At 71.1% G+C, this 56,524-nt stretch carries 57 protein-coding genes and 3 tRNA genes (1 of these 60 cut by a window edge); 32 read left to right on the top strand and 28 right to left on the bottom strand.

Annotation, left to right across the window (positions count from 1 at the left end):
• Window positions 1–36: 36 nt before the first annotated feature.
• From rsmG to rpmH, 6 genes are read right to left on the bottom strand one after another with little or no spacing between them, the layout of a single operon-like run.
• Window positions 37–855 (bottom strand): 16S rRNA (guanine(527)-N(7))-methyltransferase RsmG, encoded by an 819-nt coding sequence (rsmG, locus tag OEB99_RS00860; protein WP_263507711.1) that lies wholly within the window; start codon window positions 853–855, stop codon window positions 37–39.
• Window positions 856–866: 11 nt separating this feature from the next.
• Complete coding sequence (locus tag OEB99_RS00855; protein ID WP_263507710.1) at window positions 867–1,367, bottom strand: Jag family protein; 501 nt, start codon at window positions 1,365–1,367, stop codon at window positions 867–869.
• Between the two features lie 26 nt (window positions 1,368–1,393).
• Complete coding sequence (yidC, locus tag OEB99_RS00850; protein ID WP_318011380.1) at window positions 1,394–2,845, bottom strand: membrane protein insertase YidC; 1,452 nt, start codon at window positions 2,843–2,845, stop codon at window positions 1,394–1,396.
• Window positions 2,846–2,863: 18 nt separating this feature from the next.
• Window positions 2,864–3,145: a membrane protein insertion efficiency factor YidD gene (gene yidD, locus OEB99_RS00845; protein WP_263508266.1), complete on the bottom strand. Its 282-nt coding sequence runs from the start codon at window positions 3,143–3,145 to the stop codon at window positions 2,864–2,866.
• 47 nt (window positions 3,146–3,192) lie between these two features.
• Window positions 3,193–3,540, bottom strand: a complete 348-nt coding sequence (gene rnpA, locus OEB99_RS00840) for a ribonuclease P protein component (RefSeq protein ID WP_263507709.1) — start codon at window positions 3,538–3,540, stop codon at window positions 3,193–3,195.
• Window positions 3,541–3,678, bottom strand: a complete 138-nt coding sequence (rpmH, locus tag OEB99_RS00835) for a 50S ribosomal protein L34 (RefSeq protein WP_263507708.1) — start codon at window positions 3,676–3,678, stop codon at window positions 3,541–3,543.
• Window positions 3,679–4,115: 437 nt separating this feature from the next.
• On the opposite strand from rpmH, the gene dnaA reads away from it, so the two are divergent.
• The 11 genes from dnaA to OEB99_RS00780 all read left to right on the top strand — a co-directional run bounded on the left by dnaA (window position 4,116) and on the right by OEB99_RS00780 (window position 16,051).
• A complete protein-coding gene (dnaA, locus tag OEB99_RS00830; RefSeq protein WP_263507706.1) occupies window positions 4,116–5,576 on the top strand; it encodes a chromosomal replication initiator protein DnaA in 1,461 nt (486 codons plus the stop codon).
• 519 nt (window positions 5,577–6,095) lie between these two features.
• Window positions 6,096–7,226: a DNA polymerase III subunit beta gene (gene dnaN / locus OEB99_RS00825; protein WP_263507705.1), complete on the top strand. Its 1,131-nt coding sequence runs from the start codon at window positions 6,096–6,098 to the stop codon at window positions 7,224–7,226.
• Between the two features lie 13 nt (window positions 7,227–7,239).
• Entirely contained in the window at window positions 7,240–8,133 is an 894-nt protein-coding gene (gene gnd, locus OEB99_RS00820) for a phosphogluconate dehydrogenase (NAD(+)-dependent, decarboxylating) (RefSeq protein WP_263507704.1), read from the top strand.
• A gap of 11 nt (window positions 8,134–8,144) precedes the next feature.
• Window positions 8,145–9,359: a DNA replication/repair protein RecF gene (gene recF, locus OEB99_RS00815; protein WP_263507703.1), complete on the top strand. Its 1,215-nt coding sequence runs from the start codon at window positions 8,145–8,147 to the stop codon at window positions 9,357–9,359.
• Window positions 9,349–9,945: a DciA family protein gene (locus OEB99_RS00810; protein WP_263507702.1), complete on the top strand. Its 597-nt coding sequence runs from the start codon at window positions 9,349–9,351 to the stop codon at window positions 9,943–9,945. Before recF ends, OEB99_RS00810 begins: the two co-directional genes overlap by 11 nt.
• Before the next feature lie 331 nt (window positions 9,946–10,276).
• Window positions 10,277–12,292 (top strand): DNA topoisomerase (ATP-hydrolyzing) subunit B, encoded by a 2,016-nt coding sequence (gyrB, locus tag OEB99_RS00805; protein WP_263507700.1) that lies wholly within the window; start codon window positions 10,277–10,279, stop codon window positions 12,290–12,292.
• Window positions 12,293–12,360: 68 nt separating this feature from the next.
• Entirely contained in the window at window positions 12,361–14,991 is a 2,631-nt protein-coding gene (gene gyrA / locus OEB99_RS00800; protein WP_411910641.1) for a DNA gyrase subunit A, read from the top strand.
• Window positions 14,988–15,632 carry a DUF3566 domain-containing protein gene (locus OEB99_RS00795; protein WP_263507699.1) on the top strand — a complete coding sequence of 215 codons (645 nt, stop codon included), beginning with the start codon at window positions 14,988–14,990 and terminating at the stop codon, window positions 15,630–15,632. The genes gyrA and OEB99_RS00795 overlap by 4 nt, the downstream gene beginning before the upstream one ends.
• A 90-nt stretch (window positions 15,633–15,722) precedes the next feature.
• Window positions 15,723–15,796, top strand: a tRNA-Ile gene (locus tag OEB99_RS00790).
• Between the two features lie 26 nt (window positions 15,797–15,822).
• A complete protein-coding gene (locus OEB99_RS00785; RefSeq protein ID WP_263507697.1) occupies window positions 15,823–15,942 on the top strand; it encodes a DLW-39 family protein in 120 nt (39 codons plus the stop codon).
• 36 nt (window positions 15,943–15,978) lie between these two features.
• A tRNA-Ala gene (locus tag OEB99_RS00780) sits at window positions 15,979–16,051 on the top strand.
• Between the two features lie 102 nt (window positions 16,052–16,153).
• Here OEB99_RS00780 and OEB99_RS00775 read toward each other — a convergent pair.
• Entirely contained in the window at window positions 16,154–17,260 is a 1,107-nt protein-coding gene (locus tag OEB99_RS00775) for a hypothetical protein (protein ID WP_263507696.1), read from the bottom strand.
• Window positions 17,261–17,370: 110 nt separating this feature from the next.
• On the opposite strand from OEB99_RS00775, the gene OEB99_RS00770 reads away from it, so the two are divergent.
• Together OEB99_RS00770 and OEB99_RS00765 are read left to right on the top strand one after the other, a co-directional pair.
• Entirely contained in the window at window positions 17,371–17,910 is a 540-nt protein-coding gene (locus OEB99_RS00770) for a peptidylprolyl isomerase (protein WP_263507695.1), read from the top strand.
• Between the two features lie 16 nt (window positions 17,911–17,926).
• Entirely contained in the window at window positions 17,927–18,778 is an 852-nt protein-coding gene (locus tag OEB99_RS00765; RefSeq protein ID WP_263507694.1) for a rhomboid family intramembrane serine protease, read from the top strand.
• 188 nt (window positions 18,779–18,966) lie between these two features.
• Here OEB99_RS00765 and OEB99_RS00760 read toward each other — a convergent pair whose 3' ends face one another.
• Window positions 18,967–19,218 (bottom strand): cell division protein CrgA, encoded by a 252-nt coding sequence (locus OEB99_RS00760; RefSeq protein WP_263507693.1) that lies wholly within the window; start codon window positions 19,216–19,218, stop codon window positions 18,967–18,969.
• Window positions 19,219–19,321: 103 nt separating this feature from the next.
• Here OEB99_RS00760 and OEB99_RS00755 point away from each other — a divergent pair, with 103 nt between their 5' ends.
• The 4 genes from OEB99_RS00755 to OEB99_RS00740 all read left to right on the top strand — a co-directional run bounded on the left by OEB99_RS00755 (window position 19,322) and on the right by OEB99_RS00740 (window position 21,689).
• Window positions 19,322–20,062 (top strand): DUF881 domain-containing protein, encoded by a 741-nt coding sequence (locus OEB99_RS00755; protein ID WP_263507692.1) that lies wholly within the window; start codon window positions 19,322–19,324, stop codon window positions 20,060–20,062.
• Window positions 20,063–20,133: 71 nt separating this feature from the next.
• Window positions 20,134–20,811: a class E sortase gene (locus OEB99_RS00750; RefSeq protein ID WP_411910640.1), complete on the top strand. Its 678-nt coding sequence runs from the start codon at window positions 20,134–20,136 to the stop codon at window positions 20,809–20,811.
• Window positions 20,812–20,842: 31 nt separating this feature from the next.
• Window positions 20,843–21,031 (top strand): hypothetical protein, encoded by a 189-nt coding sequence (locus OEB99_RS00745; RefSeq protein WP_263507690.1) that lies wholly within the window; start codon window positions 20,843–20,845, stop codon window positions 21,029–21,031.
• A 1-nt stretch (window position 21,032) separates the two neighbouring features.
• Window positions 21,033–21,689: an aminodeoxychorismate/anthranilate synthase component II gene (locus OEB99_RS00740; RefSeq protein ID WP_263507689.1), complete on the top strand. Its 657-nt coding sequence runs from the start codon at window positions 21,033–21,035 to the stop codon at window positions 21,687–21,689.
• Between the two features lie 27 nt (window positions 21,690–21,716).
• Here OEB99_RS00740 and pknB read toward each other — a convergent pair whose 3' ends face one another.
• From pknB to OEB99_RS00705, 7 genes are read right to left on the bottom strand one after another with little or no spacing between them, the layout of a single operon-like run.
• Complete coding sequence (pknB, locus tag OEB99_RS00735; RefSeq protein ID WP_263507687.1) at window positions 21,717–23,738, bottom strand: Stk1 family PASTA domain-containing Ser/Thr kinase; 2,022 nt, start codon at window positions 23,736–23,738, stop codon at window positions 21,717–21,719.
• Window positions 23,738–25,141: a serine/threonine-protein kinase gene (locus tag OEB99_RS00730; RefSeq protein ID WP_263507685.1), complete on the bottom strand. Its 1,404-nt coding sequence runs from the start codon at window positions 25,139–25,141 to the stop codon at window positions 23,738–23,740. Before OEB99_RS00730 ends, pknB begins: the two co-directional genes overlap by 1 nt.
• On the bottom strand, window positions 25,138–26,601 hold the full coding sequence (locus OEB99_RS00725) for a peptidoglycan D,D-transpeptidase FtsI family protein (RefSeq protein WP_263507684.1): 1,464 nt from the start codon (window positions 26,599–26,601) through the stop codon (window positions 25,138–25,140). The genes OEB99_RS00730 and OEB99_RS00725 overlap by 4 nt, the downstream gene beginning before the upstream one ends.
• Entirely contained in the window at window positions 26,598–28,031 is a 1,434-nt protein-coding gene (locus tag OEB99_RS00720; RefSeq protein WP_263507683.1) for an FtsW/RodA/SpoVE family cell cycle protein, read from the bottom strand. Before OEB99_RS00720 ends, OEB99_RS00725 begins: the two co-directional genes overlap by 4 nt.
• Before the next feature lie 13 nt (window positions 28,032–28,044).
• The gene (locus OEB99_RS00715) at window positions 28,045–29,280 is read right to left on the bottom strand and encodes a Stp1/IreP family PP2C-type Ser/Thr phosphatase (RefSeq protein WP_263507682.1); all 1,236 of its coding nucleotides are present in this window, start codon (window positions 29,278–29,280) and stop codon (window positions 28,045–28,047) included.
• Between the two features lie 4 nt (window positions 29,281–29,284).
• The gene (locus tag OEB99_RS00710) at window positions 29,285–29,800 is read right to left on the bottom strand and encodes an FHA domain-containing protein FhaB/FipA (RefSeq protein ID WP_263507681.1); all 516 of its coding nucleotides are present in this window, start codon (window positions 29,798–29,800) and stop codon (window positions 29,285–29,287) included.
• A gap of 8 nt (window positions 29,801–29,808) precedes the next feature.
• The gene (locus tag OEB99_RS00705) at window positions 29,809–30,513 is read right to left on the bottom strand and encodes an FHA domain-containing protein (protein ID WP_263507680.1); all 705 of its coding nucleotides are present in this window, start codon (window positions 30,511–30,513) and stop codon (window positions 29,809–29,811) included.
• Window positions 30,514–30,700: 187 nt separating this feature from the next.
• Here OEB99_RS00705 and OEB99_RS00700 point away from each other — a divergent pair.
• Window positions 30,701–30,783 (top strand) — tRNA-Leu (locus OEB99_RS00700).
• A gap of 85 nt (window positions 30,784–30,868) precedes the next feature.
• Here the strand turns inward: OEB99_RS00700 and OEB99_RS00695 are convergent.
• From OEB99_RS00695 to OEB99_RS00685, 3 genes are all read right to left on the bottom strand, one after another.
• Window positions 30,869–32,374 (bottom strand): methyl-accepting chemotaxis protein, encoded by a 1,506-nt coding sequence (locus tag OEB99_RS00695; protein WP_263507679.1) that lies wholly within the window; start codon window positions 32,372–32,374, stop codon window positions 30,869–30,871.
• Window positions 32,375–32,486: 112 nt separating this feature from the next.
• Window positions 32,487–33,092: an HD domain-containing protein gene (locus OEB99_RS00690; protein ID WP_263507678.1), complete on the bottom strand. Its 606-nt coding sequence runs from the start codon at window positions 33,090–33,092 to the stop codon at window positions 32,487–32,489.
• A 7-nt stretch (window positions 33,093–33,099) separates the two neighbouring features.
• Window positions 33,100–33,996: a GNAT family N-acetyltransferase gene (locus OEB99_RS00685; RefSeq protein ID WP_263507677.1), complete on the bottom strand. Its 897-nt coding sequence runs from the start codon at window positions 33,994–33,996 to the stop codon at window positions 33,100–33,102.
• A 133-nt stretch (window positions 33,997–34,129) separates the two neighbouring features.
• On the opposite strand from OEB99_RS00685, the gene OEB99_RS00680 reads away from it, so the two are divergent.
• Entirely contained in the window at window positions 34,130–34,771 is a 642-nt protein-coding gene (locus OEB99_RS00680; protein ID WP_263507675.1) for a hypothetical protein, read from the top strand.
• 79 nt (window positions 34,772–34,850) lie between these two features.
• Here OEB99_RS00680 and OEB99_RS00675 read toward each other — a convergent pair whose 3' ends face one another.
• Entirely contained in the window at window positions 34,851–35,855 is a 1,005-nt protein-coding gene (locus OEB99_RS00675) for a magnesium and cobalt transport protein CorA (protein WP_263507674.1), read from the bottom strand.
• Between the two features lie 76 nt (window positions 35,856–35,931).
• Complete coding sequence (locus OEB99_RS00670) at window positions 35,932–37,221, bottom strand: MFS transporter (RefSeq protein ID WP_263507673.1); 1,290 nt, start codon at window positions 37,219–37,221, stop codon at window positions 35,932–35,934.
• Window positions 37,222–37,343: 122 nt separating this feature from the next.
• On the opposite strand from OEB99_RS00670, the gene OEB99_RS00665 reads away from it, so the two are divergent.
• Complete coding sequence (locus OEB99_RS00665) at window positions 37,344–37,850, top strand: GNAT family N-acetyltransferase (RefSeq protein WP_263507672.1); 507 nt, start codon at window positions 37,344–37,346, stop codon at window positions 37,848–37,850.
• 345 nt (window positions 37,851–38,195) lie between these two features.
• On the opposite strand, the gene OEB99_RS00660 is transcribed toward OEB99_RS00665, so the two are convergent.
• The gene (locus OEB99_RS00660; RefSeq protein ID WP_263507671.1) at window positions 38,196–38,657 is read right to left on the bottom strand and encodes a methylglyoxal synthase; all 462 of its coding nucleotides are present in this window, start codon (window positions 38,655–38,657) and stop codon (window positions 38,196–38,198) included.
• A 71-nt stretch (window positions 38,658–38,728) separates the two neighbouring features.
• Complete coding sequence (locus OEB99_RS00655; RefSeq protein ID WP_263507670.1) at window positions 38,729–39,763, bottom strand: LacI family DNA-binding transcriptional regulator; 1,035 nt, start codon at window positions 39,761–39,763, stop codon at window positions 38,729–38,731.
• Window positions 39,764–39,915: 152 nt separating this feature from the next.
• On the opposite strand from OEB99_RS00655, the gene OEB99_RS00650 reads away from it, so the two are divergent.
• The 4 genes from OEB99_RS00650 to OEB99_RS00635 all read left to right on the top strand — a co-directional run bounded on the left by OEB99_RS00650 (window position 39,916) and on the right by OEB99_RS00635 (window position 45,157).
• Entirely contained in the window at window positions 39,916–41,163 is a 1,248-nt protein-coding gene (locus tag OEB99_RS00650) for a sugar ABC transporter substrate-binding protein (protein WP_263507668.1), read from the top strand.
• Window positions 41,164–41,271: 108 nt separating this feature from the next.
• Entirely contained in the window at window positions 41,272–42,867 is a 1,596-nt protein-coding gene (locus OEB99_RS00645; RefSeq protein ID WP_411910639.1) for an ABC transporter permease subunit, read from the top strand.
• 1 nt (window position 42,868) lies between these two features.
• The gene (locus OEB99_RS00640) at window positions 42,869–43,771 is read left to right on the top strand and encodes a sugar ABC transporter permease (RefSeq protein ID WP_263507667.1); all 903 of its coding nucleotides are present in this window, start codon (window positions 42,869–42,871) and stop codon (window positions 43,769–43,771) included.
• A gap of 69 nt (window positions 43,772–43,840) precedes the next feature.
• Window positions 43,841–45,157, top strand: coding sequence for an alpha-amylase family glycosyl hydrolase (locus OEB99_RS00635; RefSeq protein ID WP_263507665.1), 1,317 nt, complete (start codon window positions 43,841–43,843; stop codon window positions 45,155–45,157).
• A gap of 94 nt (window positions 45,158–45,251) precedes the next feature.
• On the opposite strand, the gene OEB99_RS00630 is transcribed toward OEB99_RS00635, so the two are convergent.
• From OEB99_RS00630 to flgN, 6 genes are all read right to left on the bottom strand, one after another.
• The gene (locus OEB99_RS00630) at window positions 45,252–46,466 is read right to left on the bottom strand and encodes an EAL and HDOD domain-containing protein (RefSeq protein WP_263507663.1); all 1,215 of its coding nucleotides are present in this window, start codon (window positions 46,464–46,466) and stop codon (window positions 45,252–45,254) included.
• 10 nt (window positions 46,467–46,476) lie between these two features.
• Window positions 46,477–47,265, bottom strand: a complete 789-nt coding sequence (locus OEB99_RS00625; protein ID WP_263507662.1) for an HDOD domain-containing protein — start codon at window positions 47,263–47,265, stop codon at window positions 46,477–46,479.
• A gap of 88 nt (window positions 47,266–47,353) precedes the next feature.
• Complete coding sequence (locus OEB99_RS00620) at window positions 47,354–47,794, bottom strand: flagellar assembly protein FliW (RefSeq protein WP_263507660.1); 441 nt, start codon at window positions 47,792–47,794, stop codon at window positions 47,354–47,356.
• Window positions 47,791–48,687: a flagellar hook-associated protein FlgL gene (flgL, locus tag OEB99_RS00615; protein ID WP_263507659.1), complete on the bottom strand. Its 897-nt coding sequence runs from the start codon at window positions 48,685–48,687 to the stop codon at window positions 47,791–47,793. Before flgL ends, OEB99_RS00620 begins: the two co-directional genes overlap by 4 nt.
• Window positions 48,688–48,690: 3 nt before the next feature.
• A complete protein-coding gene (gene flgK, locus OEB99_RS00610; protein ID WP_263507658.1) occupies window positions 48,691–50,118 on the bottom strand; it encodes a flagellar hook-associated protein FlgK in 1,428 nt (475 codons plus the stop codon).
• A 7-nt stretch (window positions 50,119–50,125) separates the two neighbouring features.
• Window positions 50,126–50,608 (bottom strand): flagellar protein FlgN, encoded by a 483-nt coding sequence (gene flgN, locus OEB99_RS00605; RefSeq protein WP_263507657.1) that lies wholly within the window; start codon window positions 50,606–50,608, stop codon window positions 50,126–50,128.
• Between the two features lie 353 nt (window positions 50,609–50,961).
• Here flgN and OEB99_RS00600 point away from each other — a divergent pair, with 353 nt between their 5' ends.
• The 8 genes from OEB99_RS00600 to fliE form a co-directional block, all read left to right on the top strand.
• Window positions 50,962–51,840 (top strand): sigma-70 family RNA polymerase sigma factor, encoded by an 879-nt coding sequence (locus OEB99_RS00600; protein ID WP_263507656.1) that lies wholly within the window; start codon window positions 50,962–50,964, stop codon window positions 51,838–51,840.
• 201 nt (window positions 51,841–52,041) lie between these two features.
• Window positions 52,042–53,178, top strand: a complete 1,137-nt coding sequence (locus OEB99_RS00595; protein ID WP_263507655.1) for a flagellin N-terminal helical domain-containing protein — start codon at window positions 52,042–52,044, stop codon at window positions 53,176–53,178.
• Window positions 53,179–53,279: 101 nt separating this feature from the next.
• Window positions 53,280–54,635 carry a flagellar filament capping protein FliD gene (gene fliD, locus OEB99_RS00590; RefSeq protein ID WP_263507654.1) on the top strand — a complete coding sequence of 452 codons (1,356 nt, stop codon included), beginning with the start codon at window positions 53,280–53,282 and terminating at the stop codon, window positions 54,633–54,635.
• A gap of 17 nt (window positions 54,636–54,652) precedes the next feature.
• Window positions 54,653–55,129 carry a flagellar export chaperone FliS gene (gene fliS, locus OEB99_RS00585; RefSeq protein WP_263507652.1) on the top strand — a complete coding sequence of 159 codons (477 nt, stop codon included), beginning with the start codon at window positions 54,653–54,655 and terminating at the stop codon, window positions 55,127–55,129.
• Between the two features lies 1 nt (window position 55,130).
• On the top strand, window positions 55,131–55,457 hold the full coding sequence (locus OEB99_RS00580) for a hypothetical protein (protein ID WP_263507651.1): 327 nt from the start codon (window positions 55,131–55,133) through the stop codon (window positions 55,455–55,457).
• Window positions 55,458–55,632: 175 nt separating this feature from the next.
• Entirely contained in the window at window positions 55,633–55,974 is a 342-nt protein-coding gene (locus tag OEB99_RS00575) for a flagellar basal body rod protein FlgB (RefSeq protein WP_263507650.1), read from the top strand.
• Window positions 55,974–56,375: a flagellar basal body rod protein FlgC gene (locus OEB99_RS00570; RefSeq protein ID WP_263507649.1), complete on the top strand. Its 402-nt coding sequence runs from the start codon at window positions 55,974–55,976 to the stop codon at window positions 56,373–56,375. The genes OEB99_RS00575 and OEB99_RS00570 overlap by 1 nt, the downstream gene beginning before the upstream one ends.
• Window positions 56,375–56,524 carry the 5' end (the start) of a flagellar hook-basal body complex protein FliE gene (gene fliE / locus OEB99_RS00565; protein ID WP_263507648.1) on the top strand. It continues 189 nt past the right edge of the window, so only the first 150 of its 339 coding nucleotides appear in the window; the start codon lies at window positions 56,375–56,377; its stop codon lies off the right edge, out of view. Before OEB99_RS00570 ends, fliE begins: the two co-directional genes overlap by 1 nt.

Raw genomic sequence — 56,524 nt, 5'->3', positions numbered from 1 at the left:
GCGTCGACGTGGTCGCCACACCCCACCGGCTCTGTTTCACGTGGAACGTCGGCCACCCGCACGCCCGCCGCGGGCCGACCGGCCGCCACCCGGTCCACGGCGACCGCCGTGACGAGGAGTCTCGCCGCCCTGCTGCCCGGACCTGGTCGTCCGAGACGATGGCGTCCGCTTCCCCGGCGCCGGAAGCTCGGGCACCGCCTCCGCGACGCGTTCGATCCGCACGACCCAGGTCTCCGCCACCCCGGGGACGAGCCGTGCCGTCACGACATCGCCGGGACCGCCACCCAGCCGAGCGATCGCCCCTCGCGCCTCGGCGAGCTCGTCGGAGGCACGCTCACCCTTGAGAGCCAGCAGCTCGCCGCCGCGCCTCAGCAAGGGGAGTGTCCAGCCGGCCAGTCGCTCCAGTGGTGCCACAGCGCGGGCTGTCACCGCATCCGCATAGAGCCGCCCCTGCTGCTCCTCGGCACGTCCCCGGAGCACCTCCACCCCGAGACCCAGGTCGTCGACAACCTCCGTGAGCCAACGAGTCCGCCGCTCCATCGGCTCGAGCAGAACGACCTCGACGTCCGGCCTCAGCGCTGCCAGTACGACACCTGGGAGTCCGGCTCCGGAGCCCACGTCGACGAGCCGACCCGGCGGCACCAGCGACGCGGCCGCCGCACAGTTCAGCAGGTGCCGCTCCCAGAGCCGAGGCACCTCACGAGGGCCGATCAGCCCACGACGCACTCCTTCGTCCGCAAGCAGCTCAGCGAACCGCCGCAGGAGCGGATAGGCGTCGCCCAGCGCCTCCTGCACGCGTGGGTCATCCGCGAGCGGGTCGATCCCGTCTGCCGAGGCGTCGTCCGCGTCCGCCATCGCGCTACCCGTCAGGACGGGCGGACCACCACGTAGCGCGTGGGCTCCACACCCTCGCTGTCACTCACCAGGCCGGCCTCCGCCACGACGTCGTGCACGACCTTCCGCTCGAACGGGTTCATCGGGTCGAGGGCGACCGGCTGCCCGTTCGAGCGGACCGATGCGATCGCCGTCCGCGCGACCTCGGCGAGCTCGGCCCGCCGGCTCGCGCGATAGCCCGCGATGTCGAGCATCAGACGCGACCGTTCGCCGGTCTTCGTCTGCACGGCCAGCCGGGTGAGCTCCTGGAGAGCATCCAGCACCTCACCCTCAGCACCCACCAGCCGGCGGAGCGCGCGCTCCTCCGAGCCCTCGGCCACGATCGCCACGGAGGCGCGACCGTGGTCCACATCGATGTCGATGTCGCCGTCGACATCAGCGATGTCCAGCAGCTCCTCGAGGTAGTCGGCGGCGATCTCGCCCTCCTCCTCGAGCTTTCGCGTCATCGAGCTCTCGGTCGTCTCGTCGCTCATCAGGTCTCCAGAGTGATCGTCGACGCTCACGCGTCGGTGCCGGTCTCGTCCGGCGTGGTGGTCTCGTCGACGGGCTTCTGCTGCGACGCAGCCGGCTTGCGCGGGGCACGCTTCGCAGCCGTACCGGCGTCACCCGAGGCCGCCGCGCCCTGCGCTGGGCGCTTCGCCCGAGGCTTGCGCGCCTGGGTCGAGCCACTGCCCGAGGCCGTTGCCGGCTTCGCCGCACCCGACTGACCCGAACCTGCCTCGGCCGCCTTGGCCGTGCCCGACCCCGCCTTGCTGCCCGTCTTGGCAGCTGACTGCCCGGCACCCGAGCCCTGCGCGGGCCGCTTCGACCCCGAGGTTGAGCGCGCAGCGCCCGTCGCCCCGGCCGCCGTCGCCCCGCCCGCCTTCGGCCTACGAGCCTGGTTGCCCTTCGGCCCGGCAGGCTTCTGCCCGTCCGCCGAGCCCGATACATGGGATGATTCGTCGTCGGACGGCGTCTGCCCACCCTGCCCGGATGCTTGCGGCCGTGGGCCCTTCTGCCGGTCCTTGCGCTTCGGCTGCTGCCGCTGCCCGCGCGGAGCCTCTTCGATCGCCGGGCGATCCTCCTCGAGAACGATGCCCTTCTCCGCCGCCTTGCGCGCTCGGCGCTCCTTGAGCGCTCGCTCGGCCTCGGAACCCGGCGTCGGGTTGCGCCGGATCACGTAGAACTGCTGGCCCATCGTCCACAGGTTCGTCGTGGTCCAGTAGATCAGCACACCGATCGGGAAGTTGACGCCGGAGATCGCAAAGATCAAGGGCAGCAGGTACAGCAGCATCTTCTGCTGCTGCGCCATCGGGCCCTGCATCGCCGAGGCAGGCATGTTCTTCTGCGTCAGCTGGCGCTGCGTCGTGAACGTGGTGACCGACATGGCGATGATCAGCACCACTGTGACGATCCTGGTCGCCGTCGGGTCACCGACCGGGTTCATGAACGACGACGAGATCGGTGCGCCGAAGATCGTCGCGCTCGTCGCCTGCGCCGCGACCTCAGGAGTGATCGGGCCGATCGAACCGCCGGCGCCGGCCGAGGGATAGTTGCCGGCCGCGACGTCCGGCAGCCGGTAGAGCACCCGGAACAGCGCGAAGAAGATCGGTGACTGCGCCAGGATCGGCAAGCAGGACGAGAACGGGTTCGTACCGTGCTTCCGGTACAGCTCCATCGTCTCCCGGCTCATCGCCTCACGTGAGGCCGGGTCGCTCTTGCCCTTGTACTTCTTCTGGATCGCCTGGAGCTCGGGGGAGATCAGCTGCAGACCGCGCTGAGCCTTGATCTGCCGGACGAACAGCGGGATCAGCGCGATCCGGATGATGACCACCAGGCCGACGATCGACAGCGCCCACGCTGCGCCCGACGCCGGATCGAGCCCGAGCTGGGTCGACAGCCAGTGGAACCCGTACATGATGTACGCGACCACGACCTTGATCGGGTAGAGGATCGTGTCGAACCAGTCCATGAAGTCGAGCTCCTGCTCTCAGTGCTGCCCGGGGTGGGCGTGGACGTGCCCGGGGTGGGCATCAGGCATGGGGGTGGGCGCGTCGTCGTGACGCCAGTAGCCGACCGGCGGGACGTCGTCGACGCCGCCCGCCGCCCAGGGGTGGCAACGGCCGAGCCGCCGCACGGCGAGCCAGGACCCACGCAGAGCGCCGTGACGCTCCAACGCCGTCACGGCGTAGCTCGAGCAGCTCGGGTAGAACCGGCAGGTCGGCGGCGTCCAGGGGGAGATCACCAGCTGGTAGAACCGCACGAGGCCCATCAGTGCCAGGCGCGGCAGGCGGCGCAGCACCGTGAGCACGCGCGAGCTCACGAGGCACCTGCCCGGCGCAAGGACTGGGAGAGTGCGGACCGCAGGTCGGCACCGAGCGTCGCGTAGTCCGCGGTGGCTGCGGCGGGCAGAGCGCGCACGACGACGTCGGTCCCCGACGGCACCGTGTCGAGCTGCTCCATCACCAGTCCTCGCAACCTCCGTCGCACCACGTTGCGGACGACGGCTCCGCCGACGGCCTTCGAGACCACGAACCCGACCCGCACCCCGGGCCGCTCGGAGACCCGGCCGTGCACCACCAGTGTCGTACGTCCGGCCCGGGCACCGCGGCGGATCGTCTGCGCGAAGTCAGCGGACGAGCGCATCCGCACCGCGGGCGGGAGCACTCAGGCAGACAGCTCCGCGCGGCCCTTGCGGCGGCGAGCGGCAAGGATGGCCCGGCCGGCCCGCGTGCGCATGCGCAGGCGGAAGCCGTGGGTCTTGGACCGACGCCGGTTGTTCGGCTGGAAGGTGCGCTTCGACACAGCTAGCTCCAAGTCGTTCAGGTCACCGCCGATGCGGCGGAAGTCTCAGGATGTCGTGGGACTCCCCGGTGCGTAGGCACAGCAACAGGAGCCGCCACGAACGGCTGTGTCACGGTACGCGCGTCGTGAGCCAGGGTCAAACGAAGCGCCACCCGTCGGGCGCCGGTCCCCGAGACCGCGCCGAACCCTCTATGATCCACACATCCCGATCCGGGGGCCGGCGCGACACGCTGGGAATCGGGGTGTGGCAGCGAGACTCCACGGGAACGGCCCACGACGGTCCGTACCGCTGGTGCCGGACTGCGACGCCCTGATCACCCCCCACAGACTGTGGACAACTGTGTGGATGACGTGTCACCCTGCCACACTCGCCGGGTCAGGACGTGCCCGAGTGACTGACCCGGGACAGCAAGTAGCAGGACGACGAGGAGCCCTCGGTGCCATCACCCGATGAACCGGTCACCGACCTCTGGGACCGCACCGTCGACCTCCTCGCGGACCATCCCGCGACCACGAACCAGCAGATCGCCTTCGTCCGGCTCGCACAGCCGCTCGGTCTGCTCGACGGGACGCTGCTCCTCGCCGTCGGCAACGCGTTCACGAAGGACTACCTCGAGACGCGGGTCCGCACCGAGCTGACCGGCGCCCTCGCGACCGCGCTCGGGACCGACGCACGTTTCGCCGTGACGATCGACCCGGCCCTCGACGACGCCCCGCCCGCGCGGCCGGCCGAGTCGAGCGCCGCGATCGCCGAGCCACCGCGCCCGCCGGCTCCCGCGACGCCCGCAGCACCGGCGGACACCCGCACGTACGGGGAGCGCTCCACCGGCCGAACCTCCGACGGACCCGGCAAGGCACCGGAGACGCCATCCCGCCTGCACGAGAAGTACGTGTTCGACACGTTCGTCATCGGGGCGTCCAACCGGTTCGCGCACGCAGCCGCCGTCGCGGTGGCCGAGGCGCCGGCGAAGGCCTACAACCCACTGTTCATCTACGGGGACTCGGGTCTGGGCAAGACGCACCTGCTGCACGCCATCGGGCACTATGCGATCTCGCTGTTCCCGGGTGTCCGGGTGCGCTACGTCAACTCCGAGGAGTTCACGAACGACTTCATCAACTCGATCGGTGAGGGCAAGGCCGGCGCGTTCCAGCGCCGCTACCGCGAGGTGGACGTCCTGCTCGTCGACGACATCCAGTTCCTGCAGGGCAAGGAACAGACGATGGAGGAGTTCTTCCACACGTTCAACACGCTGCACAACGCGAACAAGCAGGTCGTCATCACGTCCGACGTCGCGCCGAAGCAGCTGAACGGGTTCGAGGACCGGATGCGCTCCCGCTTCGAGTGGGGGCTGATCACCGACATCCAGCCGCCGGACCTCGAGACCCGGATCGCGATCCTGCGCAAGAAGGCCGCGAACTCCAACCTGCACGCGCCGGACGACGTGCTCAGCTACATCGCCTCGAAGATCTCGACCAACATCCGCGAGCTCGAGGGCGCCCTGATCCGCGTGACCGCCTTCGCCAGCCTCAACCGTCAGCAGGTCGACCTGGCGCTGGCCGAGATCGTGCTCAAGGACCTCATCACCGACGAGGGCACCGAGATCACCGCGGCCGCGATCATCGCGCAGACCGCCAGCTACTTCGGTCTGACGATCGACGACCTCTGCGGGCAGTCCCGCTCCCGGGTGCTCGTCACCGCGCGTCAGATCGCCATGTACCTCTGCCGTGAGCTCACCGACATGAGCCTGCCGAAGATCGGGCAGCAGTTCGGTGGACGCGACCACACGACCGTGATGCACGCGAACCGCAAGATCCGCGAGCTGATGGCCGAGCGCCGGTCGATCTACAACCAGGTCACCGAGCTCACGGCGCGCATCAAGCAGCAGGCCCGGGACTGACCTTCGAGCAGCCGGCTCGTTCGGTCACGCGACCCCCTCGCTCCCCGGCCTCGACCGGTTCGGTGCCGTCGTCGCAGGTCAGGACGATCGACCTGTCATCCCACCATCCCCACCTGTGCACATTTCTGTGGATCACCGTGGACAACGCCGGGCGCGCTGTGCACCTCAGCGGTACGAACCGTGGACGGGACGTGAACACCGAACGACAGGAAGTCGACGATCCACCGGACCGGCGAACCGCCCCCCGACTCCTCGACACCTGCATCCACACCGCGCCGCGCACGCTGACCTGCGTGACCGGTCCTCGTCCACAGAACTCACAAGACCGATGATGACGACGAATCCTTGTCATTCGGGGATCCCGAGCACCCTCATTGCCCGATCCGATGCGTGTGCTTCCACCCGCCAGCCTCCGCCTGCCTGTCCTGAGGCTCGCGTAATGTTCATGCAGACCTTCTGTGCGTTGCGAGCACCCCTGCCCGTCAGCCTGCCGCGCACAACCGACAGCCGGAGGATGACATGAGGTTCCGGGTCGATCGCGATGTGCTCGCCGAAGCCGTCACGTGGACCGCACGATCGCTGCCCACCCGACCCCCGGTACCCGTCCTGGCCGGCGTTCGCATCGACGCCGACCCGCAGGGTGTCGTCCAGCTCGCGAGCTTCGACTACGAGGTCTCCGCGCGGTCCGAGATCGCGGCCGACGTGTCCGAGGGCGGCACCGTGCTGGTGTCGGGACGACTGCTCGCCGAGATCGCGCGGGCCATGCCGGCCAAGCCGGTCGACGTCGCTCTCGAGGGCACCCGCGTCGTGGTCACCTGTGGTGCGAGCCGGTTCACCCTGCTGACCATGCCCGTGGAGGACTACCCGGCACTGCCGACCATGCCCACCGAGGTCGGGATCGTCCGTGGCGACGACTTCACCGAGGCGGTCAGCCAGGTGACCGTGGCCGCGAGCAAGGACGACACACTGCCCACGCTGACCGGCGTCCGGATGGAGATCGAGGGCGAGACGATCACGCTGCTCGCGACCGACCGGTACCGCCTGGCGATGCGCACGTTGACCTGGACGCCGGCGTCGCCCGGCATGGAGTCCGTCGCGCTGGTCCGGGCTCGCACGCTGTCCGACGCCGCACGGTCGCTCGGCAGCTCGGAGCACGTCACGGTGGGCCTGTCGACCGGTGCCGGTGTGGACATCATCGGTTTCGAGGCCGGTGGCCGGCACGCCACGTCGTTGCTCGTGGACGGGGACTACCCGCCGGTGCGGCGACTCTTCCCGGACGAGACCCCGATCCACGCCGTCGTCGAGACCGCGGGGCTGATCGAGGCCGCTCGGCGCGTGGCCCTCGTCGCCGAGCGCAACACTCCGATCCGGCTCGCCTTCAGCGAGGGTCAGGTGGTGCTCGACGCCGGACAGGGAGACGATGCACAGGCGTCGGAAGCGCTCGAGGCGTCCCTGACCGGTGAAGACATCACGGTGGCCTTCAACCCTCAGTACCTGCTCGACGGACTCGGTGCACTGAGCACCCCGTTCGTCCGGCTCGCCTTCACCCACCCGAACAAGCCGGTGGAGTTCACCGGTCAGGCCTCGCTCGACGCGGACGACGACCGCAGCTATCGGTACCTCCTGGTGCCGATCCGTTTCGCGAGCTGAGGGGAGTCCGACGGTGCACGTCGGTCTGATCGGTCTGGGGAAGATGGGTGCGAACATGCGCACCCGGATGCGTGAGCAGGGGCTGGAGGTCATCGGCTACGACCGGAACCCGGACGTCAGCGACGTGTCGGACCTCACGGCGTTGGTCGAGGCACTCCCGGCGGGCGAGCGAGTGGTCTGGGTCATGGTGCCGAGCGGCGCCCCGACCCGGTCGACCGTCGCTGCGCTCGCCGACCTGATGTCCGAGGGCGATCTCGTGATCGACGGCGGCAACTCGTACTACCGGGACGACGCCGAGCACGCCGCAACCCTTGCGGCGAAGGGGATCCACTACGTCGACGTGGGTGTGTCGGGTGGTGTGTGGGGCCTCGAGAACGGCTACGGGATGATGGCCGGCGGCGACGCCGCGGACATCGAGCGTGCGATGCCGGTGTTCGACGCGCTGCGTCCTCCCGGTGACCGGGCGAGCGGGTTCGTCCACGCGGGCCCGGTGGGCGCCGGTCACTACGCGAAGATGATCCACAACGGCATCGAGTACGGCGTGATGCAGGCCTACGCCGAGGGCTACGAGCTCCTCACGGCCGCCGATCTCGTCACGGATGTACCGGGGACCCTCAAGGCCTGGACCCACGGCACGGTGATCCGGTCGTGGCTGCTCGAGCTCCTGGTCGCCGCGCTCGAGGCCGACCCCGCGCTCGCGTCGATCGACGACGTGGTCGCGGACTCCGGCGAGGGACGCTGGACCGTCGACGAGGCGATCGACCACGCCGTCCCGGTGCCGGTGATCTCTGCGGCGTTGTTCGCGCGCTTCACCTCGCGCCAGGGCGAGTCGCCCGCGATGAAGGCGGTCGCCGCCCTGCGTCACCAGTTCGGCGGGCACGCGGTACAGCCCGCGTCCGACGCCTGAGTCGTTCGCGCGTGCACGTCACCGCCCTCTCGGTCACCGACTTCCGATCCTGGCCGCAGGCCGACCTGGAGCTCGGTCCCGGGGTCACGGCGCTCGTCGGCCCCAACGGGCAGGGCAAGACGAACCTGGTCGAGGCGATCGGCTACGTCGCGACCTTGTCCAGCCACCGGGTGGCGAGCGACACCGCGCTCGTGCGCGCGGGTGCTCCACGGGCGATCGTCCGGCTGCGTGCCGCGCGGGACGACCGGAGCACCCTGGTCGAGCTCGAGCTCAACCCGGGCAAGGCGAACCGCGCGCAGGTCAACCGCTCGCCCGTGCGACGTCCGCGGGACGTGCTCGGCATCCTTCGGACGGTGCTCTTCGCACCGGAGGACCTGGCGCTGGTGAAGGGCGACCCGGACACCCGTCGGCGGTTCCTCGACGAGCTCGCGGTGCAGGTGGCCCCGCGGATGGCCGGGGTCCTTGCCGATCACGACCGCGTGCTGCGTCAACGGGGCGCTCTGCTCAAGTCCGCGGCGACGGCGCGGCGGGCGCGGACCCAGCCCGACCTGCGCACGCTCGACGTGTGGGACGCGAGGCTCGCCGACCTCGGTGCCGAGGTCCTGGTCATGCGTGTCGCGCTGGTCGAGGCCCTCGCCCCGCACGTGCAGGCGGCGTATGCCCAGGTCAGCGACGCCCCTGGGGACGCGATCCTCGGCTACCGATCGACCCTCGTCGAGGGTGCGAAGGACGGCGAGGAGGCCGCCGGCGACCTGGCCGGTGGGTTGCCGCACCTCGGCAGCTCGGTCGCCGAGCTGTCCGACCAGCTCCGCGAGGCCATGGCACGCGTGCGCGACAAGGAGATCGATCGGGGCGTCACCCTGGTCGGCCCGCACCGCGACGACCTGGTGCTCACCCTCGGTGGGCTGCCGGCGAAGGGGTACGCGAGCCATGGCGAGTCGTGGTCGTTCGCCCTCGCACTGAGGCTGGCGTCGTGGTCACTGCTCACCCATGGTTCGCCCGAGGCGACGTCACTGGCGCTGGCCGGGTGGGACGAGGGCAGCGAACCCGTGCTGATCCTCGACGACGTGTTCGCCGAGCTCGACACCCGACGGCGTGGTCGGCTCGCGGAGCTCGTGGCTGGTGCCGAGCAGGTGATCGTCACCGCGGCGGTCCCGGCGGATGTCCCCGAGCAGCTCGAGGGCGTCAGACTGGACGTCGTGGACGGGACGATCGGTGAGCGCTGAGCGCGAGCACGACGGTGCTCGCCCCGCCGAGGAGCGTCCCGACGATCCGCGCGTCGAGGGCGGCATCACGCCGCCGGTGGCCGAGCAGCTCGGCCTCTCGGCCAGCGACGTGGGACGGGCTGCGCTCAACCGGGCGAAGGCCGCTGCTCGCCGGCGCGGTCTGCACCCGGGCAGTCCGGGTGTCGCGCGGGGTTCACGGGCCGAGGAGCGCTCGGGTCCGGCGCGGGACGGGCGCGACCCCGTTCCGGTGGGTGAGAGCCTCACCCGGCTCGCCGCCGAGCGCGGGTGGAGCACCGACCTGTCGGTCGGCGGGGTCATCGGCCGTTGGCGGGAGGTCGTCGGGGACCAGGTCGCCGACCACTGCGAGCCGGAGGCCTTCACCGACGGTGTGCTCGCGGTCCGGGCGGACTCGACCGCGTGGGCCACGAACCTCGGGCTGCTGGTCCCCGAGCTGATGACCCGGCTTGCGACCGAGCTCGGCCCGGACGTGGTGCAGGAGGTCCGTGTGCTGGGCCCGGCCGCGCCGCGCTGGACGAAGGGCCGACGCAGCGTGCGTGGTCAGGGCCCGCGCGACACCTACGGGTGACCGCACCGGCGGCCCGCCCACGGTAGGGCCGGCACGCCGGTGGCACGGTCCGGGCTGGATCGCCGAGAACCGCCTTCAGACGCGCTCAGGCGCGTCGGCCCACCTCCGGTCATCTGGAAAGGCCTGGAATCGTCCACAAGGCGCGCTGAGGCGGCTGTCAGAGCCATCAGAGGGTAGACTCCGGGAGTACGTCCGAACGTCTCATGAGACAGGTCGGCCGCGCTCCAGGGGGCAACTTCCGCGAACGGCGCGCCGCACTGCTTCGACGTCCGGGTCATGCGGCCGCAGGCGATCTCGCCTCGGCCGCCCGTCGTGAGGAGCTCCTTCGACCGTGGTCGAGACCCCGAAGAAGTCCGCCAGCATCGCCGACGCCTCGAGCTACGACGCCTCCGCCATCACGGTCCTCGAAGGACTCGAGGCGGTGCGCAAGCGGCCGGGCATGTACATCGGCTCCACCGGGCCCCGCGGCCTGCACCACCTGGTGTACGAGGTCGTGGACAACGCGGTCGACGAGGCCCTGGCCGGCTTCTGCGACACGATCGTCGTGACGCTGCGCGCGGACGGTGGCGTCCAGGTGGTCGACAACGGCCGCGGCATCCCGGTCGACATCGTGGAGTCCGAGGGCCGGCCGGCCGTCGAGGTCGTGCTGACCGTCCTGCACGCCGGCGGCAAGTTCGGTGGCGGCGGGTACGCGGTCTCCGGCGGCCTGCACGGCGTCGGCGTCTCGGTCGTCAACGCGCTGTCCCACCGCCTCGAGGTCGAGGTCCACCTCCGCGGCCGTGTCTGGCGGCAGGACTACCGCGACGGAGTCCCGCAGGCGGCGCTCGCGCAGGGTGAGACGACGGACCACACCGGCACCACGGTGACGTTCTGGCCGAACGACGACGTCTTCGAGACCGTCGAGTTCGACTTCGAGACGCTGCGCGCGAGGTTCCAGCAGTACGCGTTCCTGAACAAGGGCCTGACGATCATCCTGGTCGACGAGCGCCCCGAGCACGTCGTGACCGAGGACGAGGTCGCCTCGGACGCCACCGAGACGGCCACCCGGACGGTCACCTACCGCTACGACGGCGGCCTGGTCGACTACGTCACCCACCTCAACCAGGCCAAGAAGGCCGACGTCGTCCACCCCGCAGTGATCGACTTCGAGGCGGAGGACACCGAGCGGCGCATCTCGGTCGAGATCGCGATGCAGTGGACCTCGGCCTACTCCGAGTCCGTGCACACGTTCGCCAACACGATCTCCACGACGGAGGGCGGCACGCACGAGGAGGGCTTCCGTGCCGCACTGACCTCGCTGGTCAACCGGTACGCGCGGGACAAGGGCATCCTCAAGGACAAGGACGACAACCTCACCGGCGACGACATCCGCGAGGGCCTGACCGCCGTGATCAGCGTGAAGCTCGGCGAGCCGCAGTTCGAGGGCCAGACGAAGACCAAGCTGGGCAACACCGAGGCCAAGACGTTCGTGCAGAAGGTCGTCGGTGACCAGCTCGGTGACTGGCTCGACTCGCACCCGAGCGAGGCGAAGGACGTCATCCGCAAGTCCATCCAGGCGGCGGCCGCCCGGATGGCCGCCCGCAAGGCGCGTGAGGCGACCCGGCGCAAGGGCCTGCTCGAGTCCGGCGGCATGCCGGGCAAGCTCAAGGACTGCCAGTCCAACCAGCCGGAGGAGTGCGAGATCTTCATCGTCGAGGGCGACTCGGCGGGTGGCTCGGCGGTCCGCGGCCGCAACCCGCGGACCCAGGCGATCCTGCCGATCCGCGGCAAGATCCTGAACGTCGAGCGGGCGCGTCTGGACAAGGCGCTGTCGAATGCCGAGGTCCAGGCGCTGATCACGGCGTTCGGCACCGGGATCGGCGAGGACTTCGACCTCGTCAAGCTGCGGTACCACAAGATCATCCTGATGGCCGACGCCGACGTCGACGGTCAGCACATCGCGACGCTGCTGCTGACGCTGCTTTTCCGGTACATGCCAGACCTCATCACGCACGGCCACGTGTATCTCGCCCAGCCCCCGCTGTACCGGATCAAGTGGTCCAACTCGGCGCACGACTACGTCTACTCCGACCGCGAGCGCGACGCGTTCCTCACTGCCGGCCAGGCGGAGGGCAAGCGGATCCCCAAGGAGAACGGGATCCAGCGCTACAAGGGTCTCGGCGAGATGGACTACTCCGAGCTGTGGGACACCACCATGGACCCGGAGCAGCGCACGCTCATCCAGGTCACCCTCGACGACGCCGCGGCGGCCGACGAGACCTTCGCCGTCCTCATGGGCGAGGACGTCGAGTCCCGGCGCTCGTTCATCCAGCGCAACGCGAAGGACGTGAGGTTCTTGGACATCTGAGCGTGCGCCGCGGCGCTCGCCGCGACCACGTCACCGAGACCTGACGAGACCGAGAGACGAGGAACCCTGTGACGGACACCCCCGACGGCACCCAGCCGGAGGAGATCAGCGAGGTGCTCACCGAGCGTGTGACCTCGGTGGACCTGCAGCTCGAGATGCAGCGGTCCTACCTGGACTACGCGATGAGCGTCATCGTCGGCCGCGCGCTGCCGGACGTGCGCGACGGCCTGAAGCCTGTGCACCAGCGCGTGCTGTATGCGATGTACGACGGCGGCTACCGGCCGGACCGGCAGTTCTCGAAGTGCAGCCGCGTGGTCGGCGACGTGATGGGCAAGTACCACCCGCACGGTGACACGGCGATCTACGACGCCCTGGTCCGCCTCGTGCAGGACTGGTCGATGCGGTACCCGCTGGTGTCGGGGCAGGGCAACTTCGGCTCGCCCGGCAACGACCCGGCCGCCGCGCCGCGGTACACCGAGTGCAAGATGGCGCCGCTGGCCATGGAGATGGTCCGGGACATCGACGAGGAGACCGTCGACTTCCGGGACAACTACGACGGCCGCACGCAGGAGCCCACGGTGCTGCCCGCGCGGTTCCCGAACCTCCTGGTCAACGGGAGCGCCGGCATCGCGGTCGGCATGGCCACGAACATCCCGCCGCACAACCTGCGTGAGGTGGCCGCCGGTGTGCAGTGGCACCTCGACCACCCCGAGGCGTCGAGGGAGGAGCTGCTCGAGGCCCTCATCCAGCGGATCCACGGGCCGGACTTCCCGACCGCGGCGACGATCCTCGGGCGGCGCGGGATCGAGGAGGCGTACCGCACCGGCCGCGGGTCGATCACGATGCGCGCGGTCGTCACGGTCGAGGAGATCCAGAACCGCCAGTGCCTGGTGGTCACCGAGCTCCCGTACCAGGTGAACCCGGACAACCTGGCCGCGAAGATCGCGGACCTGGTCAAGGACGGCCGGGTCCCGGGCATCGCGGACATCCGCGACGAGACCTCGGGCCGGACCGGTCAGCGCCTGGTCATCGTGCTCAAGCGCGACGCGGTCGCGAAGGTCGTGCTGAACAACCTGTACAAGCACACCCAGCTGCAGGACACGTTCGGTGCCAACATGCTCGCGCTCGTCGACGGTGTGCCGCGGACCCTGAGCCTGGACGCGTTCGTCCGGCACTGGACCGCCCACCAGATCGACGTCATCGTGCGGCGGACGAGCTACCGGCTGCGCCGGGCCGAGGAGCAGGCCCACATCCTGCGCGGCTACCTGAAGGCTCTCGAGGCGCTCGACGAGGTCATCGCGCTGATCCGGCGCTCGCCGGACGTCGAGGAGGCCCGGACCGGCCTGATGGAGCTGCTCGAGGTCGACGAGCTCCAGGCCACCGCGATCCTCAACCTCCAGCTGCGCCGGCTCGCGGCACTGGAGCGCCAGAAGATCACCGACGAGTACGACGGCCTGATGGCCAAGATCGCGGACTACCAGGCGATCCTGGCCAGCCCCGCGCGCCAGCGCGAGATCGTCGGCACCGAGCTCGCCGAGATCGTCGACAAGTACGGCGACGACCGCCGCACCGAGATCCTGCCGTTCGACGGTGAGGTATCCATCGAGGACCTCATCGCCGAGGAGGAGGTCGTGGTCACGATCACCCGTGGCGGGTACGCCAAGCGCACCCGGTCCGACCAGTACCGGGTGCAGAAGCGCGGCGGCAAGGGCGTTCGCGGGGCCCAGCTGCGCGCCGACGACGTGGTGCAGCACTTCGGCGTCACGACGACCCACCACTGGCTGCTGTTCTTCACGAACTTCGGCCGTGTGTACCGCGCGAAGGGGTACGAGCTGCCCGAGGGTGGCCGCGACTCCAAGGGCCAGCACGTCGCGAACCTGCTCGCCTTCCAGCCCGGCGAGGAGATCGCCACGGTGATCGACCTTCGCGACTACGACCAGGCGGAGTACCTGGTCCTCGCGACCCGGCGCGGCCTGGTCAAGAAGACCAAGCTCTCCGAGTACGACTCGAACCGCAGTGGCGGCCTGATCGCGATCAACCTGCGCGAGGACGAGGACGGCACGCCGGACGAGCTGGTCTCCGCGGTGCTGACCGACGAGGACTCCGAGCTCCTGCTGGTCTCCCGGAAGGGTCAGGCCGTGCGCTTCCTCGCCTCGGCCGACCAGCTGCGCCCGATGGGTCGGGCGACGTCCGGCGTGACCGGCATGCGGTTCCGGGAGGACGACGAGCTGCTGGCCATGGACGTGGTGCGGCCCGAGTCGTTCCTGGTCACGGTCACCGACGGCGGCACGGCCAAGCGGTCCGACATGCACCGGGTCAACCCGGACGGCAACCTCGACTACCGCCGCACGAACCGCGGCGGTCTCGGGGTGCGCGCCGCACGCCTGCCCGACGACCGCGGGTCCCTGGTCGGCGCGCTCATGGTGGGTGCGACGGACGAGGTCCTCGTCGTGATGGAGCGCGGCAAGGTGGTCCGGTCGGCGGTGGAGGAGATCCCGGTGCACGGCCGCGACGCGACCGGTGTCATCCTGGCCAAGCCGGATGCCGGCGACCGGATCCTCGGCGTCGCTCGGAACATCGAGCGGAGCCTCGGTGAGGATGCAGTGGAGAACGGCGATGCGCAGGCGTCCGATGAGGGCGAACTTGCCGATGCCGGTACCGTGGAGGCCCTGGAGCCCACGACGGAGGACGAGGCATGAGCACCGAGAAGCCACCGTCGATCGCCCCGAAGCGTCCCACCGGCCCCGCGCCGGAACGCCCGTCGGGGTCGGTCGGCCGGGTCTCAGCGCCCACGCAGACCAGTGCGCCGGTCAAGCCGGCCGCCGGTGCGCCGGTCGCGCCCGTCGCTGAGGCCCCGTCCTCCGGCACCTCGTTCGGCGACCGTCTCAAGAAGGTCGCCGGATCGGCCAAGGACGCGGTCGCCCGGCCGACCTCGGACAAGTCGGAGCCCCCGACGCCGCCGGCCGGAGACGACGGCGGACCGCGCCGGGTGCGCCTGTCGATCTCACGGGTCGACCCGTGGTCGGTCATGAAGCTGTCGTTCCTGCTGTCCGTGGCGATCGGCATCATGATGGTCATCGCCGCCGTCGTCGTGTGGAACACCCTCAACGAGATGGAGGTGTTCGTCCGCGTCAACGACATGATCAAGACCCTGTCCGGTCAGTCCGACTACACGCTGGTCCTGGACTACGCCTCGTTCGACCGGGTGGTCTCGCTCGCGACGATGATCGCGGTGGTCGACGTGATCCTGCTCACCGCGCTCAGCACGATCATGGCGTTCCTGTACAACATCGTGGCGTCGCTGGTCGGTGGGCTGCACGTCACCATGACGGACGACTGATCACCCGCAAGGTCGCAGCTCCTGACGTGACGCCCTGGCGCAACGGAGTTGGGAGCATCCCGTCGGCTGGGGTAGTCTCATCCGGCGCACGGGCCTATAGCTCAGACGGTTAGAGCGCTTCCCTGATAAGGAAGAGGTCAGAGGTTCAAGTCCTCTTAGGCCCACTCCCTCGTCCCTGGAGGACGCCCCCGTGAAGAAGCTGATCTTCGCCACGCTCGCGCTCGCCGCTCTCTACCTCGCCTGGCGTACCTACGCCGAGGACCACGACGAGCGAGACCTGTGGGCCGAGGTCACGGACGGCGTCGACTGACCAGGACCGCGAGCGGGACCGCTCACGCTGTCCCCAGGGGCCATGGCGCAATTGGTAGCGCACCTGCTTTGCAAGCAGGGGGTTAGGGGTTCGAGTCCCCTTGGCTCCACCCGATCCCGACACGCGGCCCGCGTCTGCCGCGATCCGGGCAGCTGACGTGAACGACGAAGGCCCCGGCACCCTCAGAGGTGCCGGGGCCTTCGTCGGTGTCTCAGGCCTTGTCGGCCGCGTTCTCACCGTGGTCGGCGGCGTCCTTGGCCTTGGCCTGGGCCTTGTCCGCCACCTTCTCGGTGGCTTCCTTGGCCTTCGCCGCAGCCTCCTTGGCCTTCTCGGTCGCCTTCTCGGTCGCTCCCTTGGCTCGCTCGCTCGCCTCGCGGGCGGCCTCCTTGGCCTTCTCGGTGGCGGAACGGGTCAGCGCCACGGTCTCGCCGGCGGCTTCACCGACCGCCTCGGCAGCGTCCTCGAGATCGTGGCGGACGTCGGTGGCGAGGTCCTCCGTGCGCTGCTTGATCCGGTCGGCCGGCTCGGCGGGCTCCCAGGGCTGCTCGGCCCACGGGTCGGTGGTCGGCGTGGTGCGGCGCCAGGCGGCGATCGCGGCGATGACCACGGCGATGCCGGTCAGGGTCCAGAACACCTTCGCGAAGCGGTGGGACTTCGGCGGCGCCGGCGGCTCGACGTGCGCGATCTCGGCGAGCTTCGCCATCGCGATCTCGTGCGCCTTGTCGGCCTGCTCGACCGCGGCGGCTGCGGCGGTCTCGACGATCTCGCCGACCTTGGGCAGCACCTCGTCCACGAGCTTGTCGAAGGCGACGTCGACGTACGGCATCGCGGTGCCGGCGGCCTTCTCGACCGTGGGGGCGGACTTCTCCACGGCGTCGTGCACGACCTTCTCGATCCGTGGGGTGGCCCACTCCACGGCGGCCTCGACGTGCGGGCCGGCCCACTCCTTGGCCTGGTCGGCCGCGACCTTGGCCTTCTCGGTGGCGTCCTTGGCGCGCGGCGTGGCCCACTCGACGGCCGCTTCGACGCGGGGGGTCGCCCACTCCACGGCCTGGCTCGCGGCGTCCTTGGCGCGTGGGGTGGCCCACTCGGCCGCCTGCGCGGCGGCGTCCTTGGCCTTGACGGTGGCGTCCTTGGCGTGCGGCGCAGCGCGATGCGTCGCCTCCTTCGCGACGCTCGACGCCTGGTGGGCCAGCTCGGCGGCGGCCTTGGCACCATGCACCGATGCGTCCGAGAGCGCCGCGCCGACCTCGGCCATCTGGTTCTTCAGCGCCTCGGTGTCCAGCGTGGCGGCGGAACGGCGGAAGCGATCGAACATGTCGGCTCTCCTGTCAGCAGGCATCCACTCGGCCGGCGAACGACCGGGCTCACGGTCCATGCTGCCACCCTCGGGACGGCCATGCGCGTGGTGCGTGCGAGGATTAGGCCATGTTCGCGATCATGCACACGTCCGCCGGTGACATCCGGATCGAGCTCTTCGAGAACCACGCGCCGAAGACGGTGCGCAACTTCGTCGGTCTGTCGACCGGCGCCCAGGAGTGGACCGACCCGGCAACCGGGGCGACCCGGAACGACCCGCTCTACTCCGACGTGATCTTCCACCGTGTCATCGACGGGTTCATGATCCAGGGCGGCGACCCGCTGGGCCGCGGGACCGGCGGCCCGGGCTACAACTTCGACGACGAGATCCACCCCGAGCTGCAGTTCTCCGAGCCCTACCTGCTCGCCATGGCCAACGCCGGCCTGCGACGCGACCCGATCACCGGGAAGGTCGGCGGCACCAACGGCTCGCAGTTCTTCATCTCCGTGGCGGCCACCCCGTGGCTGAACGGCAAGCACACGATCTTCGGCAAGGTCGCGGACGCCGAGTCGCGGGCCATCGTGGATGCGATCGCCACGACCCCGACCGGCCCGCAGGACCGTCCGCTCACCGACGTCGTGCTGCAGTCCGTCGAGATCGAGGAGTGACGCTGGAGCCGAGTCGATGACGCAGCCGACGGGGCCGGACCTCTCCCCGGCCCCGGTGCCGGTCTGCCCGCGGCACCCCGATCGGGTCTCGTACGTGCGGTGCCAGCGGTGCGGGCGTCCGGTGTGCCCGGAGTGCCAGCGTCCCGCTGCGGTCGGTGTGCACTGCGTGGACTGCGTCCAGGAGGCTGCCAGGACGACGCGCACCGCACGCACCGCGTTCGGAGCGCCGGTTCGGGGTGGCGCTCCCGTGGTGACCTACACGCTCATCGCGATCAACGTGGCGGCGTTCGCGCTCCAGCTCGTCCTGGGGCGTAGCTTCACCGGTGCCTTCGACCTGGTGCCCGCGTACGTGCCGGGCAACCTGTACACGCTGCTCACCTCGGCGTTCCTGCACGCGAGCATCCCGCACATCGGGTTCAACATGTACGCGCTGTGGATCCTCGGCGCCGCCCTCGAACCCGCGCTCGGCCGAGCCCGCCTGCTCACCGCCTACCTGGTGAGCGCCTACGGCGGTGGCGTCGTCGCCGTCCTCATGGCGAACCCGGCGACCTCCTCGTGGTTCACCCCGATGGTGGGCGCCTCCGGCGCGGTGTTCGGCCTGTTCGGTGTGATCTTCGTGGTCCTGCGCCGCATGGGGCGGAGCGCACGAGGGATCGTCGTCGTGCTCGTGATCAACGCGGTCCTCGGGTTCGTCCTGCCGAACGTCGCCTGGCAGGCGCACCTCGGCGGGTTCGTCACCGGACTGCTGATGGGCCTGGCGTACGCCTACGTGCCGCGCGGGATGCGGCGCGCTGCGGCGATCGTGGCGCCGGTGCTCCTCGTGCTGACACTGACGCTGCTGCTGGCCGTCAAGCTCGCGTCCGTCTGAGCCGGCCGGTCGGGCCGGTCCGATCCTGGGTACCGCTCGTCCACAGCCTTGCTCACACCTGTGGAATTACATGGCTGTAGTTATCCACAGATGTGTCCACCGTTGGGGACATCTCGCCGCATCGGGGCGCGACCGACGAGCGGCACCGGACCGGGGCCGCTCGTCGATCGAGAGAGATGGTGTGCTGGTCAGCGCCAGCGGGTCGTCAGCGCGAAACCGGCGATGACCAGCGCGAAGCCGACCGCGAGGTTCCCGTTGCCGATCCCGGGAATCGGCCACTCGGCGCCGGAGATGTAGGTGACCACGAGCCAGGCCAGGCCGGCGACCATGAGGCCGACCATCACGGGCACGAGCCACGCCGGGTTGCCCTTCGGAGCCGAGGCGCCGGCGGTGGTCGGAGGTGTGTAGGTCTTCTTCTTGCGCGACCTCGACTCGGGCACTGCACTCCTCCTGGGACTACCGCGGTACGTCAGGTACCACTCGAACGTCCATTAGCGTAGTAGGCGTGGACGTCAGGTCCGTCCGCACGGTCCAAGGAGGCCCATGTCGCACCAGCACCGGGCGACCCGCACGCGCGGCGTGGTGGGCGTGATCGTGGTGCTCGCGGTCGCCGGCTTCCTGTTCTCCGCCAACGCCCGGATCTCGGCCGGCTCCGAGCGCGAGCCGGCGGACCTGCGTGGTGTGGTCCAGGCCGAGCTGGACCGGGCCGAGCTCGCGGCCACCGAGGTCAGTGAGCTGCGCGCAGACGTCGACCAGCTCACCGACGAGCAGACCCCCGACGAGCAGGCCGACCCCGCGGTCTCGGACCAGGTCGCGCTCGCGGCCGGCTGGGTCGCCGTGACCGGACCGGGGCTCGAGGTACGGCTGTGGGACGCGCCGCCCGGTGCCACTCGGCCCGAGTGGGCGACGAACGACGACGTCGTGGTCCATCAGCAGGACGTCCAGGCCGTGATCAACGCGCTCTGGGCCGGCGGTGCCGAGGCCATGGGCCTGCAGGACCAGCGCGTGGTGTCCACCTCGGCGTTCCGGTGCGTCGGGAACGTGCTGTGGCTCCAGGGCAGGCTCTACTCCCCGCCCTACGTGGTGCGGGCGATCGGCGACGTGGACACGATGCTCGCCGCCCTGGACGACTCGCCGTCGGTGCAGCGGTACCTCGAGTACGTCGACGCGGTCGGTCTCGGGTACTCGGTCACCGAGGTGGCCGGGATCGACCTGCCGGCCTACGACGGCTCGGCGGAGCTGCGCTACGCGTCGGTCGCGCCCGACACCGGCGACGCTCAGTGACCGACCGGGCTCCGGTAGCCCGGGCCGGCCGGCCGCGCGTGGCGGCAGTGGTCGGCGTGGTCGGAGAGCTGGTGATCACTCTCGGTGTGCTGCTCGGACTGTTCGTGGTGTGGCAGCTGTGGTGGACCGACGTGCTCGGCGAGCGGACCCAGGCGCAGGCGATCGCCTCGCTCGACTGGGATCCGCGGCCGCTCCCACCGGCCGGCGACGAACCGACGGCGACGGCCACCCCGCACCGCGAGCCGGCACCCGTGCTCGACGAGCCGGCGAGCGGTACGACCTTCGCCACGATGGTCGTACCGCGGTGGGGGTCCGCCGTCCTGCCGATCAGCCAGGGCACATCCACCGATGTCCTCGACGTGCTCGGCGTCGGGCACTACGACGGTACGGCGATGCCGGGCCAGGTCGGCAACTTCTCGGTGGCCGGCCACCGGGTCACCCACGGCAAGCCGTTCAACCGGATCGAGGAGATCCAGGTGGGCGACCCGCTCGTGGTTCGCACCGAGGACCTCTGGTTCGTATACCGGGTGACATCGACCGAGGTGGTCCGCCCGGTCGATGTCGAGGTGATCGCGCCGGTGCCCGGAGAGCCGGGCGTGTCACCCACCGAGGCCCAGATGACCATGACGACGTGCCATCCGATGTACAGCGCACGGGAACGCTACGTCGTGCACGCGCGCCTCGACTACTGGCTCCCGGCCGCTGAGGGCACGCCCGTCGAGCTCGAGCCTGCACTCGGGTCGACGTGAGACGGTGGGCCGAACGTGCGGACGGTGCCGCATGATGGACTCGGACGACACAGCGGTGGTGACGGTGTACGGCATGTTGTGGCGGGTCCTGCCCGGTCCGACGTGGCTCAAGATCGTCGTGCTCGTGGCACTCGCGGCGGCTGTCGTCGCGGTCTGCTTCGCGTGGGTGTTCCCTGCGGTCGCCCCGATCATGCCCTTCAACGACGTCACTGTGGAGTGAGATGACCCGGATCCTCGTGGTCGACAACTACGACTCGTTCGTCTACACGATCGTCGGCTACCTCCAGCAGCTGGGTGCGGAGACGGTCGTGGTGCGCAACGACGCGGTGCCGGACCCGTCCGAGTGGGGCGACGTCGACGGCGTGCTGGTGTCCCCCGGCCCCGGTACGCCGCGCGCCGCCGGGCAGTCGATGGACGTCATCCAGCAGTGCGCCGACCGGGCGCTGCCGATGCTCGGGGTGTGCCTCGGGCACCAGGCGCTGGCCGAGGTCTTCGGTGCGACCGTGAGCCACGCTCCCGAGCTCATGCACGGCAAGACGAGCCGGATCGCCCACCACGGCGAGGGCGTCCTGGCCGGCCTCGACGACGGCTTCACCGCCACGCGGTACCACTCGCTCGCGGTGGTCGACGGCACGGTGCCCGACGACCTCGTCGTCACCGCCCGCACCGTGCCTGCGGGCGAGGCGTCAGACGGCATCATCATGGGTCTGCAGCACCGGGACCTGCCGCTGTTCGGGGTGCAGTTCCACCCCGAGTCGGTGCTCACCGAGGGCGGGCACCGACTGCTCGCCAACTGGCTCGAGGAGTGCGGGCTCGAGGGCGCCGTCGAGCGGTCCGCCGGGATGCACCCCCTGGTCCGCGAGACGGCCCGCGCGTGACGGCCGGGCCGCCCTCGTCGCCCTGACTCAGCCGCCGCTTCCGGCGGTCGCGGTGTCGCTCGGCGCGGGAGTGGGCTCCTCGGCCACCATCTGCACGGTGGTGCCGACGTCGACCTCCGTGCCGGGGGCCGGGTTGGTCGACACGACCGTGTAGCTCCCCGCCGCCTGCGTGCCGTCGGACAGCTGGCAGGTGCCGTTGAGGTTCACGCCGCCGAGCGCGGAGAACGCCTCGGTGCAGGTCATCCCGACGAGGTTGCTCGGGACGGTGGTGGTCTCGACCGTCGGCGGGATCGCCTCGGTGAGCGTGACGCGGGAGTGCTGGTCCACGAGCCCGACCGCGCTCTGGTCGATCACGGTGCCGGCCGTCGCATCGGGGTCCTCACGCTGCTCGACGTCGACGATCAGGCCCAGGTCCTCGAGCGTGGACTGAGCGTCCTCCACCGGGGTCTGCTGGTCCCGGAAGTCCGGCACCTCGACCTTGCCGGTGGAGAGGTACACGACGACCTCCGTGGTCGTCGGGTCGACGCTCTCACCGGCCGCGGGGTCCGTCTTGATGACCCGGTCCGCGGGCACGTCCGGGCTGTTCTCCGTCTCGAACGAGATCGTGGTGAACCCGTTGTCCCGCAGCCACGACTCGGCCTGGTCGCGCGTGTAGCTCGACAGGTCCTCGATGGTGACCGGCTCGGCGCCGCTGGACACGTGGATCGTCACCTCGGTGCCGGGGTCGACCATCTCGCCGGCCGGCGGGTCGGTGTCGATGGCGTTGCCCGACTCCACCTCGGCGCTGGCCTGTGGGACCGGGGTCGCGACGAGGTCGAGCGCCTCGATGGCGTCCACGGCCTCCTGCTGGGTCATCCCCTCGACGGACGGGATCTCGACCTGTTCGATGGCCGGCGGGCGGTTGGCGAGCAACGCCCAGATGATCCCGCCGATCGTGAGCACCGCGATCGCGATCAGCAACCAGAGCAGCCAGGTGCGTCGCGGCGGCTCGTCCTCCGGCGGTGCGGCCGGCACCGCACCGGTCCGGGTCGCGGCCGCGGCCCCCGTGGGTCCCCAGGCCGCGGCCGGGGGCATGGCCTGGGTCGCGGCGGTGGCCGGGCCCATCACCTGGGTCTCGGCGCCGGCCGCGGCCACGCCGGCAACCGCGGCTCCTGCCGCAAGAGCACCGATCGCGGGCGCGCTGATCGCGCCGCCGTGCAGCACCGCCTCGAGGTCGTGCCGGAACTCGGCGGCCGAGCGGTAGCGACGGTCGCGGTCCTTGGCGAGCGCCTTGAGCGTGATCCGGTCCAAGGTCTCCGGCACGTCGGTCGCGTAGCTGCTCGGTGGCTGGGGCTCCTCGCGGGCGTGCTGGTACGCCACGGCGACGGGCGAGTCACCGATGAACGGCGGCCGGCCGGTCAGCAGCTCGAACAGCAGGCAGCCCGTGGAGTACAGGTCCGAGCGGGAGTCCACGGCCTCGCCGCGCGCCTGCTCCGGGGACAGGTACTGCGCGGTCCCGATGACCGCCTGGGTCTGGGTCATCGTGCCGGCGGAGTCCGCCATGGCCCGGGCGATGCCGAAGTCCATGACCTTCACCGCGCCGGTCGGGGTGAGCATCACGTTGGCCGGCTTGATGTCCCGGTGAACGATGCCGGCCCGGTGGGAGTACTCCAGCGCGGAGAGCACGCCGGCCGTGATCTCCACGGCCTCCTCGATCGGCACGGCCGAGCCGTCGCGCAGGATGTCCCGCACGGTGTGACCCTCGACGTACTCCATGACGATGAACGGCACGTGCGCGATCGCGCCGCCGGGCTCGGTGGAGACGTCCTCACCGGTGTCGTACACCGCGACCACGGCCGGGTGGTTGAGCGAGGCCGCGGCCTGGGCCTCGCGCCGGAACCGCGCCTGGAAGGACGGGTCGCGCGCCAGGTCCGAGCGCAGGATCTTGATCGCCACGGTGCGGCCGAGGCGGGTGTCGTGGCCGATGTGGACCTCGGCCATCCCGCCGCGTCCGATGAGCTCGCCCACCTCGTACCGGCCGCCGAGGATCCGAGGTGCGTCGTCCGCCACTAGAGGTCCCTTGCTGTCGTCAATTGTCCAGGTGCAGCTGTGCTGCCGTCGATCATCCCATCCGCCGCGGCCGGATCGGGTGAGGCCACGATCACGATCCGGTCATGGGCCGGGTCGGGTGCCCCCCCGGACGACCCCCAGATCCTATCCGCGACCACGGCCCCGAGCAGAACGAAGAGGAGCACGAAAGCCACGAGCAGGACCGGGCCGGGGATCTTGGCCGACAGCGAGCGCCCGAGGGCACGCCACCAGCGCCCCGTCGTGATCGGCGGTGGGCTCGACGGGGTCCGGTGCCGAGCGGGCTGGGTCGGGGTGAACCGCGGGGGCGGCTCGTTCGGCACGGGTGCCACGGCGTCGTCGAGCGAACGGCCGGGGACCACGGCGGGCTCGGCTGCCGGCCCCGCCGCGGGGGCCTCCGTCGCCGGGCTGCCGCCGACCGGGACGACCGGGGGCATCGTCGACGGCGCGGCGAGCAGACCCTCCTCGAGCATCCGGTCGGTGAGCAGGCTGTCGGCGCTCGGCTCGGGGCGCAGCCTGCCGAGCGTCGCGTGCCGGCCGGTGACCAGCGGCACGCCGTCCGGAGGGGTGTTCGCGATCATCGAGTCGAGCGTGCGGGCCAGCGACGCCGCCGAGCCCGGCCGACGTTCCGGCTGCTTGGCGAGCATGCGCATGACGAGCGCGGCCAGCTCGGGGTCCACCGAGGCGGGCAGCGGCGGGACCGGCTGGTTGACGTGCGCGATCGCGATGTCCACCTGGGTCGGGCCGGTGAACGGTCGGTGCCCGACGAGCGCCTCGTACGCGACGATCCCGAGCGAGTAGATGTCCGATGCCGGGGTCGCGGCCCCGCCGATCGCCTGCTCGGGCGAGAGGTACTGCGCGGTGCCCATGACCATGCCGGACGCGGTCATCGGCACCTGGTTGGTCGCGGTCGAGATGCCGAAGTCGGTGATCTTCACCCGGCCGGTGCGCGAGAGCAGGATGTTGCCCGGCTTCACGTCCCGGTGCACCACGCCGGCCTGGTGCGCGGCGTGCAGCGCCCGTGCGGTCTGGGCGAGGATCGGCAGCAGCCGGCGGTGCGGCAGCACGGGCTCCCGGTCCAGCAGGTCCGCCATCGGCTCGCCGACCACGAGCTCCATGACCAGGAAAGCCGAGCCGTCCTGCTCGCCGTAGTCGTAGAGCTGCGCGATGTTCTGGTGCGAGAGCTGGGCGGCGTTGCGCGCCTCGGCCCGGAACCGCTCGAGGAAGCCCGCGTCGCCGGCGAACTCCTCGCGCAGCACCTTCACGGCGACGTCGCGGGCCAGCGACAGGTCGTGCGCGACCCAGACCTCGCCCATGCCACCCACCGCGAGGCGGGAGGTGAGCCGGTAGCGCGCGCCCAGGGCGACGTCGATGTCGGGTTTCATGACCCGGATCCCAACGCCGCCTCGATCACGGCCCGGGCGATCGGCGCGGCCACGTGCCCGCCGGTCGCCTCGTTGCCGAGGTCGCCGCCGTTCTCGACCACCACGGCCACGGCGACCTTGGGGTCGTCCGCCGGGGCGAACCCGGTGAACCACGCGTGCGGTGCCGCGTCGTCGGTGGTCTGGGCGGTGCCGGTCTTGCCCGCGACGGCGACGCCGGGGATCTGCGCCGCGGTGCCGGTGCCGTTCTCGACGACCGCGAGCATCATCTCGGTCAGGTTCGCGGCCGTGGTCGCCGAGACCGCCCGGCCCGCGACCTGCGGCTCGGTGCTGTCCACCACCGTGAGGTTGGCGCTGCGCACGGACTTGACCAGGTACGGGGTCATCCGTTCGCCGCCGTTCGCGATGGTCGCGGAGATCATCGCGATCTCGAGCGGTGTGGCCCGCACGTCGTACTGGCCGATCGCGGCGAGTGCGGTCTGCGGCTCGTCGATCTCACCGTCGGCCGGGAAGCGGCTCGGCGTGACCGCCAGCGGGACGCTGATCGACTCGTCGAAGCCGAACGCGTCGGCCTGCTCGCGCAGCGCGTCGGACCCCAGGTTCAGCCCGATCTGGCCGAACGCGGTGTTGCAGGAGATCCGCAGCGCGTCCTGCAAGGTCATGGCGCCGGTCGAGCTGCACGAGCTCCCGCCGTAGTTGGTCAGGACCGCCGAGCTCTGCGGCAGGTCGAGCTCGTCGGGGGCGGCCACGGGGGTCTCCGGCGTGAGGCCGGACTCGAGCGCGGCGGCCGCGGTGACCAGCTTGAACGTCGAGCCCGGCGGGTAGGTGGGACCGGCGATCGCCCGGTTGACCAACGGGTCGTCGGGGTCGGCGAGCAGGGATGCCCAGGCGTCCTGCACCGCAGCGGTGTCGTGCGAGGCCAGCACGTTCGGGTCGTAGGAGGGCTTGGACACCATGGCGAGGATCGCGCCCGTGGTGGGGTCGACCGCGACGACGGCGCCGCGCTGGTCGCCGAGCGCGTCCCAGGCAGCCTGCTGGACCGCGGGGTCGATGGTGAGCTCGACCGCGGCACCCTGCGGCTGGCGACCGGTGATGAGGTCCTGGATCCGGGTGTAGAAGAGCGAGTCCGCGGAGCCGTTGAGCTCGGTGTTCATCGCCTCCTCGATGCCGCTGCGACCGTAGATCACCGAGTAGTAGCCGGTGGCCGGCGCGTAGAGCGCACCGGCGGAGTAGGAACGCAGGTAGCCGAACGAGTCGTCCACCGGGCTCGAGCTCGCGACCGGTTCCCCGCCGATCACGATCGGGCCGCGGTCGTTGTCGTACTCCCGGTAGAGGGTCCGTACGTTGCGGGAGTCGTTGTTGAGCTCCGGCGCCTTGACGTACTGCACCCAGGTCGCCCCACCCATGAGCACGACGAACATCACGATCGTCATCGCGGCGAGGCGACGGAGCGGGTTGTTCATCGCGCACCCCCAGGGGCGTCGGGTGCGCGCACGGTGATCCGTTCGGTGAGCTGGTCGTCGGCGGAGGAGCCCTGGTTCGACGGCGGTGCGAGGTCGGCCGGCCGCCGGGCGTGGTCGGAGATCCGCAGCAGCAGCGCGACGACGATCCAGTTCGAGATCAGCGACGAGCCGCCGTAGGCGAGGAACGGCATCGTGAGCCCGGTGAGCGGGATCAGCCGGGTGACGCCGCCGACCACGACGAAGGACTGGAAGGCGATCGTGAACGCGAGGCCCCCGGCGAGCAGCTTGCCGAACCCGTCGCGGACGCCGATCGCGGTGCGCAGGCCACGCTCGGTGAGGATCAGGTAGCAGACCAGGATCGCGAGCAGCCCGGTCAGGCCGAGCTCCTCGCCCACCGACGCGACGATGAAGTCGGACTCGGCGAACGGCACCAGGTCCGGCCGGCCCTGTCCCAGGCCGGTCCCGAACAGCCCGCCGCTGGCCAGGCCGAACAGCCCGCGCACGAGCTGGCCGGATCCGCCGGGCGAGGCGTTGAACACGTCGTTGTCGAACGCGTGCAGCCACGCCTCGAACCGCGCGGCGACGTGGCCGAACGTGCTCGCCGCGAGGGCCGCGCCACCGGCGAACAGCACCAGGCCGATGACGACCCAGCTGAGCCGCTCGGTGGCGAGGTAGAGCATCGCGACGAACAGGCCGAAGAACAGCAGCGAGGTCCCCAGGTCGCGCTCGCCGACCAGGACGAGGAGCGCGACCGCCCAGGCGAGCAGGATCGGCCCGAGGTCACGCAGCCGTGGCAGCTGCAGGCCGAGCACCTTCGGCCCGGCCAGCGCCAGGGTGTCGCGGTTGGTCACCAGGTAGCCGGCGAAGAAGATCGCGAGGACGATCTTCGCGAGCTCGGCCGGCTGGAACGAGCCGCCGAACACCTGGATCCAGATCCGTGCACCGTTGATCTCGGTGCCGAGCCCGGGCACGAGCGGCAGCACGAGCAGGACGAGACCGATCACCATGGCGGTGTACGTGTAGCGGCGCAGCGTCCGGTGATCGCGCAGCAGCACGATCACCGCGACGGCCAGCACCATGCCCAGCGCGGTCCAGCCCATCTGGCGGCCGGCGAAGTCGGTCACCCGGTCCCGGGCGGCGTAGGCCACGTCGATCCGGCGGATCATCGCGAGGCCGAGGCCGTTGATCGCCACCGCGGTCGGCAGCAGCACCGGGTCGGCGAACGGCGCGCGCCAGCGCAGCACGAGGTGCACGCCGACCGCGAGGGCGGTCAGACCGGCCGCGAAGCCGAGCAGGCCGGGCGGCAGCTCACCGGCTGTGCCCAGCCCGACGAGCGCGTAGGCGCCGATCCCGACGGCGAGCGCGGGGACCAGCAGGGCGAGCTCGGTGCCGCGGCCGGGCCGGGTGCGCTGCGGTGCGACGGTGGCCATCAGCTGGGCCCGCTCATGACTCGGCCCCGGTCAGCCCGGCCTCTGCCTCACGGTCCTCGACCCAGGACTGCGCGTCGTCGAGGTTGGTGAACGGCACGGTCTGGTCGAGGCGCTCGCGGACGAACTGCGGCAGCTCGTCGACGGCGAGGTCGCTGGTCTCCACGACGTGCGACAGGGACCACGGTCCGACGGTCTGGTCGATGCCCTGGAAGATCGCGACGTACCCGTCCGCGGTGCCGACGTAGTACTGCTGCTGCGTCCACTGCCAGCCTGCCCAGCCCGCCACGGCGACGCCGGCGACCACCAGGAGCGCGACGAGCGACCAGACCAGACGGCGCAGCCTGCGCGACGGCGCAGGCTCGTCCTCGTCGAGCGGCTCGACCGGGGTGCCGACCGAGGCGGCGTGCTGGGCGGCCCTCGCAGCTGCGCCGGTACCGCCGAGCGTCGGGCGGTGCCGGTCGGAGGCGGCCGAGCCGACCACCTGTGAGCCGGTCGGCGGCGCCGCTCCGTCCGGCAGGTCGTCGACGTCGAGCACGTCGCCGACCACGACGGTCACGTTGTCCGGCGCGCCGCCGCGCAGCGCGAGCTGCACGAGCTGGTCCGCGCAGCGGTCGACGTCCCGCTCGACGAGCAGCGTCTCGGTCATCGTGTCGCGGCTGACCACGCCGGACAGCCCGTCGGAGCACAGCAGCCAGCGATCGCCGGGGCGGGCCTCCCGGACCGAGACGTCCGGGAGGATCTCCATGTCGAAGTCGCCGAGCACGCGCAGCAGCACGGACCGCTGCGGGTGACGCTCGGCCTCCTCCTGGGTGATCTTCCCCGTGTTCACCAGGTGCTGCACGAACGAGTGGTCGCTGGTCACCTGGGTGAGCTCGCCGTCGCGCAGCAGGTACGCGCGGGAGTCGCCGATGTGCGCCATCGCGAGCTTGTTGCCGGCCCGCAGCAGCGCGGTGACCGTGGTGCCGAGCCCGGACAGCTCGGGGTTCTCCCGCGCGCGGGCGAGCAGCTCGGCGTGCGCGTCGCCGAAGGCGCGGTTGAGCTCGTCGAGCGCATCGTCCGGGCCGTGGGCCTCGTCGTCGAGCGGGGCCAGGTGGGCGACGGCGACCGACGACGCGATGTCCCCGCCGGCGTGACCGCCCATCCCGTCCGCGACCACCAGCAGGCGCGGCCCGGCGTAGGCGGAGTCCTGGTTGTTCGAGCGCACGAGTCCCACGTCGGAGCGCGCGGCATAGCGCAAGGCGATCGTCACGGCGTCACCGCTGCAGCTCGAGCGTCGACTGCCCCACGCGCAGCTGCGTGCCCGGACCCACCGGGGTGGGCTCGGTCACCCGGTCCCGGCCGATGAAGGTGCCGTTCGTCGAACCGAGGTCCTCGAGGTACCACTGGCCGGCCTCGGAGTACAGACGCGCGTGGCGCTGCGAGGAGTAGTCGTCGTCGAGGACCAGCGTGCACGACGGTGCCCGTCCGATCAGGATCGCCGCCGAGCCGAGCGGCACGGTGGTGCCACGCAGCGGCCCGCTGGTCACCACGAGGCGTCGCGGGACGGCCGGCTGGCCGGGGACCGGCACGGGGACGGGGACGGGTGTCGCCGGGGTGTCGGTGGCGCGCCGGCCGTACTGCGGTTCCTCCTTGGTGGTGCTGCGCAGCCGGCGCTGCACCACGCGGGTGCCGTAGATGTCGGCCCGCAGCACGCCGATCGCGGCGAAGACGAACGCCCAGAGCAGCACCAGGTAGCCCAGGCGCAGCAGGGTGATCGTCAGCTCGCTCATGCGAGGCCTCAGTCGTCCTCGTCCTCGGAGCCGCTCCAGAACAGGATCTGGGTGCGCCCGATCGTGAGCGTGTTCCCGTCGACGAGGGTCGCCGCCGGGACCTGGTGACCCTCGACGTACAGGCCGTTGGTGGAGCCGAGGTCCGAGGCGATCACGCCGTCCGTCGTCACCCGGATCTCGAGGTGCCGCCGGGAGACGCCGGGGTCGTCGACGATGATGTCGGCGTCGCTGCCGCGGCCGATCACGGTGACCGGCCCGGTGAGCAGGTAGCGCTGGCCGTCGATGTCGACCATCGGGTGCCGTGCGCTCGCGGCGACCGAGGTCGCGGGCGCGACTGCGCCGCGGACGGTCGCGCTGCGCACCTGGAACCGGCCGACCTCGAGCTCGTCGTTCTCCAGGAACGTGACGGTCACCGGACCGACGAACGCGTATCGCTGCTGGGTCGCGTGCTCGGTGACGTTCGCGGCGAGCTCGTCGGCGAGGGCGTCGGAACCCCAGGCGTCGACCTTGGCGAGGTCGGGGGTGGACAGCTCGACGGTGAACTCGTTGGGCACCACCGTGCGGTCCCGGCCGACCACGGCAGCCCGGTCGTCCACCTCCCGGCGCAGGGCGCTGGCGATCTCCACGGGCTTGAGGTCGCCGCGCGACACCTTGGCGAACGCGGAGTTCACCGCGCGCTCGACGCCCTTCTCGAACTTGTCGAGGATGCCCATGTCACCTCCCTCCGCGAGGTCGGGTCCCGCCACGTCCTGCCGCCGCGGGGGTACGGCGAGCTGGCGGGTCACCGCCACTGACGACGACGATCGTATCCGCCGTGCGGGGGTATGCCCGTCCCTCGGGCGGGTGCGCCGTCGGGCGCGTCGAAGGGGGCGTCCGTTGCGTGCTAGCCTTCTGGCTCGCGCGCGAGTGGCGAAATGGCAGACGCGCTGGCTTCAGGTGCCAGTGCCCGCAAGGGCGTGGGGGTTCAAGTCCCCCCTCGCGCACAGATCCCTGGGAGCTCCGGGGCGAACCCGAGCCGGGAACCGAGAGGTTCCCGGCTCGTCGTCGTTCGGGGGTCGGATCGCGCGATCAGCACCGCGCGGTGGTGGTCCCGGCGGTCGCTCGGCGCCACTCGATCATCGTCCGGGTGAGCACCCGGGACGACTCGGCGAACGTCCCGCCGGGCTCGACGGTGGTCCGTGCCCGGTCGATCTCGCCCTTCGTGATCATCGTCAGCACCCCGGCTGCCTCCCGGTGGAACTGTGCGTGCAGGCTCGCGGCCCGCTGGTGCGTGGCGCTGTCGGCCTCGGTCGGGCGCACGTCGCGCAGCCACCGGCCGAAGGCGCACGCGTCGGACTTGGCGACCGTGGCGACGTCCATGTCATGGCTCCGACGCGCGACCGCCTCGGCGAGCTTGTGCTTCCAGGCACCGTGTGCACCGATCGCCTTGGTGATCTGGCCGTGCACGGTCTCCGTGGCGGCAGCGGCGTCCGCGGACAGCGTGAAAGCGGCGGTGGACTGCGCGAGGGCGCCGGACATCTTGCTGAGCTCGTCGCTCAGGCCGAAGGCCTGCGAGACGCCCTCGCTGGCGGCCGTGGCACCGGACGCGATGGCGGTGACGCTCTCGGCGATGTTGTCCGCGCCCTGCGCGGCCTCGCTGATGTTCCGGGACATCTCGCTGGTCGCCGCGGTCTGCTCCTCGATGGCCGAGGCGATCGTCGCCTGGGTCGCGTTGATCTCCTCGATCATGGCGGAGATCTCGGCGATGGCCGCCGTGGCGGCGCCGGAGTCCGCCTGGAGGGCCTCGATCCGCCGGCCGATGTCGTCGGTCGCGGCCGCGGTCTCCCGGGCCAGGTCCTTGACCTCGCCGGCGACCACGGCGAACCCCTTGCCGGCCTCGCCGGCCCGGGCGGCCTCGATCGTCGCGTTCAGCGCGAGCAGGTTCGTCTGCTCCGCGATCGAGGTGATGACCTTGACCACGTCGCCGATCTCGACCGACGACGAGCCGAGGCGCTCGACGGTCGAGCTCGTCGTCCGGACGGTCCCGACCGCGGTCGACGCGAACCGCGCTGCGGTCCCGGTGCTCTGCGCGATCTCCCGGATCGAGGCTCCCATCTGCTCGGTGGCAGCCGCGACCGTCCGCAGGTTCCCCGAGACCTGCTCGGCGGCGGCAGCGACCACGCCGGAGTGCTCGGCGGTCCGCATCGCTCCCTCCCGGATCTCTCCCGTGCAGACCGTGAGCTCCTCGGCCGCGGCGCCGATGCCGCCCGCCTCGACGGTCGTCTCGGCGATCCGGTGCCCGAGCACGTCGGCCATCGCGTCGTACCGCCGGACCAGGTCCCCGAGCTCGTCACGGCGCGTGCTCGATCCCCGCTGGGAGAGGTCGCCTGCCGCGCCCGCGTCGAGCAGCCGGCCGAGCTCACGCGTCGGAGCGGCCACCTGACGCACGAGCGTCCATGCCGAGAGCGCTGCGACCACTGCGCCGATCCCGGCGATCACCGCGACGACACGCTCGGCCGCCACGATCGCCGCACAGATCAAGAACGTCGCGCAGCACATGTGGCTCACCACGAGCCGAACCCGCAACCCCGACATACCCGAGCACCCCCCACCGAGACCGGGCGCTTGTGCGCCGCGATCATGATCGGCTCCGGAGCTCCAGCGGTGAGGGGATTGTCAGACGGATCTTGATCGGACCGGTCGGGGCTCACACCTGCTCGTCGCCGGAGAGCTCGGTCTCGATCCAGGCCAGCACCTGGGCGCCGCGCTGCGCCCGCAGCCGTCCGAGACGCCGGGCAGGGGGCAGGGTCAGGCGTCCGGGGATGGTGTCCAGCCGGTGCCGGCACCGCCGGACGATCCCGGCCAGGTCGTCGGCCGGGCCCCACGCGAACTCGCGGGCCACGCCGACCGCGCCGATGAGATCGAGCATGTCGGCCTCGCGGAGCAGCAGGGCCTCGGGCGTGGCGACCGGGTCGGGATCGCGGTAGTCGTGCCGCGCGATCGCCTCGAGGAGTACCGCCGACCGCGACGGGTGGAGGGCCCAGCCGTCGAGCAGCTCCGCACCGACGACCTCGACGGACCGGCGCGGGTGGTCCGGCCCGGCGGCTCCGAACGCCCGGAACGCGCCCCAGTCGTGGGTCCAGATCGCGAGCGTGAGGACCTCGTGGTCGTGGTCGACGCCGACCCCGATGCGGTCGACCAGCCGGGTCAGGCGGTGTGCGTGCTCGACCGCCCAGCCCTCGCCGAGCGCACGCATGCGAGCCTCGAGGGCGACGATCCGGGGATCGCGCGCGTCGTCCCGCTGTGCAGCCATCGTCGCCTCACTCGTCCGCGAGGGTCGTCTCGGTGCTCCACCAGGTCCCACCGAGCGCGGGGGTGAAGCCGAGACGACGGTAGAACTCCTGACCTGAGCCGACGTACGCGTGCCGGGCGCCGAGGTCGCGGCACCGGCGCGCCGCCTCGAGGACCGCGGCCCGTCCGCAGCCCCGGCGGCGCCAGGCCGGGTCGGTGCAGACCGGCTCGATCAGGGCGTAGTCGGCCCCGGGCCGGAGCCACGCGCCGCAGAACGCGGTGTACGCCCCGTCCACCGTGCGGGTGATCACCTGGAGGTCCGGCCGCTGACCGGGCGACGACGTGGAGGCCTGCCGCCAGGCCAGCTCGGACGGCGCCCAGTCCGGCTCGCCGGGGTGGTCGAAGCCGCGGTGCAGCAGGCGGTGGAACGCCCGCAGGTCCCAGTCCTCCGCGAGACTCTGCACGCCGAGCCCGTCCGGCAGCGAGTACTCGAGGTCCGCGTCGAGCTCCAGGACGGCGTTCGGTTCGCCACCCGCGGTGCGCACGAGGCCTCGGGACGCGACGATCTCGGCCAGCCCGGGGTCGTCGTCCGGGACCATCACGCGGACCCGTCCGTCGACCGCGAGGCTCCGCACGGCGTGGTCGACCATCGCAGGCAGCAGGTCGCGGTGACCGGGGTCGACCACCAGCCAGGCGTCGCCCGGGCCTTCCTCGAAGGTGACGAGACCGACCACCAGGCCGTCGCGCTGCCAGATGCCGATCCGGTCCAGTGCCGAGGTGTCGAGGAACGGCAGCGTGAACGCCCACTCCCAGCGCGCCCAGAGGAACCCGGGGGTTCGCACCCGGTCGGCGTTGATGCGGACGAGGAACTCCCGCACCAGGAAGAAGTCGTCGGTGTAGCCCGGCTCGGCAGTGAACGCCCGCACGAGGGCAGGTGTAGCGGGTGCGCGAGCGAGGGTTCAAGAGGATTGCGCGGGCACGTGCGACGGGGGGCCCAACGACTCATGCCGTCGGGCGGGGCCGGGCGGGACGATCCGTGCGACGAGACCGGGAGGGACGATGAGTCGTGCACGAGGGTTGCCGGCGGCCACCGTGGCCGGTGGTGTGCTGCTCGCGGTGGCGAACCACCTGGGGCGCACGTACGGGTCGACGCCGGCGGAGCGGGCTGCCGCCCTGCCCGGGGACGAGATCGTGCCCCGGCCCAGCGCGGTGACGGATCACGCGATCACGATCGCGGCGGAGCCGGGCGAGATCTGGCCGTGGCTGGTCCAGATGGGTTGGGGCCGCGCCGGCTGGTACACCGCGCGCTGGGTCGACCGGCTGCTGTTCCCCGCGAACGGGCCGAGCGCCGACCGGATCGTCCCCGAGCTCCAGGACATCTCGCTCGGCACCTTCATCCCGGACGGTCCGCCGCACACCGAGTGCGGCCTGATCGTCGAAGGCCTGGAGCCCGAGCGTGCCCTCGTGCTCCACTCCACGACGCACCTGCCGCTGAGCTGGCGCGAGCACGCCTCCGCGGACTGGTCGTGGGTGTTCGTGCTGACCCCGCTCCCGGCCGGCGGCACCAGGTTCCACTTCCGGTCACGCTGGGTGACCTCACCGTGGTGGTTGACGGCTGCGGCGGCCCTCGCGCTCGTGCCGGCCGACTTCCTCATGTCGCGCGACATGCTGCGCGGGGTGAAGCAGCGCGCCGAGTCCTAGGACGCCTCCCACGGCGACGCGCACGCCGCGACGACGCCGCCGGAGCTGGTCGGACGGTTCCGGGCCTGAGCGGGAGTCGTCACATCCAGCCGTTGCGACGGAACGCGCCGTACAGGGTCAGGCACGCTCCGGCCATGATCGCGAGCACCGTCGCGAAGCCCCACGGGTGCTGCGCGTTCGGCCAGATGTTGAGGTTCATGCCGTAGATGCCGGCGATCAGGGTCGGCAGCAGCGCCATCGCGGCCCACGCCGAGATCTTCCGCATGTCTGCGTTCTGCTGCAGGGCGATCCGGTTCTGCACCATCGAGACGCGCGCCGTGTTGGCCTCGAGCACGTCGGTCAGCTGGCGGTCGATCACCTCGATCGACTCCGAGGCGCGGATCACGTGGTCGTGGACGTCACGGAAGTACTCGCCCGTCGCCGGGGACACGTGCGGCACGCGACCGGCGGCGAGCAGCTCGAGCGGCCGGGCGAGCCCGGTCACCGCGCGGCGGAACCAGGCGACCTCCTCCTTGAGGCGGTAGATCCGCTGCGAGTGGTCGTCCTCGTCCGGGCCGAACACCTCGTCCTCGATCTGGTCGACGTCGATGTCCAGCTCGGCGACGACGTCCTCGTAGTCGTCCACCGCGAGGTCCGACGCGCGGTAGAGCACCGCCGAGGGACCGAACCCGAGCAGGTCGGGTGCGCTCCCGTCGAGCTCGGCACGGACCCGGCTCAACACGTCGCTGGGCCCGTGCTGCACGGTGACCACGAAGTGCGGCCCGAGGAACAGCGCGATCTCCGCGATCTCGACCGCCTCTGCCGGGTCGACGTAGCACACCGGGCGGAGCACCGCGAAGACGAGGTCGCCGTACACGTCGAGCTTGGGCCGCTGGTGCGCGGTGACGGCGTCCTCGACGGCGAGGTCCGGGAGGTCGAGCTCGCGCGCGACGGCGTTGACCGCGTCCCCGTCCGGGTTCTCCAGGTCGATCCAGGCGAACCCGTCCTGCTCGCGCGCCTGACGTACCGCGTCGGCCGGACCGAGCTGTGTGGGACGCCGCGCGCCGTCGACGTACACCTCGGCGCGAACGGGAGGGTCGGCCATGTCCTGAGCCTAGGGCCCGCAGGTCGGAGCGCATCGGGAGCACGAACCCCGGGGACCGCCGCCTCGCGCCCGGCCGTCAGGATCGGGCGGCGTCCGTGCCGTCCGGGTCGGTGTGCGGATCGGTGTCCGGCTCGCTGTCCGACTCGTCGTCGTGCGCGATGTGCCGCAGCTCGCGCCAGATGAGCACCACGAAGACCGCGGACCCGGCGAACGCGAACCAGAACGGCGCGGTCACGCCCCACCGTTGCGCGAGGGCTCCGCCGACCAGTGACCCGACCACGAGCCCGCCGGTGACACCGACCATGTACACGGACCCGACCCGCCCCTGCAGCCGGGTGGGCACGGCCCGCTGCCGCACCGTGGTCGACGTGGTGCCCCACACGAACGCGTGCGCGCCGAACACGAAGAAGATCGGCATCGCGACCCAGGGGCTCCGGGTCAGCGCGAGGCCGAGGTGCGTCAGGGTCTCGATGATCAGGCCGATCCGCATGATGTCGCCGAGCGCGAGGTGCCGGGTCAGCCAGCCGTAGGACGCGGTCCCGAGCAGGCCGCCCAGCGCGCTCACCGTGGTGATCAGGCCGAACCCGACCTCGCCCAGCCCGAGGTGCTCGGTCGCGTAGAGCACGAGCACCGACCACGCGGCGCCGAAGGTGATGTTGAACGTGAAGATCGTCAGGACGAGGGTGCGCACCGCGGCGTGCCGCACGGTCCAGCGGAAGCCCTCGGCGATCTCCCGGCCGATGTGCCGCTGCGTGGCCGGGTCGCGACCGTGGGGCGGCAGCACGACCTTCGCGACCAGACCCACCGCAAGCGCGGTGAGCGCCGCCTGGGTGCCGAACGGGAGCGCCCAGCCGACGGCGAACAGCGCCGCGCCCAGCGGCGGACCGGCGAGCTGGTTGAGCGTGAGCAGGCCGGTCTGGATCCGCTGGTTGCCCACGGCGAGGTCGCGCCGGGCGACGAGCATGGGGAGCAGCGTCGCCGAGGCGTTGTCGGCGAAGACCTCCGCGGTGCCCAGCACGAACAGGACGCCGAGGACGAGGGCGATGCTGACGTGGCCGGAGAGGATCGTCGCGGCGAGCGCCACGAGCGCGAGCACCCGGGCACCGTCCACGACGACCACGAGCAGGCGCCGGTCCACCCGGTCGGTGATCGCCCCCGCGAAGAGGCCGAACAGCATCGGCGGCAACCACTGCAGGGTCGCCGCCAGCGCGACCAGGAACGCCGAGTCGGTCAGCGAGGCGACCAGCAGCGGACCGGCCGCGAGCGCGATGCCGTCGCCGAGGTTGGACACCCACGAGGAGGCGACCAGCCACCGGAACGACCGTCCCAGCCGAGCCGGCCAGAGAAGGTCGAGGAGACGGCTCACCGCGCGATGCTAGCCCGGCCCGGCGGGCCGTCCCGCCCCTGGTCACCCTCCTCGGGGCGGGCCCGGTCCGCAGCCTGGTCCACGGCGCCGCGCCCCGGGTGCCGGGCACTATCGTCACCGCGATGAGCGACCTGCCGACCGCCCTCGCCGACGGCGCCGAGCTGCGGCTCGCCGAGCCGGGCGACGTACCCGGGATCCTCGCGTGCATCCACGCGCTCGCCCGCTACGAGCGGGAGCCGGACGCGGTGCGGACCACCGAGGCCGACCTCGTCGAGGCCCTGTTCGGACCCGACCCGCGGGTCCACGCGCACGTCGTGGTCAAGCGTGGGCAGGTGGTGGCGATCGCCGTGTGGTTCGTCAACTACTCGACCTGGACCGGGCGGCACGGCCTGTACCTCGAGGACCTCGTGGTGCTCGAGGAGGAGCGCGGCAGCGGCTACGGTCGCGCGCTGCTGACCGAGCTCGCCCGGGTGTGCGTGGCGCGCGGCTACGCCCGGTTCGAGTGGGCGGTGCTCGACTGGAACTCGCCGGCCATCGCGTTCTACCGCTCGGTGGGAGCGGTCGGCATGGACGAGTGGACGACGCAGCGACTCGCGGGTGACGCGCTGCGGGCGCTGGCCGACGGCTGACCTGACGGCTGGACCCTCGGCCGACCTACCGACCCGACCGGACCCCGGCCGGACGGCTCACCAGGGCAACGAGCCCCGGGTCGCCTGCAGCACCGCGGTCGACCAGTCCGCCCGGAGGGGAGCCTGGCGCCTGCGCTGCGCTGCCGTGGTCGCGTTTCGGGTCGGACGACGGTGGGAACGGCGAGCGATGTGGCGACGCGCACTCATGCTGGTGCTCTCCTTCGGGCGCCGGGGTGGTGGCGCGGTCAGCCGGTCTCCACGGGGTGTGCGGTGGCCGGTACACCCCAAGCGTCTCGCGATGTGGACGGCCCGGACAAGAGGATTACGACCCGTCCGGGGCGAGATTCACCCGTTGGCAGCGACCGTCGGCTGGGTGCCGTCCCAACCCCTAGGACCGAGGTCCGGCACGCGACGCTGGTAGTCGGAGAGCAGCGGCGAGGAGATCAGGAAGTCGGCGGTCGCGAGGTTGGTCGCGGTCGGTACGTTCCACACCGTCGACAGGCGCAGCAGGGCCTTGACGTCCGGGTCGTGCGGCTGGGCCTCGAGCGGGTCCCAGAAGAAGATCAGCAGGTCGATGACCCCTTCGGCGATCTTCGCGCCGATCTGCTGGTCGCCACCGATCGGCCCGGACAGGAAGCGGTGCACAGGCAGGCCGAGCTCGTAGGTGAGCATCGTGCCGGTGGTGCCCGTCGCGTACAGGTGGTGGGCGGACAACGTGGTGCGGTTGTGCTCGGCCCAGCGCAGCAGCTCGACCTTCATGTTGTCGTGCGCGACGAGGGCCACGTGGCGGGTCGTGGTCGTAGTCATGGGATGAATTGTCGCAGCCGGATGCGTCAGATGGACGGCGACGCTGTGAACGTCAGGTGTCGATCCCGCGCTCAGACCTCGGCGCGCAGCTGGGACACCGCGGCCCGCAGCGACGCCGCCGGCGCCGTCGAGCGCCGCACCACGAGCTCGGGTGCGAAGAGCTGCTCGCGCCGGGGCGACGGGGTCTTGGCGATCTCCTCGAGCAGGAACCGCACCGCGGCCGCGGACATGCCGGCCACGTCCTGACGAACCGTGGTCAGCGGCGGGTCGGCGAACTGCGCGAGCATCCCGTCGTCCGAGCCGATGACCGACACGTCCTCGGGGACGCGCAGCCCGCGCTGGCGTGCGGCGCGGATGGCGCCGAGCGCCATCACGTCCGAGCCGCACAGGATCCCGGTCACGCCCTCGTCGAGCAGCGCGTGCGCCGCGGCGGTGCCGCCCTCGACGCTGTACTGGGTGTGCTCGCTGACGCCGACGATCTCCTTGTGCGCGGCGATCGTCTGCTCGAAGGCTGCGATCCGCCGGCTCGCGGGCGTATAGCGGGACGGGCCGACCGCGAGTCCGATCCTGGTGTGGCCGAGCTGGCGCAGGTGGCCCAGGCCGAGCTGCACGGCCATCCGGTCGTCCTGGGACAGGCTCGGTGCGTCGACCTTCGGCTGGTGCCCGTTGATCAGGACGATCGCGACCCCGTTCGCGGTCAGCCGCTCGTAGCGGGCGATGTCGGCCTCGGAGATCGCGTGGATGCCGGAGACGAAGATGATCCCGGCGGTGCCCTGCTCGAGCAGCATCGCGACGTACTCGTCCTCGTGCAGGCCACCCGGGGTCTGGGTGCACAGCACCGGCGTGTACCCGTGCTTCGCGAGCGCGGTCTCGATGGTCTGGGCGAACAGCGGGAAGACCGGGTTGGTCAGCTCCGGGACCACGAGGCCGACCAGGCCCGTGGTCTTGCGGCGCAACCGGGCCGGGCGCTCGTAGCCGAGCTGGTCGATCGCGGTGAGGACCCTGTCACGGGTCGCCTCGGCGACCGCCTTGTCGTTGAGCACGCGCGACACAGTCGCCTCGCTGACGCCTGCGCGGGCAGCGATGTCCACAAGCCGAAGCCTCACGGCAGTGGATCGTAGTGGCCGAATCGTGACAATGAAAGTTCTTGCAGGATCTGCAAGTCTCTTGCTACTTTCGTGGCACTGCCGCTGCCGCCAGTTGCTCCTCGTCGTGTGAGCGCGGGACGGCGCGAACCACCGATGATGGAGGAATACACATGCGCAGGATCCCTCGCGGTCTCGCCGTCGCCGCCGGCGTCGGCCTGCTGCTGACCGCATGCTCGGGGGGCACCTCCGAGGAGCCGTCCGCGAGTGACACCACGACCACCGACGAGTCCTCGTCGCCGGCCCTCGAAGGCACCCTGACGATCTGGGCCGACGAGACCCGTGTCGACGACGTCAAGACGATCGCCGAGGCCTACACCGAGCAGAGCGGCGTCCAGGTCGACGTGATCCAGAAGGCGTCGACCGACATCGGCAACGACTTCATCACCTCTGTGCCGACCGGCGAGGGCCCGGACATCATCGTGTCCGCGCACGACGGCCTCGGTGGCTGGGTGACCAACGGCGTGGTCGGCACCGTCGACCTCGGCGACAAGGCCGGGGAGTTCTCCGACGCCGCCGTCAAGGCCATGACGTACGACGGCCAGGTCTACGGCGTGCCCTACGCGATCGAGAACATCGCCCTGATCCGCAACAACGCGATCATCCAGGACACGCCCGACACCTGGGACGCGATGGTGACCGCCGCGCAGGCGACCGGAGCGAAGTACCCGATCGTCATCCAGCAGGACCCGACCAACGGTGACCCGTACCACCTGTACCCGCTGCAGACCTCGTTCGGTGCCCCGGTCTTCGCGACCGAGAACGGCTCCTACACCAACGAGCTCGCGATGGGCGGCCCCGAGGGCACCGCGTTCGCCGAGTTCCTCGCCGCGCAGGGCGCGGCCGGCATCCTCGACACCAACATCTCGGCCGACGTCGCCAAGGAGGCCTTCCTCAACGGTGAGGCCGCGTACATCATCACCGGTCCGTGGTACGTGTCGGACTTCACCGCCGCGAACATGGACATCTCGGTGCTGCCGATCCCGAGCGCGGGTGGCCAGCCGGCCCAGCCGTTCGTGGGCGTCCAGGGGTTCTTCCCCAGCATCAACACCGAGAACCCGCTGCTGGTGAACGACTTCCTGGTGAACTTCATCGCCACGCCCGAGGTCCAGACCCAGTTCTACGAGCTGCAGGGCCGCGTCCCGGCGATGACCGCCGCCGCCGAGGGTCTCAGCGACCCGATCCTGCTCGGCTTCAACGAGGCCGGTGCCTCCGGTGCGCCGATGCCGGCGATCCCCGAGATGTCCGCCGTGTGGGAGTGGTGGGGCGCTGCTGAGGCCGACATCATCAGCGGCAAGGCTCCGGCGGACGAGCGCTGGGCCACGATGATCACCAACATCCAGTCCGCGATCGGCGGCTGACCACACACCCGTCCGGGGTGCGGCTACCGTAGGTGAGGTAGCCGCACCCCCTTCGGGGCGTCGCTAGCCGTCCCGACGTGCTCAACGTTGATCGCTAGGGAGTGGACAGTGACTCGTACCGACGTCGACACCCCGACCCCGAGCCCCGCACCGCGCGAACGGCGTCGGTTCGGCTCGTCCGGGCTCGGACTGGGATTCGTGATCAAGCTCGTCCTGGTCGCGCTGGTGGATGCGTTGGGCGTCTACGGTCTGCTCGCGGCGTACGCCGTCGGGCACTGGGGCATCATCACGACCCTCGCGATCGGCCTCGTGGTCGTGAACTGGGTCTACTTCTCCCGCAAGGCGATCCCCGCCAAGTACCTCGTGCCGGGCCTCGCGTTCCTGCTGGTCTACCAGTTGTTCGTGATGCTCTACACGGGGTACGTCTCGTTCACGAACTACGGCGACGGCCACAACTCCACCAAGTCGGACGCGATCAGCGCGATCCTGCTGCAGAACGACCGACGCGTCGAAGGGTCGCCCACGCTGCCGATGGCCGTCGTGCAGAAGGGCGACGAGCTCGGCTTCGCGGTCATCGAGGAGGACGGCCAGGTCTGGGTCGGTACGGCCGACCAGCCGCTCGAGGCGGCCCCGGATGCTGTCGTCCAGGACGGCCGCATCACCGAGGTCCCCGGCTGGGACGTGCTGAGCTACGCCCAGGTCATCGAGCGTCAGGCCGATGTCCTCGAGCTTCGGGTACCGGTCAGTGACGACCCGAACCAGGGCGCCGTCCGGACCCAGAACGGCACGAGCGCCTTCGCGTCGCGCAGCATCTACACGTACGACGCCGACGCCGACACGATGACCAACACCGACACCGGCGCCGTGTACCGGCCCAACGACCAGGGCGTCTTCGTGAGCGACGACGGGGCCCAGCTGACCCCGGGCTGGCGGGTCGCCGTCGGCTTCGACAACTACGTCGCGATGGTCACCGGGAGCGACCTGTCGGCGTACTTCTTCCAGGTGCTCGCCTGGACGTTCGCGTTCGCGATCCTGTCCGTGGGGACCACGTTCGCGCTCGGGCTGTTCCTCGCCGTGGTGTTCAACGACGAGCGGATCAAGGGGCGCCGCGCCTATCGGTCCCTGCTGATCCTGCCCTACGCCTTCCCCGGGTTCCTCGCCGCGCTCGTCTGGCGCGGCATGCTGAACCAGAAGTTCGGCTTCATCAACGAGGCCCTGCTGGGTGGCGCGAACATCCCGTGGCTGTCCGACCCGTGGCTGGCCAAGCTCTCGGTGATCGGCGTGAACCTCTGGCTCGGGTTCCCGTACATGTTCCTGGTGGCCACCGGCGCCCTGCAGGGCCTGCCCGGCGACGTCATGGAGTCCGCCCGGATGGACGGCGCCAGCCCGGCACGGATCTTCCGCTCGATCACCCTTCCGCTGGTGCTGGTCGCCACGGCACCGCTGCTGATCGCGAGCTTCGCGTTCAACTTCAACAACTTCGCGCTGATCTACATGCTCACCGGCGGCGGGCCGAACTTCCCCGACGCCACCGTGCCGATCGGCGCCACCGACATCCTGATCACGATGGTCTACGCGACCGCCTTCGAGGGCGGCGCCCGCGACTACGGCCTGGCGTCGGCCATGGCGATCGTGATCTTCATCTTCGTCGGCGTCATCTCATGGGCCGGCTTCCGCCGCACCCGCTCGCTCGAGGAGATCTGACATGGCATCCGATGTCGCGACCGTCCGCGGGCAGCAGACCACGCTCGAGCACAAGCCCCCGCGCAGCCGCTGGTGGCGAGAGGTCGGGTGGCGGCACGTCATCGGCGTCGTCGCGATCGCGTACTGCCTCCTGCCGCTGCTCTACATCCTGTCCGCGTCGCTGAACCCCGGCGGCAGCCTGACCGGGTCGAACCAGCTGTTCAAGACCATCGACTTCACGAACTACTCCGACCTCGGCTCGACGGACTTCTCGACCTGGGCGGTCAACTCGCTGATCGTCGCGAGCGTCACCGCGGTGGGGACCGTGCTGATGTGCGCGTCCGCCGCGTACGCCTTCTCGCGCTTCCGGTTCACCGGGCGCCGGGCGACCCTCACCGGCCTGCTGCTGGTCCAGATGTTCCCGCAGACGCTCGCGTTCGTCGCGATCTTCCTGCTGCTGCTGAGCATCGGGGACGTGTTCCCGGTGCTCGGGCTGAACAGCCGGCTCGCCCTGATCGCGGTGTACCTCGGTGCCGCGCTCGGGACGAACGCGTTCCTCATGTACGGGTTCTTCAACACGATCCCGCGCGAGCTCGACGAGGCCGCCAAGATCGACGGGGCGACCCACGCCCAGATCTTCGTGACGATCATCCTGCGGCTGGTCGCGCCGATCCTCGCGGTGGTCGGCCTGCTCTCGTTCATCGCGACCTACGGCGAGTTCGTGATCGCCCGCGTCGTCCTGCAGACGCCCGAGAACTTCACGCTCGCCGTCGGCCTCTACAACTGGGCGGCCGACGAGCGGAACGCCCCGTGGGGTCTGTTCGCGGCCGGTGCCGTGATCGCGTCGGTCCCGATCATCGTGCTGTTCCAGTTCCTGCAGCGCTACATCGTCGGCGGCCTGACCTCGGGCTCGGTCAAGGGCTGAGGTGCCGGCGGTGCCGACCGGAGCCGTCGACCGGACCGACCGACCGCCCAGACCGACCGAAGGACCGGCATGACCGTCGCACCACGTCGTCACGACGTGCACCTCACCCACCCGGTGTGGAGCCGGGACGCCGTGATCTACCAGATCAACACGCGCCAGTTCACCGTCGAGGGCACGTTCGAGGCGGCCGCCCGCGAGCTGTCCCGGCTCGCCGACCTCGGCGTGACGATCCTGTGGCTCATGCCGATCCACGAGATCGGGGCGAAGAACCGCAAGGGTGCGCTCGGCAGCCCCTACGCGGTGCGCGACTACTACTCGGTCAACCCCGAGTTCGGCACGCTGACCGACCTGCGCGCGTTCGTCGACGCCGCCCACGCCCGGGGACTGCACGTGATCCTCGACTGGGTCGCGAACCACACGGCCTGGGACAACGAGCTCGTGGAGCACCACCCCGAGTGGTACGCGCGGGACTGGAAGGGCGACCTGATGCCCACCCCGTGGTGGGACTGGGACGACGTGGTCGACCTGGACTTCCACCGGCCCGGGGTGCGCACCTACATGCTCGACGCGATGGCCTACTGGGTGCGCGAGGCGGACGTGGACGGCTTCCGCTGCGACGTGGCGGGGTTCGTGCCGACCGACTTCTGGGAGCTGGTCCGGGCCGAGCTCGAGCGGATCAAGCCCGTGTTCATGCTGGCCGAGTGGGAGTCGCGCGAGCTGCACGACCGCGCGTTCGACATGACGTACGCGTGGACCTGGAACTCGACGATGCACGACATCGCCTCGGGCCGGGCGACGGTGGACGCGCTGCGGATCTACTACGCCTGGAACGAGAAGGCCTACCCGGACGACGCGATGCGCATGCTCTTCGTGTCCAACCACGACAAGAACGCCTGGGAGGGTACCGAGTTCGAGCAGTTCGGCGACGCCGTCGAAGCCGCCGTGGTGCTCAGCGTGGTCAGCGACGGCATGCCGCTGGTCTACAACGGTCAGGAGGCCGGCAACGAGCGGCGGCTGGACTTCTTCGACCGCGACCCCATCCAGTGGCGCACGCACCCGATGGGGGCGCTGTACCGGCGGCTGATCGCGCTCAAGCGGGCCAACCAGGCGCTGTGGAACGGGCGGTTCGGCGGCCGGATGGTCGAGGTGCGCACCGACGCCCCGCGCGACGTCCTGGCGTTCGTCCGGCGCGCGCACACCGACGCCGTGCTCGCGGCCGTGAACCTCTCGCCCGAGCCCGTGACGGTCACCCTGACGCAGGGCCCGTGCGAGGGGACGTGGCGTGACCTCGCCACCGGCACCGAGGTCGCCCTCACGCAGGGCGACACCGTCGAGCTGCCCGCCTGGGGCCACCGCGTCCTCGTCCAGGGCCCCACCGGCGCCTGACCGGCCGCCGAGTTCGCTGGGCAGGCGCGAGTTCGCTGGTCGCGGTCAGCGAACTCGGCGACCACCAGCGAACTCGCGGGGGCTGGTCGGAGGCTCAGCCCTCGACGGCCTTGGCGGTCTGGAGGGCGTCGGAGAGGCAGCGCAGGTAGGTGTCCGAGACGTCGCACGGGCGGTAGCCGGCCTGGACCACCGCGCCGAGGTCGCCGTCCTCGTGCGCGACGACCGCGGCGAGCACCGGACCCAGCTCACCGGTCTGGTCGCGCACCGCGTCGGCCACGACGGCCGAGACGCCGACCTTCTCCAGCACCACGTCCGCCGGCACGCCCAGCTCCTCGACCAGCGCCGACAGCATGCCGACGGTGTACGCGGCAGGGTCGCCGGACAGGGCCTCGCAGGACAGCGCGCGGGCGAGGATCTGCCACAGGCTGTCCATCGCGCCGGCGCGGGAGTCGATCGCGAGCGCGGCGACCAGCCCGGTGACCTCGCGCACCCCGAGCAGGATCACCGCGCGGTGCACCGTGTCGATCTGGTTGCGCAACGCGAACGCGCCCGAGTTGACCAGGTGCAGCACCCGCAACGTGAGGATCGGGTCCGTGTCGATCACCTGGGCGACCTCGCTCAGGTCGACGTCGGCCTGGTGCAGCAGGTGCAGGGCCGCGAGGCACTGCAGCTGACCGGGCCGGAGCACCTTCGGCTGTGCCTCGGCCTGCGCCTTGGCCCGATCGCTCGCCGAACCCCGCAGCCCGTCGCACCCGGCGACCAGGCAGCGGGCCTGGACGGCGACGTCGGTGACGCCCGAGGCGAGCACCTGCACGCCCGCGGCGTGCGCGGTCCGGACCACCTCGTTGAGCTCCTGCTCGAGGATCACGGGGTCGACCGTGACGTACTGCACGAGGGGCAGCAGCCGCATCTGGCTCGGCGTCGCGGAGAACCCCATGAGGTCGAGCTGGACGCCGAGGCTGCGCAGCGCCGTGGCGCGGCGCTCGGCGTCCTCGCGCCGCTCGAACCCGAAGGGGAGGTCCAGCACGAGTCGGCTGCCACCCGGAGGGGTCGGCACGAACCCGTCGAGCATGGCGCTCGTGGCCGGCAGGAAGACGTCCCGGTCGGCCACCAGGGCGGGCAGGTCGAGCGTCAGGTACTGCTCGTGCAGCACCTCGGCGCGGGCCCGTGCGTCGGCGAGGTCGGGGTCGTCGAGGGTCACGGTCACCGTGTAGCCGAGCACACGGTCGTCGACAGCAACGACCGGCTCGCGGTGCACCGTGGCGCGGGTCGTGGTCCGGGGGGGAGCCGGAACGGATGAGGTGGTCACCGGGGTCCTCTCAACTTGATCCGATGGCGTGGGCGATGGCTCTGGCGTCGGCCTCGCCACGGAGATAGGCGTCATACACGTCGACCGCGACGAAGCCGCTGCGGGCCACGCCGAGGGAGTCCTTGCGCTCGTAGGCGAGCAACGCGGCGAGCACCGCGCCGTACGGACCGGTGCCGTAGCGCACGGCGTCGCTCATCTCACGGGACACGCCGGCGACGTCGAGCACGGTCGCGGCAGGGACGCCGAGCGACTCGGCCAGGCCGGACAGCAGGCCGGTGGTGAAGCCCCGGCGGTCGTGGCTGAGCTCACCGCAGGTGAGCGCGCGGGTGAGGATCCGCTCGAGCCCGGGGACCGCGCCGTCCGTCGCGTCCGCCTGGAGGTCGGCGAACAGGGAGCGCAGGGCCGCGGTGCCGAGCATCTGCACGGCCTGCGGGACGGTGTCCACCCACTCCCGGAAGCCGGTGGTCATGTTCGCGAGGTGCAGCACGCGCAGGGCCAGCACCGGGTCGCTCTCGATCACCTCGCTCAGGCTCGGCACGCCCTTCGGGTCGCGGTCGAGCAGCACGAGGGCCGCGCGGAGCACGACGGCCGAGCAGCGCAGCACCCGGGTGCGGACGGGTGCGGTGCGTGCGCCGAGGGACTGGGTGTCCACGCCGAGCCCGCGCAGCGAGGGCATGGGTCCCGCGGGCGTCGCGTGGCGGTCAGCGGGTCCGGACTGGTTCGGCACGATCCCCGAGGTGGTCGACCCGGCCCCGGCAGCGAGGTCCCCCGAGACGGCCTGGGCCGGGCTGCTGATCATCGGGACACCTCCTTCGGGACACCTGACGATCGGCCGGGTCCTGCTGGTCGTGAGTGGGCGGACGGGTGAGGTGTGCGGGGGCCGGGTGTCAGTCCGCGACGGTGAACGGCGCGCGCAGGGGCCACCGGTCGGTGTCCAGGACCACCTGGATCGCGGCGCCGGTCGCAGGGTTCACCACGATCGGGGCGAGCAGGTTCGCGGTCGGCGGGTGCTGGTCGTCGCCCGGGTGGACCACGACGAGCAGGACCGGGTCCACGTCGCCGAGCCGGAGGTCGGTGACGGACTCGGGGTCGAGGTCCGGGAGGTAGTCCGGGAAGTACGGGTGCGGCGAGACCACGAAGAGCCGCAGGCCGTCGGCCTCGAGGCTACGCATCGAGAACAGGAAGCCGGTCTCGTCCAGCGGGTGCAGCCGGTAGTGGCGCAGGCCCATGAGCCCGAGCGGCGCCTCGACGAAGTCGATCGTCGGCGCGTCGGTCTCGGTGCGGCTCGCGGTCATGCCGGTCCTCCGGTCGGTGGTGGTGGCGGTCATCGCAGGAAGTCCATCAGCGTCGGCTGGAGCATCCGGGACGTGGCCCCGAGTGCGCCCTGGTAGGCGACTTCCTGCATCTGCAGCTCCACGATGGTCTGGGCCAGGTCGATGTCCTCGACCCCGGACAGTCGGGTGGTGAGCTCCTGCAGGGTGACGGCACTGGACTCCTGCGTGCCCTGCAGCTGCTTGTAGCGGGCGCCGACGCCGGCGAGCTCGCCGAGCATGCTGTCCATCCGGGTGTCGATCTCGTCGATCCGGGTGGTCACGTCGGCACCGGAGCGAAGGTCGGCGGCGATGGTGTCGAGGAGGGCGAAGACCGAGGTCGCACCCTCGCCGAAGACCGAGGAGCCGTCGGCGTCGGCCCGCACCGTCGTGTCGGCGGCGATGCGGCGCTCGACTGAGGAGCCCGCGGTCCCGCTCCAGGCGTACGGCGTCGCGGAGGCGGCGTCGGTGAACGCGACGTCGGCGTTCGACGTGCCGGCGAAGACCGACCGGCCCACGTACTGCGTGTTCGCCTGCGCCAAGAGGGTGTCCCGGGTCGCCTCGATCTCGACCGCGAGAGCCTCGCGGTCGGTCGTGCTGAGCGCGCCGTCGCCGGCCTGGACGGTCAGGTCGCGGGCCCGGCGCAGCGAGGTCACCGACGACTGCAGCGCGGTGTCCACCGAGGTGAGCCAGCCGATGCCGTCGGTCGCGTTGCGCTGGTACTGCTGCACGGCGCGGCTCTCGGCCCGCAGGACCATGGCCTGCGCGGTGCCCGCCGGGTCGTCCGAGGGCTTGGTGATGACCTTGCCGCCGGACATCTGGGCCTGCAGGTCGGACATCTTCTGCAGGTTGACCTGCAGCTTCGCCAGCGTCGAGCGCTGGAGCGTCTGCTGGGTGACTCGTCCGATCATGGGTTACCTCCCCACCGTGCCGGTGCGGTTGATCAGCACGTCGAGCATCTCGTCCATCACGGTGATCACCCGGGCAGCGCCCTCGTAGGCGCGCTGGTAGGCGAGCATGTTCACCGACTCCTCATCGAGATCGACGGAGGTCGCCGAGAGTTGAAGGGTCTCGGCGTTGGAGCGCGAGGCCTCCAGGACGTCGGAGCGCTGCTCCGCGGCACGGGTGCGCACACCCAGGTCGACGACGAAGTCGCGCCACACCTGGTCCGGTCCGCCGTCCGCGGTGGCGAGCTGGGCGATCCGGTCCGCCCACGACCCGTCGAGCGGACCGTTCGCGGCGCTCGCGGCGGCCACGTCCTTCGGGTCGGAGATCGCCACCGAGAGGCCGAGCGCCGCGGGGACGCCGGTGTCGACGGCGAAGAAGTCCACGCCGGTGGTCGGCGGGTCCTGCAGGGTCTGGCCCGCGGAGTGCACCGCGTTGACCGTGGTCGCCAGGCTCGTCGCGAGGTCGTTCCACATGGTCACGGCGCTGCTGAGCGTGCCGCCCGGCGCGAGGTCGCCGAGGTGGGCGGCGATCTGGCCGCCCTCGGGGACCAGCGCCGTGCCGTTCTCGGTCCAGCTGAGCCGCACCTGGTCCAGCGCCGCGGGTGGTTCGCCGAGGCCGCCGGCCATCGTGTGCGAGCCGTCCACCTGCACGGTGTGCGCACGATCGCCGGAGACCAGGGGGTTCCCCGCGATCATCACGTCCATCGTGCCGTCGGTCCGCTGCGACGCGGTCGCGCCGACCAGGCCGGAGAGCTGGGTGATCAGCGTGCTGCGCTTGTCGATCAGCTCGTTCGCGTTGTCGCCGGACACCTGCATCGCCCGGATCTGGCCGTTCAGGTCCGCCACCGACGCGGCGAGCGTGTTGACGTCGGTGACCAGGGCGTCGACCGTGGCGCGGGTCTGGCTCCACTGCGTCTCGACGTTCCGGTAGCCGTCGTGGATCTGGCTGACCAGGGCCTCGGCGTCGCCCACCACGACCATCCGGGCGGCGATGTCGTCCGGGGCGTTGGCGACGTCCTGCCAGTCCGCCCAGTAGGTCTGCAGCGCGGACGCGAACCCGGAGTCGGACGGCTCGGTGACCGTGCTCTGCAGCCGGGACAGGGCGTCGGCGCGGGTCAGCTGGTACGAGGCCGCCGAGGTCTCGGAGCGCAACCGGGTGTCGAGGAAGATGTCACCCATCCGCGTGATGTCGGTGGTGCGCACGCCGCCGCCGGCCATCAGGCCGGCCGAGTACAGGCTCGGCACGCTCGCCGGGCTGACCGCGTCCAGGTTGGCGCGCTGCCGGGTGTAGCCGACGGTGTTCGCGTTCGCGATGTTCTGCCCCGTGACGTCCAGCGCCTGGCGCTGGGCGATCAGGGACGACAGGGCAGTGCTGAGTCCGGAGAAGGTGCTCACGGCCGACTCACAGCGCCCGGTCGATCAGCTGAGCGGCGCTCGACTGCTGGCTCGGTACGCCCTTCGGGTCATAGGTGTCGACCGTCTCCTGCAGGCTGAGCAGGGTCTCCCGGGTCGCCCGGTGGGAGGCGGACAGCAGCTCGCGGTTGCCCTGGGCGAGCGAGTTGATCTGGTCGGTGAGGGACACGAACGCGGCGTGGTGCTCGGCCAGCAGGTCGTCCCACGGTGCGCGGGCGGCGTTCGCGATGGCGCGCAGGCCGCTGCCGGCCGGGACGCCGACCTCGCGGGCGGCCTCGTCGGCCTCCATGGCGCGGCCCAGCTCCGCGGTGCGGATCTGGTCCAGCACGGACTCGACCTCACGGGTCGCGTGGCCGAGCCACTGCGTGCGACCGCTCGTGAGGATCAGCTGCTCCTCCTCCAGCTTGAACAGCAGCAGCTCGAGGAGCTGGCGCTCGCGCCACAACACCCCGGAGAGCTCGTTCAGGCCCATCTGACCACCCTTCGACCAGGCCGTGCGGCACGGCTCCGCTGTCGGGCCATGCCTGTGCGACCCCACCATCGGCCGGGTTGCGGGTGTTGTGACCGTTTCGGGCGGGGAGTTTCGCGCGCGGCGGTTGCGATCGTTTCAGCCGAGGGCGTCCACGTGATGAGCCGAGGCTCCTGTGACACTCCTCACAGCGGACAAGTCGGACCTCGGGGGATCTGTCCGGATTCGAAATCGGGCATGTCGTCCCAAGCACGGACGGGTCGGCAACGGTGTCGTCGTCCCCCGTTCGGAGCAGCCGCCGCGACACGCCGGGCAGCGCTCTCAAGTGGGCTTCCGGCGACCCCGAATCAGCATCCGTGAACGCAACGGAGAACCCCACCAACGCGCTGGTCGTCGAGCACATTGCGCTCGTCGGCTACCACGTCAATGCCATGCTCGGCCGCGTCCCGGCGTACGTCTCGCGAGCGGACCTCGTGTCCGCCGGGCACCTTGCCCTCGTGCGTGCGGCCCGGGCCTACGACGAGTCCACCGGTGTACCTTTCGCGCGCTACGCCGCCCTGCGCATCAAGGGTGCGCTGATCGACGAGCTGCGCGGGATGGACTGGGCCTCACGCGGCGCCCGCCGCCGGGCCCGCCAGCTCACCGAGGTCAGCGACCAGCTCACCGCGACGCTCGGCCGGGCGCCGAGCCGCGAGGAGCTCGCCGAGGCCATGGGCATGCCGGTCGAGGAGATCGACGCCGCGAAGACCGACGCCGAGACCCGCGTGCTGAGCATGGACGGCTTCGACGGCTCGATCGCCGAGACCGTCGTGTCCACCGCGATGAGCCCCGAGGAGAGCCTGCTCGCCGACGAGAAGCTGCAGTACCTGCGGGCCGGGATCAACTCCCTGCCCGAGCGGCTGCAGTACGTCGTCACCGAGCTGTTCTTCCACGACCGCCCGGTCGCCGACCTTGCCGACGAGCTGGGCGTGACCCAGTCGCGGATCAGCCAGCTGCGCACCGAGGCGCTGGGTCTGCTCAAGGACGGGATCAACGCGAGCCTCGACCCCGAGCTCGTGCCGGCCGCCGCCCGCCCGGACGGCGTCGCCGAGCGTCGCCGCAAGGCGTACTTCGCCGAGGTCGCCGCACGCGCCGCGACGAGCTCGCAGGCCAGCACTGTCACGTTCGTGCCGACCCAGCGTGGCGCCGAGCACGAGACCTACGCCGCACCGCAGCTGCACTCCGCGGTCGGCTGACCCGCCCCCGAACCGACCTCCAGCGTTCACACCTGGACCTGATGCCCGCCCGGCCGACCGGGCGGGCGTCGGTCGTCAGGGGCGGTTCACCCGAACGCTCCACCCCGAATCCCTCACAACGCCTGGCACCGGTCCGATGGTCCGGGTGCTCGCCCATGGAGGGGCGGCAGTCATCGACCCGCATCAAGGAGGAGTTCCATCATGGGTCTCTCGGTCAACACCAACATCGCGGCGCTCAACGCGTACCGCAACCTGTCCAACACGCAGTCCTCCCTGAACAGCTCCCTCGAGAAGCTGTCCTCGGGTCTGCGGATCAACCGCGCTGCGGACGACGCGGCCGGCCTGTCGATCTCCGAGGGTCTGCGCTCGCAGATCTCCGGCACCAACCAGGCCGTGCGCAACGCCCAGGACGGCATCAGCGTCGTCCAGACCGCTGAAGGTGCGCTCACCGAGACGCACTCGATCCTTCAGCGCATGCGCACCCTGTCCGTGCAGGCGGCGAACGACGGTGGCCTGTCCGCCGACGCCAAGACCTCGATCCAGTCCGAGATGGACGAGCTGACCTCCGAGCTGGACCGCATCTCCAGCACGACCCAGTTCAACGGCACCAAGCTGCTCGACGGCACCTACGCGTCGTCGTTCCAGGTCGGCGCCAACACCTCGGCCGACGACAAGATCTCGGTCACCATCGGCGACATGAGCGCGAGCGCCCTGGCCGTCGACACCCTGGACGTGACCACGGCCGGCACCCCGGCCTCGACCACGATCAACACGTACGCGACCTACGCGACCACGGGCACCTACGCCGACGCCACTGCTCTGCAGGGCCTCGGCACCGTCACGGTCAACGGCGTGAACGTGGACCTGAGCGCGGTCACCGGCCAGGCCGACATCAACACCGCCCTGTCGAACGCGGGCGCCGGCGCCACGGCGACGTGGTCCGCGGGTACCGCGATCACCTTCACCTCGACCACCTCGGCCGCTGCTGCCGACATCACGTCGAGCATCGCCGGTACGGCGACCGCCGGTACCTCCACCACGACGCCGGCCGTTCCGTCCGGTGCCGAGTCGGCCATCAACGCGATCGACGCCGCGATCACCTCGGTGTCCTCGCAGCGGTCCTCGCTCGGTGCGATCCAGAACCGGTTCGACCACACCATCAACAACCTCAACGTCGCGGCCGAGAACCTGACCGCGTCCGAGAGCCGCATCCGCGACACCGACATGGCTGCGGAGATGGTCAACTACACGCGGTCCTCGATCCTGTCCCAGGCCGGCACCGCCATGCTGGCCCAGGCCAAGTCGCTGCCGCAGAGCGTCCTGCAGCTGCTCCAGTGAGCCACCGCAGGGCCTAGCACCCCGACCGGCGGTGGACGGAGACCCCGTCCGCCGCCGGTCGCGCTGGAACACCGGCACCGATCGTCCGAAGGGAGCTCCCCGTGGCCGGCACCACCAACATCTCGGGGATCATCAGCGGCATGGACACGGCGTCCGTGATCAGCCAGCTGATGAAGCTCGAGGCTGCACCGCAGACGCTGCTGCAGACCAAGAAGACCAACGCCAGCTCCCTGGTCTCGGCCCTCCAGTCGTTCAACACCAAGCTCGCCTCGCTCACCACGACCGCCGAGACCGCGGCCGACGCCGACTCGTGGAAGGCCGTCAAGGCGACCTCGAGCGCCACGTCGGTCTCGGTCAGCACCGACGACACCGCGGTCGCCTCGTCGCTCAGCTTCACCGTCGACGCGGTCGCCAAGCCGCAGGCCTCGCTGCTGGACGTGCCCACGAGCTTCTACACCTACCCGCCGACCTTCCGGATCACCCGGTCCTCGGGTGAGGTCATCGAGGTCACCGCGGACTCCACCGCGCTGGCCGACATCGTCGAGGCGTTCAACAGCGCGAGCACCGGCCTCAAGGCCACCAGCGTCACGGCGAACGGCACCAGCCGCCTGCAGCTCACCGGTGCGGACACCGGCCTCGAGAACGCCTTCACCGTGCAGACCCAGGACTCCGGCGGCGTGTGGACCGACCTCACCTCGACCGAGATCCAGGCCGCGAGCGACGCGACGATCACGCTGTTCGCCGGGACGGCGGCCGAGCAGGTCGTCACCCAGGCGAGCAACACGTTCGAGGACCTGGTGCGCGGCGTCGACCTCACGGTGTCCGCCGAGGAGACCGACCCGGTCACGATCACCGTGGCGCGCGACACCTCGTCGATCGGCACCCTGGCGAAGAACCTCGTCAGCGGCCTGAACACGGTGCTCAGCGAGATCAGCGACCGGACGAAGTCGAGCACGACGACCGGCAGCGACGGCAGCACCTACACCAAGGGTGGGCTGTTCTCCGGCAACTCCTCGATCCGCGAGATCCAGCAGGCTCTGATGGCCGCGGCGTCGACCGACGTCTCCGGCACGTCGCCGGCGAGCATCGGCATCGAGCTCACCAAGGACGGCGACTTCAGCTTCGACGCCGAGAAGTTCGCCACGGCGCTCGCCGCGAACCCGTCCGGCGTCCAGGACATGCTCACCGCGATCGCCTCCGCGGTGCAGACCGTCGGCGACCGGGCCTCCGACTCGGTGTACGGGTCGATCACCCTCGAGATCCAGTCGCAGCAGAACATCGTCACCGACCTCACCGACCGGATCTCCGACTGGGACGACCGGCTCGCGCTGCGCCAGGCGACGCTCGAGAAGACCTTCACCGCGATGGAGGTCACGTTGAGCAACCTCCAGTCGCAGTCCGACTGGCTGGCGTCGCAGCTCGATGCTCTGACGTCGACCTCGTCCAACAACTCGTGAACCATGGAGGGGACACGATGAACTACGCAGCGGTTCGCGCACGGTACATGGATGACACCGTCGCGACGGCCAGCCCGGCCAAGCTCCTCACCATGCTGTACGACCGGCTGGTGCTCGACCTCGAGCGTGCCGAGAACGCGCAGCGGGAGAGCCGGTTCGCCGACGCGAGCCCGCACCTGACCCACGCGCAGGACATCGTGAGCGAGCTCATCTCGACCCTCGACACCAACGCCTGGGACGGCGCGCACGGCCTGATGAGCGTCTACACCTTCCTGCTGCGCGAGCTGGTCGGCGCGAACGTCGCCCGTGACGCGGAGCGCACCGCCGCCTGCCGCCGGCTGGTCGAGCCGCTGCGCGACACGTGGCACCAGGCGGCTGCGCAGCTCAGCACGCCCACGGCTCTCGCACCGGCCGCCGCGACGCCGGTGGCTGCCGGCTTCGGTGCCGCGGCGTTCGGTGCCTCGGCGGGGCTCGGCGAGCTCGGGGTCGCCTGACATGCCCGCGCCGACCTCGGAGCTCGCCTTCCGGGTGGCCTGGGAGGCAGCGCTCGACGCGCTCGAGCTCGACGTCGCACGCGCCGAGCAGGCGCTCACGCTCGACCGGATCGCGGCGAACCCGCCACAGCGCTGGGTCCCGCCGGTGGGCCTCGGCGCGCTGCCGGCCGAGCTCGCGACCCGCGCCCGTGCGCTGCTGGGTCGACAGCTCGAGGTCTCCCGGCGGCTCGCCGAGGCCGCCGCGCTGAGCCGCAGCCAGCTGACGGCCGTGCGGTCCATGCGACAGCGCGGGGAGTCGACCCCGGTCTATCTCGACGTGCCCGCCTGAGCAGGCGTGCCCGGTTCGGCCCGGGTCGCCTCCCCCGGACGGGTGAAGACCGCGGTCTAGCCCGGACAACCTCTCATCGCACCAGGCCCTGAGCCGATGGTCCCGGCGAGCACGGATTCGCTCGCCCAGGAGGCCATGGAACGGCCGCCCAGTGCACACCCGAGAGGTGGCGGCCGTGTTCGACTCTGTCTCGTACGTGGCGTTGAACACCGCCCTGGACGGCCTCGCCCTGCGCCAGCGCGTCATCGCGGACAACGTCGCGAACATCCAGACCCCGGGGTTCCTGGCCGGTCGGGTGTCCTTCGAGGAGTCGCTCGCGGCCGCGGTCGCCGACGGCACCGGAGCCGGTGAGCTCAGCACGTCCCGCTCGCTCGCGGCACCCCGCGAGGACGGCAACAACGTCAACCTCGAGTCCGAGACGCTGCTGAACATCCAGACCCAGCTGCGCTACCAGCTGGCCTCCCAGGCCGTGAGCCAGCAGTTCTCGCTGCTGCGCACCGCGATGCGGAGCGCCTGATGGGCACCTTCGACGCGATCGGCATCGCCGGCTCGGGCATGTCCGTCTACCGGACCTGGCTCGACGCCATCTCGGACAACCTGGCGAACCTCAACACCGTGCGGTCGACCGACGAGGAGGCCTTCCGGGCCCGCTTCGTGCACGCGTCGTCGGTGGACTACGGCGAGCCCGCCGGCGCCACGGTGGACGGCATCGCGCTCGGCTCCGCCGAGGGCCGGCTGGTGTACGAGCCGGACAACCCGTTGGCGGACGGTGAGGGCTACGTCCGCTACCCCGACATCGACATGTCGAGCCAGATGACCTACCTGATCATGGCCCAGCGCGCGTACCAGGCGAACGCCTCGGTCGCCGAGCGCGCCCGGGCCTCCTACGAGACCGCCCTGCAGATCGGACGTGCGTGATGAGCATCCAGGCGATCGGGGCGCTCGGCGCCTCGACCGGCGTCCAGTCCCTGTCCGCGCTGACCGGGTCGAGCGCGACCACCGGCACGTCGTCGACCACCGGCGCCGGCTCGTCGAGCGGCGTCTTCGGCACCACGCTCGCCGGCCAG

Source organism: Actinotalea endophytica, assembly GCF_025717005.1.
Taxonomy (GTDB): Bacteria; Actinomycetota; Actinomycetes; order Actinomycetales; family Cellulomonadaceae; genus Actinotalea.
This window is presented reverse-complemented; position numbering and strand designations above follow the sequence as displayed.

Coding starts and splice junctions, on each gene's coding strand:
- OEB99_RS00625 (WP_263507662.1), bottom strand. CDS start 47,265: ATGATCAGCAGCCCGGCCCAGGCCGTCTCGGGGGACCTCGCTGCCGGG.
- fliS (WP_263507652.1), top strand. CDS start 54,653: ATGAACTACGCAGCGGTTCGCGCACGGTACATGGATGACACCGTCGCG.
- OEB99_RS00690 (WP_263507678.1), bottom strand. CDS start 33,092: ATGGCTGCACAGCGGGACGACGCGCGCGATCCCCGGATCGTCGCCCTC.
- OEB99_RS00765 (WP_263507694.1), top strand. CDS start 17,927: ATGACGCAGCCGACGGGGCCGGACCTCTCCCCGGCCCCGGTGCCGGTC.
- OEB99_RS00855 (WP_263507710.1), bottom strand. CDS start 1,367: ATGAGCGACGAGACGACCGAGAGCTCGATGACGCGAAAGCTCGAGGAG.
- OEB99_RS00675 (WP_263507674.1), bottom strand. CDS start 35,855: ATGGCCGACCCTCCCGTTCGCGCCGAGGTGTACGTCGACGGCGCGCGG.
- flgL (WP_263507659.1), bottom strand. CDS start 48,687: ATGATCGGACGAGTCACCCAGCAGACGCTCCAGCGCTCGACGCTGGCG.
- OEB99_RS00680 (WP_263507675.1), top strand. CDS start 34,130: ATGAGTCGTGCACGAGGGTTGCCGGCGGCCACCGTGGCCGGTGGTGTG.
- OEB99_RS00730 (WP_263507685.1), bottom strand. CDS start 25,141: ATGAAACCCGACATCGACGTCGCCCTGGGCGCGCGCTACCGGCTCACC.
- OEB99_RS00705 (WP_263507680.1), bottom strand. CDS start 30,513: ATGGGCATCCTCGACAAGTTCGAGAAGGGCGTCGAGCGCGCGGTGAAC.
- OEB99_RS00745 (WP_263507690.1), top strand. CDS start 20,843: ATGATGGACTCGGACGACACAGCGGTGGTGACGGTGTACGGCATGTTG.
- yidC (WP_318011380.1), bottom strand. CDS start 2,845: ATGGACTGGTTCGACACGATCCTCTACCCGATCAAGGTCGTGGTCGCG.
- OEB99_RS00755 (WP_263507692.1), top strand. CDS start 19,322: ATGTCGCACCAGCACCGGGCGACCCGCACGCGCGGCGTGGTGGGCGTG.
- OEB99_RS00770 (WP_263507695.1), top strand. CDS start 17,371: ATGTTCGCGATCATGCACACGTCCGCCGGTGACATCCGGATCGAGCTC.
- OEB99_RS00775 (WP_263507696.1), bottom strand. CDS start 17,260: ATGTTCGATCGCTTCCGCCGTTCCGCCGCCACGCTGGACACCGAGGCG.
- OEB99_RS00640 (WP_263507667.1), top strand. CDS start 42,869: ATGGCATCCGATGTCGCGACCGTCCGCGGGCAGCAGACCACGCTCGAG.
- OEB99_RS00650 (WP_263507668.1), top strand. CDS start 39,916: ATGCGCAGGATCCCTCGCGGTCTCGCCGTCGCCGCCGGCGTCGGCCTG.
- OEB99_RS00695 (WP_263507679.1), bottom strand. CDS start 32,374: ATGTCGGGGTTGCGGGTTCGGCTCGTGGTGAGCCACATGTGCTGCGCG.
- OEB99_RS00725 (WP_263507684.1), bottom strand. CDS start 26,601: ATGAACAACCCGCTCCGTCGCCTCGCCGCGATGACGATCGTGATGTTC.
- OEB99_RS00720 (WP_263507683.1), bottom strand. CDS start 28,031: ATGGCCACCGTCGCACCGCAGCGCACCCGGCCCGGCCGCGGCACCGAG.
- OEB99_RS00635 (WP_263507665.1), top strand. CDS start 43,841: ATGACCGTCGCACCACGTCGTCACGACGTGCACCTCACCCACCCGGTG.
- OEB99_RS00665 (WP_263507672.1), top strand. CDS start 37,344: ATGAGCGACCTGCCGACCGCCCTCGCCGACGGCGCCGAGCTGCGGCTC.
- OEB99_RS00620 (WP_263507660.1), bottom strand. CDS start 47,794: ATGACCGCCACCACCACCGACCGGAGGACCGGCATGACCGCGAGCCGC.
- OEB99_RS00740 (WP_263507689.1), top strand. CDS start 21,033: ATGACCCGGATCCTCGTGGTCGACAACTACGACTCGTTCGTCTACACG.
- yidD (WP_263508266.1), bottom strand. CDS start 3,145: ATGGGCCTCGTGCGGTTCTACCAGCTGGTGATCTCCCCCTGGACGCCG.
- dnaN (WP_263507705.1), top strand. CDS start 6,096: ATGAGGTTCCGGGTCGATCGCGATGTGCTCGCCGAAGCCGTCACGTGG.
- OEB99_RS00710 (WP_263507681.1), bottom strand. CDS start 29,800: ATGAGCGAGCTGACGATCACCCTGCTGCGCCTGGGCTACCTGGTGCTG.
- OEB99_RS00570 (WP_263507649.1), top strand. CDS start 55,974: ATGGGCACCTTCGACGCGATCGGCATCGCCGGCTCGGGCATGTCCGTC.
- OEB99_RS00795 (WP_263507699.1), top strand. CDS start 14,988: ATGAGCACCGAGAAGCCACCGTCGATCGCCCCGAAGCGTCCCACCGGC.
- OEB99_RS00595 (WP_263507655.1), top strand. CDS start 52,042: ATGGGTCTCTCGGTCAACACCAACATCGCGGCGCTCAACGCGTACCGC.
- OEB99_RS00580 (WP_263507651.1), top strand. CDS start 55,131: ATGCCCGCGCCGACCTCGGAGCTCGCCTTCCGGGTGGCCTGGGAGGCA.
- OEB99_RS00660 (WP_263507671.1), bottom strand. CDS start 38,657: ATGACTACGACCACGACCCGCCACGTGGCCCTCGTCGCGCACGACAAC.
- rsmG (WP_263507711.1), bottom strand. CDS start 855: ATGGCGGACGCGGACGACGCCTCGGCAGACGGGATCGACCCGCTCGCG.
- flgN (WP_263507657.1), bottom strand. CDS start 50,608: ATGGGCCTGAACGAGCTCTCCGGGGTGTTGTGGCGCGAGCGCCAGCTC.